Raw genomic sequence first — 56,943 nt, 5'->3', positions numbered from 1 at the left:
CGAGGTGGCGCCCGTGGTGGCCTTCATGGCCCGGTCGGCGATCTCGCCCCCGGACAGTCCGGCGAACGGGCCCTTCGGCTTGCTGTCCGCGTCGGTCTCGCCCGGCAGGCAGCCGGTGAGGCCCGCGGTGGCCGCGGCGGCGAGACAGAGAGCGGCAAGTACGGTGCGACGCATGGGAGTTCCTTGGCGTGGTGTCGGATGACGCATGAGTGGGGGGAAATGGAGCGGTTCGCTGGTGCTGACGGGCGCCGGCCGGGTCGGCGGGACGAGGTCAGGCCGTCTTCTTCCAGTCGCCGCAGCCCGTGGTCTTGAAGTAGCCGTCGCCGGCGCTGATGGTGACGACCGCGGTGCCGGTCACGTTGTTGTTGGCCACGATGGAGTTCAGGGAGTGCGTGGCGTCCTTGTCGCGCTCCCAGTAGCAGCCGTCGTCGGCGTTGCCGGTGGACCGGTAGGTGCCGGGGGCGATGTCCGCGCCGACTCTGTACATGCCGCCGTCGCCCTTCATCCGCGTGGCGGGTGAACCGGAGGCCTTCGCGCCGACGGCTTCCCAGTCCTCGCAGTCGGTGCTCTTGAAGAGCTTGTCGCTCGCCTTGACGGTCACGTAACTGGTGCCGCTGACGTTGTCGTTGGCCAGCAGGGAGTCCATCTCGCCCGAGGCGTCCTTGGCGCGCTCCCAGTAGCACATGCCGTCGGTGTTGCCCGAGGTGCGGTAGGTGCCGGGCTTGATGTCACTGCCGACCCGGAAGTCGCCGTCCCCCTCGAAGGCGACCTTCTTCTCGGCCTTGGCGGCCGTGTCGCTCTTCTTGGTCCCGGCCTTCTTGCCGCTCTCGTGCTGCTTGGCGGACGAGGAGGTGTCCTTGCCGCTGCCACCGGAGCCGCCGGCTCCGTCGTTGCCCGCGTTCGCCGAGACGACCCCGATGACGACGATGCCGACCACGGCTCCCAGCCCCACTTTGGCCTTGATGCCCATGATGTGCCCTCCCCTGGCTGTGAACGGATTGCTCGAATACGCACGGCATCCGGTTCGTTTCGGTGACCTGCCCGTTCGATGGGTCAATAACAGCAGAGCGTGTGAACCGAGTCAACATGGTTCACAGGGAAAGTTATGTGCACGGGTGTGAAGGGCCAGATCTTGCATTCGTCGGTATGCTCGGCGTCACAGGCCGGGGCGGCGGGCCAGGGGCAGCACGAGCGTCAAGACCGCAGCGGCGCCGAGGGGCTCCGCGAACACCACCGACACGGCGGATACCGCCGCGTCGACCGAAGAAGTCCCGGGCGTCACGCACGCCCCGGGGCGGCACGGGGCCGCAAGGGGCCGCGGGGTCCGCCGACCAGAACGAGGGGAGCCGGGCGGGTGCAGCACAACGCGACAGAGGTGACCGCCGCCGGAATCGCCCGGCTCGCCGGAGTCGGCAGGGCGGCCGTCAGCAACTGGCGCCGCCGTCACGCCGACTTCCCCAAACCGGTCGGCGGCACCGAGACCAGCCCCTCCTTCGCGCTCGCCGAAGTCGAGGCCTGGCTGCGCGACCAGGGCAAACTCGCCGAGGTCCCGCTGCGCGAACGCGTCTGGCAGCAACTCGCCGGCCACCCCGAAGGCCCGGTCACCGCACTCGTCCACGCCGGATGCGTGCTCCTGCTCATCCACGACCGTCCCACCGACTGGCTGGAACTGAGCGCGGGCTCCGACGAACGCCTCGCGGCCATGCTGCCCACCGCCCTGGAACAGGTGATCACCCCGCGCTTCGGGGCACCCCACGAGCGGGCCGTGAACACTCCGACCGGCCCCGAACTGCTCACCTCCGCGGCCCTGCTGCGCGGGGCGGCCGAACTCGCCGCGGAACGGGGCGCCCGCCAGACCTACGAGTTCCTCCTCGGGCGGCACCTCGACGCCAACCCGCGCCAGTACACGCTCACACCGGCCGACCTCGCCACGCTGATGGCCGACCTCGCCGGGCCCGCGCGCACCGCGCTCGATCCGGCGTGCGGCACCGGGGCGCTGCTGCGCGCCGTCACGGCCAGGCCCGACCAGGAGCTGTACGGCCAGGACAGCGCACCCGAACTCGCGGCGCTCTGCGGACTGCGCCTCGCGCTCCAGGGGACGGCCGCCGTCCGCACCGCGCCCGGAGACACCCTGCGCGCGGACGCCCACAGCACCCTCAAGGCCGACGTCGTCGTCTGCCACCCGCCGTTCAACGAACGCAACTGGGGACACGACGAACTCGCCTACGACGCCCGCTGGGAGTACGGATTCCCCGCCCGCACGGAATCCGAACTGGCCTGGGTGCAGCACGCGCTGGCGCACCTCAAGGACGGCGGCAGCGCCGTCGTCCTCATGCCGCCGGCCGCCGCCTCGCGCCGCTCCGGCCGCCGCATCCGCGCCGACCTGCTGCGCCGCGGCGCCCTGCGCGCCGTGATCGCCCTGCCGATCGGCGCGGCACCCCCGTACAACATCCCGCTGCACATCTGGGTGCTGCGCCGCCCTGAGAAGGCGCCCGCGCAGCCGGAAGTGCTGCTCGTCGACACCGGTGCGTCGGCGGGCGACGGCCGCGGCCTCGACTGGACCGCCGTCCGGAACGCTGCGCTCGACGCGTGGCGGCCCTTCGAGCGGACCGGGACCACGCGCGAGGACCCGGGGTTCAGCCGCTCGGTGCCGGTCATCGAACTCCTCGACGACGACGTCGACCTGGCACCCGCGCGCCATCTCCCGCCGGCCGCCGCCGGACGCGGTACCGAACAGCTCGCGCTGGTGCGCGAACACCTCGGCGACACCCTGCGTCTCACCTCCGACCTCACGCCCCCCGAGGCACGGCACGCCTCCCCGGCACGATGGCCGCTCATCACCGTCGGCGAACTCGCCCGCGGCGGAGCCCTGCTGCTGCGCACCGGCGGAACCTCCGCGCCCGCCCGCGCGACCGTACTCACCGACCACGACGTCCTCGCCGGAACCGCGCCCTCCGGGAACCTTCCCGAAGGGGAGGAGGAGGCCGTACTGGTCGAGACCGGTGACGTCGTGGTGCCCGTCCTCGGCGGCGGCTCCGTGGCACGCGTGATCGACGAGAACACCGCGGGCGCCGTCCTGGGACGCAACCTCACGCTCCTGCGCCCCGATCCGGCCTCCCTGGACCCCTGGTTCCTGGCCGGCTTCCTGCGCGGCACCGCGAACAACCGGCAGGCCAGCAGCTACGCGTCCACCGCCACCCGGCTCGACGTGCGACGCCTGCACCTGCCCCGGCTCGCCCTCGAGGACCAGCGCCGCTACGGGGAACGCTTCCGCGCGCTCGCCGAGTTCGAGGACGCGCTGCGCAGGGCCGGGCGGCTCGGGGAACAACTCGTACGCGGCATGTACGACGGCCTGACGGACGGCACGGTCGCACCGGACTGACGGAACGCGAGCCTCCTCCGGGGCTCCTCGCGGCCTGCCGGGGCACGTGAAGCGATCAGCGCGACAACGGTTCGGTACAACCCGGACCGGTTGTCCCTGTCGGCCTATACGCTCGGACTTCCAACTCGTACGTCCGTCCGCCCCATCAGGTCTCCAGGAGCAGTCATGCACGGCCACGGCTACGCGCCGCCTCCGCCGAAGCGCCCACCGACGGCGCTGCTGGTCGTGCTGCGTGTGATCTTCGGAGCGCTGCCGCTCCTGAGCATCGGCTTCCTGGCGTGGGGCTCGACGCTGCGCGTCGCGCTGGTGACCCGCCGGGCCACCGACTGGTGGATCTTCGTCGGCTCGCTCGTGACCATGGGGATCAGCTTCGGGTTCCTCAGCACCGACCACACCGACGACTTCAGCAGCCCCAAGGGCAACGCGGGCATGATCATCCTGCTGCTCAACGCCGCCGCCTGCACGGGCTACTACCTGTTCGCGGACATCCGCCACTACAGCGGACCCCGCCCCCTCGGCCACCCCGGCCCCCTGCACCCGACCGCCCACCAGACACCGCACTACGGCTACCCGCAACCCATGTCGCCGTACACGACCCCGATCCCGCCGCAGGCGACCACCGTGCCGCAGCCGCCCGTCGGACCGCCCGTGCCCCGGCCCCCCGTCGGGCCTCCGGTGCCGCAGCGGCCCGCGCCCGCGCGGATCGACCAGGTGCGCGCCGAACTCGACGAACTCAGCGACTACCTCCGCAAGCGCGACGGTCAGCACGGCGACGGGAACGGCAGATGAGCGTGGCGGCGAACCGGGTGATCGCGGACCGCTACGAACTGTCCACCCTCATCGGGCAGGGCGGCATGGGCCAGGTCTGGACCGCCTACGACAAGCGGCTGGACCGACGGGTCGCGGTGAAACTGCTGCGCCCCGACAAGGTCGCGGGCCAGGAGGCCGACGAACTGCGCCGTCGCTTCGTGCGCGAGTGCAGGGTGACCGCGCAGGTCGACCACCCCGGACTGGTCACCGTCCACGACGCGGGCAGCGACGGCGACGAACTGTTCCTCGTCATGCAGTACGTCGACGGGGCGGACCTCTCCGACCACCTCGCCGAACACGACCCGTACCCCTGGCAGTGGGCCGTCGCCGTCGCCGCCCAACTGTGCGCCGTGCTCTGCGCGGTGCACGCCGTCCCGATCGTGCACCGCGACCTCAAACCGCGGAACGTGATGGTCAAGCAGGACGGCACCGTGACCGTCCTCGACCTGGGCGTCGCCTCCGTCATGGACACCGACACCACGCGCCTGACGCACACCGGCTCCCCCATCGGCAGCCCCGCCTACATGGCCCCCGAACAAGCCATGGGCGGCGCCGTCGGCCCGTACACCGACCTGTACGCCCTCGGCGTGCTGATGCACGAACTCCTCAGCGGCGACGTGCCGTTCTCCGGCTCGACCGCGCTCGGCGTACTCCACCGCCACCTGTACGAGCCACCGCTCCCGGTCCGCCGACTGCGCCCCGAGGTGCCGCCCGCGCTGGAGGACCTCGTGCTGCGCCTGCTCTCCAAGGACCCGCAGCACCGGCCGGCCTCCGCGCAGGAGACGTACGAGCAACTGCTCCCCCTGCTGCCCTCGCGCGGCCTGCCCACGGGTGCCCCGCTGGATCCCACCCGGCCCTTCCTGCGCCCGCACGCCCCGTGGCCGGACCAGGCGCGCACCCCCGCACCCCAGCCGCAGACGGCGCCCGTCGCCGAGCGGCCCGACGTCGCGGGCGCGGTCGACGAGGTCAAGCGACTGCTGGGCGAGGGCCGCATCACCCAGGCCGTGGACATCCTCGGCTCGATCCTTCCGGCGGCGGCCGGCGAGCACGGGGAGAACTCTCCCGTCGTGCGCACCCTGCGCAAGCAGTACGCGGCCACGCTCATGGACGACGGGCAGTACCGGCGGGCACTGCCCGAACTGCGGCGACTCGCCGACGAGCGCGCCGCCGAGGCCGGCCAGGCCGACCCCCAGTCCCTGCGCTTCCGCTACGAGGCGGCCCAGTGTCTGGAACAACTCGGGGAGCCCGCCGCCGCGTTGGCCGAGTACCGCGCGCTCCTGCCGTACTACGAGAACCAGTACGTCGCCGGTGACCCGGAGGTCTCCCTCGAAGTCCGCCGCAGGATGGGCCACTTGCTGCTCGCCCTCGGCGACCGCGCCGCCGCCCACGACACGCTGGCCAGACTCCTGCACGACGTGGAGCGGCTGCGCGGACCCGGGCACCCCATGGCGACGGAGATCCGGCGGACCCTCCAGTGGCTGGGGCAGGTACGGGGCTGAGACCCCGCCCGCCGCGGGACGGGACCCGCGGCGGCACCCGGCGCGGACGAACCGCCGGACAGCGCCCCTGACCTGCGGACATCACGAACACGCCTGGGTTTACCGGGTCTTGAGGGAATCTTGTGGCGAACGAGGTCCGGGGTTTCCCGTCCGGAGAGGCGACGTCGGTTACGTTGCGATCCGCTCCCGGCGCCGGGGGCCGGCGCCCGCCCCGAGCGGGCCGGACGAGGGCGCCGCGTCAGGAGCACCTCCGTCTTTCCGAACGATCGCCTTCCCGTCACCCGGTTCCCCGGGGGCGCGCGGGTTCCGCACGCCGAGGCGTGCGCGTCGAATGCTGAATGGGGTGGGAATGTCCAACCATCGGATGTCCAAGAAGGGCCGCTACATCGCCTGGGCCACGGCGGGCGCGGCCGTGGTCGCCGGGGCCGGGATCACCGCACAGGCGTCGATGGCGGCGACCACCTGGCCCGCCCAGAAGACCTTCACGGGCCGCGCCTTCGACACGTGCACCGCGCCCTCCCTGGCCGCGATGAAGGCCTGGCACACCGGCTTCTACGGGGCCGCCGCCGTGTACATCGGCGGCAAGAACCGCGGATGCGGCCAGCCCAACCTCACCGCCTCCTGGGTCAAGTCCGTCAGCACGGTCGGCTGGAAGCTCATCCCGCTCTACGTCGGCGCCCAGCCGTCCTGCCAGACCGGGAGCAGCCCCGAGAAGATCACCGCCTCGACCGCGGCCTCCCTCGGCGCGGCCGACGGCGCGGACGCGGTCGCCAAGGCCTCCGCCCTCGGCATGAAGGCCGGCAGCCCGGTCTACCTCGACATGGAGTCCTACGACGTCACGAACAAGGCGTGCGACGACGCCGTACTGACGTACGTGCGCGCCTTCGACAAGACCCTGCACGCCAAGACCTACCGCACCGGCTACTACGGCTTCACCAGCTCCAGCGCCAAGGCCGTCGCGACCGCCACCGACAAGACGGACCTGCCGGGCAACCTCTGGTACGCGCTGTGGGACAAGAAGAACACCACGACCACCGACTGGCCGTGGGGCGCCACCCAGTTCACCGGCCACAGCCGCGCCCACCAGTACATGGTCAACAGCAAGGAGAGCCGCGGCGGTTACACGATCACCGTGGACCGCGACGCCTGGGACGCCCCGGTCGCCATCACCGGCTGACGGAGGACGGGCCGGCGGCCTGCTGCCTGCGCCCGCGGGCCTGTGGCCGGCGGGCTGTACGGCGGTCCTGCGGCGCCGGGCCCTCGGTCCGAGAGCCCTCGTGCCGCCCTCGCCCACCGGGCCGCCCCGGTCCGTCGCACCGGCCGCGGTCACTCGTACGGGCGGACCGTGGCCGTCCCGCGGGGCGAGGGTGCTCCGGCGGGTGCCTGAAGTCGTCGTGAATCGTTGGTCGAATGGCTGGCCGAGAGGCGGGCCACTGCCTACCATCGATCACCGCAAGACTTTGTGCACCGCCGCACAATCTCCTCGGGAGGCTTCCTTGCACCGCCGCCGTCGCACCGCGCTCGTCCTCTCCGCCGCGATCGTCGCAGCGGCCCCTCTGCTCACGGGCTGTGGCAGCGATGCCCATCCGGGCGCCGCTGCCGTCGTCGGCGACAGCCGGATCACCGTCGCCCAGCTGGAGAGCCGGGTGAACGAGGTGCGCACGGCCCAGCGGGCCGCCAGCAAGAACGACGCCCAGTACGAGCAGGTCATCGCCAACACCGGCGCCCTCACCCGCGACACCCTGCACGGCATGGTCCTGGACCGGGTGCTGCACCGGGCGGCGAAGAACGCCGGCGTGACCGTGACCCGCAAGGACTCCCAGCAGATGCGGGCGGCCCTCGAACAGCAGGCGGGCGGCCCGGAAGCCCTGGAAGCGGCCTGGCTGACGAACTACGGAGTGGCGCCCCGGCATCTCGACGACAGCCTGCGCACCGAGATCGAGGCCCGGAAACTCGCCACCGCGCTCGGCGTCGACATGAACACCACGGACGGCAAGGCCGCCTTCTGGAAAGAGATGTCCGCCGCGTCCAAGGAACTGAACGTCGACCTGAACCCGCGCTACGGCACCTGGGACGTCCAGAAGAGCAGCCGCGTCGACGCGAAGACGCCGTGGCTGAAGGAGGTCACGTCGGCGGGGACCCAGCAGCCCGCCTGACCCTCACCGGGCGGTCCCGGGACCGACGGCACCACAGGCCTGTGGACAACGGGCCTGTGGGAAACGGCTCCGTGGACAGCCGGCCTGTGGACGGGCGGACCGCGCCTCTACCCGCCTGTGGACAACCCGGGAGCCGTCGCCGGCTTGGGTTACGTTCGAGGGGTGAACGCAACCAGCAGTTTCGACGACTCCCCGACCGCCGACCCGGTCGTCGAGGGCCCCGGCCGCATCGTCCTGCTCACCACCAGCCACCGTGTCGCTCCCGGCCTGTTGTCCTGGCCCGCCTGGCAGGCTCTGCACGCCGCCGACCGGGTCCTGTGCGCGGACGGCGCGCATCCGCAGGTGCCGTATCTGCGCGAGGCCGGCATCAGCGTCGACGAGGTGTCCCCGACCGCCCAGGAACTGGTCGACGCGTGCGCCGACGGCCGTTCGCTGGTCGTCGTCGCCACCGGAGAGGGCGAACCCCGCCTCACCGACGGACTGGCCCGGCTGGCGGGCTCCGGACGGATACAGATGCCGGACCTGGAGCTGCTCCCCGCCTCGTACGACCTGCCGGGCGCCCGCCTCCTCGACCTCGTCCAGGTGATGGACCGCATCCGCGCGGAGTGCCCCTGGTCGTCCCGGCAGACCCACGAGGGCCTGGCGAAGTACGGCCTCGAGGAGGCGTACGAGCTCGTCGAGGCCATCGAGGAGGGCGACCGGGACGAGCTGCGCGAAGAACTCGGCGATGTCCTGCTCCAGGTCGTGTTCCACTCCCGGATCGCCGAGGACGACGAGGAGGCCCCCTTCTCGATCGACGACGTGGCCGGCGGCATCGTCGCCAAGCTGATCCACCGGCACCCCCATGTCTTCGGCGACGAGACGGCCACGACGCCCGAGGAGGTCAAGGCGCACTGGCTGCGGACCAAGGCCGAGGAGAAGAGACGCACCTCCGTCACCGAGGGCGTCCCGCTCGGACAGCCCGGCCTGGCGCTGGCGGCCAAGCTGTCCTCCCGCGCGCGCACGACGGGACTCGAGGTCCCGCTGCCCACCGGGGACGGCGTGGGATACGAACTGCTGGCGATGGCCGCCCGCGCCGAGGCGGAGGGCGTGGACCCGGAAGCGGCCCTCCGGGCGGCGGCACGGGCCTACCGCGACGCGATCCGCTCGGCGGAGCACGGTCTCGCCGGCGCGGCCGAGAGCGGCCTCGCCGGGACGGGCGAGGCCGGGGACGCGAAGGCGGACGAAGACTAGGACGGGGGCGGGGACGGGGACGGGGATGCGGGCCCGGGCCTGAGCCTGGCGTGGGCGAGCAGGGCTGAGGGGCCGAAGGGGAGGGAGGGGGAGGGAGGGGGGGAGGGCCCCCGGGCCCCCCGAAGCAACACGCGGTCCGGCGCGTCCCCTTCAGCCCCGCGGAGCCCGGTCCGCAGGGCTGTGCCAGGCCGCCACAGGGCGGTCGAGCAGCCACTCCGCCGCGCCGACGGGGCGCGGACGGCTCGCTCCGGTGGGTGGCAGCAGGTCGTGGAAGACGCGGTCGGCCGGTGTGCCGAGGGCGGGAAGGGCTTCGGTGACCTCCTCGACGAGATCGGGCGGACCGGCGACGTAGACGTCGTGCCGGGTCCAGCCGGCCCGGGCGCCGAGCGCGGTCAGCAGTCGTTCCGTCGCCTGTGTCCTGGGGCGGCCGGGCGCGGGCGTGATGTAGGTGACGGCGAGCCCGGGGAGTTCGGTCCGCAGGCGTTCGACGGCGGGGCGGTCGTAGAGGTGGGTGATGTCGCGGGCGACGAGGAACAGGCGGGCCTCGTGGGCGGTCTCGAGTTGTTCCAGCAGGGCCTTGACCGGGGCCCAGCCCGTGCCGGCGGCGATGAGGGTGAGCGGGCGGTCGGCCGGTGTCCGCAGGGTGAGGCCGCCGCCGGGTGCGCCCAGCCGCAGGACGTCGCCCACGCGGGTCTGCCGGACGAGGGCGGTGGAGAGCACCCCGTTGTCGACGCGGCTGATGTGGAGGTCGACGGTGCGGTCGGCGCGGGGCGCGTTGGCGAGGGAGTAGGGGCGCCAGACGCACGGCAGTCGGGGCATGTTGACGCTGACGTACTGGCCGGGGGAGTAGGTGAGCCGCTGTCGTGGCCGCAGGGTGAGGGCGACGAGGTCGTCGCCGTGCCGGGTGCGGGTGACGACCTCGGCGTCCCACCAGCGGGGCTCGCCCTGGTGCCGGGCCTCCCAGGCGCCCTGGAGCATGAGCCGGGTGATCGTCGCGTACGCCTCGGACCAGGCTTTCCCGGTCTCGGTGCTCCAGGCCGAGCCGGCGACGAACGCGAACGCGGCGATCAGGCTCGCGCCCACGGCCGCGTAGTGCTCGGGCTGGGCCAGGTACTTCCGGTGGTCCCGTCCGAGGTCCCGTAGGTACCGGGGAAGTCCGGGGTCCTCCAGCCCGTCCATGACGAAGGTGAGTGCCGCGAAGAGCCGGTCCCGTTGCCGTTCCATGTCCTGCGGGAGGTCGGCCGGGAACAGCCGGCGCAGTTCCGGGTTGTGGCGGAACAGGTGCGAGTAGAAGTACTTGACCGCGAACTCGGCCCGTCGTTCCACGACCGCGAAGCTGGATCTGAGTATTTCGGGGTCCACCGCGTGAATGTAGGGACGTGCCGAGCGGCCGGGTCAAACAGCCGGCCATGCCCGGACAGCCTGGGGCGAAGCGGGCGGAGGTGCTGCCCGTGGCCGTCGTGGGCCCGGGGGGTGTCCCGATCGCCGGTCGGCCGGGGAGTGCCGGGCCGCTGCGGATACCGTCGGGGAGTGACCGAGCACGAAGATCCCGCCAGCGCCGCCCCCGAACTCTTCACCTGGGAGTTCGCCACCGATCCCTACCCGGCGTACGCCTGGCTCAGGGAGCACGCGCCGGTGCACCGGACGCGGCTGCCCAGTGGGGTGGAGGCCTGGCTCGTGACGCGGTACGCGGACGCCAGGCAGACGCTCGCCGATCCCCGGTTGTCCAAAAATCCCGCGCATCACGACGAACCCGCGCACGCGAGGGGCAGGACCGGGATTCCCGGGGAGCGCAAGGCCGACCTGATGACGCATCTGCTGAACATCGATCCGCCGGACCACACCCGGCTGCGGCGGCTCGTCAGCAAGGCCTTCACACCGCGGCGGGTCAACGAGTTCGCGGCGCGGGTGCAGGAGTTGACGGATCAGCTCATCGACGGGTTCGCGGCCAGGGGGTCGGCCGATCTCATCCACGAGTTCGCGTTCCCGCTCCCCATCTACGCCATCTGCGACCTGCTCGGTGTCCCGCGCGAGGACCAGGACGACTTCCGGGACTGGGCGGGGATGATGATCCGGCACGGTGGCGGTCCGCGCGGCGGGGTCGCCCGGTCCGTCAAGAAGATGCGCGGGTATCTCGCCGAACTCATCCACCGCAAGCGCGAGGCGCTGACCGCGGTGCCCGAGCCCGGCGAGGACCTGATCTCCGGGCTCATCCGGGCCTCGGACCACGGTGAGCACCTCACGGAGAACGAGGCCGCCGCGATGGCCTTCATCCTTCTCTTCGCCGGTTTCGAGACCACGGTCAATCTCATCGGCAACGGGATGCACGCCCTGCTGACCCATCCCGGGCAGCGGGCCCGCCTCCAGGCCTCCCTCGCGGCCGGGGAGAGCGGGCTGCTCGAGACCGGTGTGGAGGAACTCCTGCGCTACGACGGGCCCGTGGAACTGGCCACCTGGCGGTTCGCGACGGAGGACGTGCGGATCGGCGGGCAGGTCATCTCGGCCGGTGATCCCGTGCTCGTGGTTCTCGCCGCCGCGGACCGGGACCCCGAACGGTTCGAGCGGCCGGACACGCTCGATCTCGCACGGAGTGACAATCAGCACGTGGGCTACGGGCACGGCATCCACTACTGCCTGGGTGCGCCGCTCGCCCGGCTGGAGGGGCAGACCGCCATCGGTACGCTCCTCAACCGCCTGCCCGACCTTCGGCTTGGGGTGGATTCGGCTGATCTGCGCTGGCGCGGAGGGCTGATTATGCGTGGATTGCGCACGCTTCCGGTGGAGTTCACCCCGGTCAAATAGGCCCTGAACGGCGCATCGGTGACCCTTCGACACCTTCGCCGAAGGATTTCTTCCGAATACCGGAAAGGGTGCCCTCGCGGCTACCGGAACGTGATGGTCCATCAATTTTGTGATCTTCACGTGATCTGTACTGCATCGACTTGTGACAAGTGATCGAGTGCGACTACGTTCACCCATCAACGCGACACCCGCACCGAGCACTTCGTGGGAGTCGTCGTAGTCACCCGCCGTCACGCGAAAGGTTTCCAGATGCTCTCCGGGAACGGCCGTCACCGTCGCCCTCGTCAGGCACCTGCTCTCATCGTCGCCGCGGGGGTGGCCGGATCGGCCATCGCCATTCCGCTGCTCGCGGCGTCGAGTGCCAGCGCGGCCGACGGGAACACCTGGGACCGGGTGGCGCAGTGCGAGAGCGGCGGTGCGTGGAGCTCCGACAGCGAGAACGGGTACTACGGCGGGCTTCAGCTGTCCCAGGACGACTGGGAGGCGCACGGCGGCCTCGAGTACGCCCCGCAGGCCGACCAGGCCAGCCGCTCGCAGCAGATAGCCGTCGCGGAGCGACTGCTCGACGACCGGGGCCTCGCGGCCTGGCCGACCTGCGGGCCGCTCTCCGGGCTCGGTACGAGCTCGGGTGACGTCCAGGTCGACACGGGTGTCGAGGGCGATGCCGGGAGCGAGTCGGGCGGATACGGGTCGTCCGGTCTGTCGACCGAGCCCGACTCGACCCCTTCCTATGGTTCGTCCGCTTCGGGTGACTCCTCGGACGCCACTCCGGAACCCAGTGCTTCGCAGAGCTCCGACAGCTCCGACAAGACGGCCACCGAAGGTGACAAGTCGGGCAAGTCGGGCAAGAAGGGCGCCTCTTCGGGGGCTTCCGACGACGAGAGCACCGGTGCCGGGCGGCACCGCGGCGACAGTGCCGCCGAGCGGGCGGCCGACAGCCGAGGCGATGTCGCCGTCGGTCGGCACGCCTCGCGCGACGTCCTCGACGACCTGTACGTCACGGACGGCCTCTCGGGTTCCTCCGACTCCCTTCTCCTCGACAGCGGATGGGGCAACCTGTCCACCGCCGACGAGGACGCCGCGGACGCCGGTCCCGGCCTCGTCGTGCCTGGTCGGAGCATCGCCGTCACCGTCGAAACGCTCCAGCAGTAGGGGGAGTTCGCGTCACGATTCGCCGTGGAATGTCCGGTTTGGCGGAAGTGAGAGATGGGTCTCAGAAGCCCTGATCGTCTTTGAAATTCCGCCGATCGACTGCTTACGGTCGGACCGCTCGCCACAGCGGGCCCCGACGATCGCAACGCCGAATCCTGCCAGCGGCCGTACGGGAACACTCGTCGCGTCAAGCGCCGTAGGCAGGAGCGGGGGACCCAAGGTAAGCGCCGCGTCCGGGAGTTGAGAGACACCCGGGGACGGCTTGGGGTTAAGCCGCGTGCCGGACGTCCTGGAGACCAGGACCGAGGGGACGCGGCCGGGCAACTCAACCGGCCCGAACCCGACAGCTCACCTCGCAGGCGTCGGTGAGGGGATCACTCCATGCTGTTTTCCGGCAAGGGCAAGCACCGCCGTCCGAACAAGGCCACCCGCGTCGCCACGCTCGCCGGCGTCACCGGCGTCGCCATCGCCGCCCCGCTGATGGCGGCCGGCAACGCCTCCGCGGCCACCGCCTCCGAGTGGGACGCCGTCGCCCAGTGCGAGGCCGGCGGCAACTGGTCGATCAACACCGGCAACGGCTACTACGGCGGCCTGCAGTTCTCGGCCTCCACGTGGGCCGCGTACGGCGGCACCGCCTACGCCGCCACCGCCGACCAGGCCTCGAAGTCGCAGCAGATCACCATCGGCGAGAAGGTCCTCGCCGGGCAGGGCAAGGGCGCCTGGCCGACCTGCGGCGTCGGCCTGTCGAGCGCCGCGTACACCGGTGGCACCTCGACCCCGTCGACCCCCTCCGGCTCCTCCTCGTCGAGCGCCTCGCAGGACACCGCCACCCGGACGACGGAGCAGCCCGTCTCCCGTTCCGCGGAGCGCCCGGCCGCGCAGAAGACCGTCACCACCCCGACCGGCAAGAAGGTCAAGAAGGGTGACGGCGAGTACAAGGTCGTCAAGGGTGACACCCTCAGCTCGATCGCCGAGAAGAAGCACGTCAAGGGCGGCTGGCAGAAGCTGTTCAAGCTGAACAAGGACATCGTCGCCGACGCCGACTTCATCTACCCGGGCCAGCAGCTGCACCTCGGCTGAGTGCCGCGGCGCGCCGGTCGGTGACGGTCGCTTTCGGCGGACGGCGACCACCTCCCCGGCGGCGCTCGGCCCTCTCCGGGCCGAGCGACAGCTCTCCCCTCCCTGGCCGGGCCTTTTTGGGAAAGGCCCGGTGAGGGCCCCCGTTCCCCCGGGCTCCCCGCTCCGGTGCGTTCTCCCCCGTACGCACCGGAGCGGGGTTTTTCATTTCTTCTTTGTTTAGTTCAGGAACAATATGTACTCTCAGTTCTGCCCGAGGGGTGGTCGATCGGCTGGCCGATCCCCCTGGGCCGGTTAGGCTCATCCCGCGGGGCTGCCGAGCCCCGCGTAATCGCGTCACATCCCAATAAGGAGATGCTCGTGCCGTCCATCGACGTCGTCGTAGCCCGGGAAATCCTGGACTCCCGAGGCAACCCCACGGTCGAGGTCGAGGTCGGCCTCGACGACGGCAGCACGGGTCGTGCCGCCGTTCCGTCCGGCGCTTCCACCGGCGCCTTCGAGGCCATCGAGCTCCGCGACGGTGACCCCAACCGCTACCTCGGCAAGGGTGTCGAGAAGGCCGTCCTCGCCGTCATCGAGCAGATCGGCCCGGAGCTCGTCGGCTACGACGCCACCGAGCAGCGCCTGATCGACCAGGCGATGTTCGACCTGGACGCCACCGACAACAAGGGCTCGCTCGGCGCCAACGCCATCCTCGGCGTCTCGCTCGCCGTCGCGCACGCCGCTTCCGAGGCGTCCGACCTCCCGCTCTTCCGCTACCTGGGCGGCCCGAACGCGCACCTGCTGCCCGTTCCGATGATGAACATCCTGAACGGCGGGTCGCACGCCGACTCGAACGTGGACATCCAGGAGTTCATGATCGCCCCGATCGGCGCGGAGTCCTTCTCCGAGGCGCTGCGCTGGGGCGCCGAGGTCTACCACACCCTCAAGAAGGTGCTGAAGACCAAGGGCCTGTCCACCGGCCTCGGCGACGAGGGCGGCTTCGCCCCGAACCTGGAGTCGAACCGCGCCGCGCTGGACCTCATCCTCGAGGCCATCAAGCAGGCCGGTTACGTCCCCGGCGAGCAGATCGCGCTCGCGCTCGACGTCGCCGCGTCCGAGTTCTACAAGGACGGCAAGTACGAGTTCGAGGGCAAGTCCCGCTCGGCCGCCGAGATGACCGAGTACTACGAGGAGCTCGTCTCCGCGTACCCGCTCGTCTCCATCGAGGACCCGCTGTACGAGGACGACTGGGCCGGCTGGAAGGTCATCACCGACAAGCTGGGCGACAAGGTCCAGATCGTCGGCGACGACCTCTTCGTCACCAACCCGGAGCGTCTGGCCCGCGGCATCGAGGAGGGCTCCGCGAACGCCCTGCTCGTCAAGGTGAACCAGATCGGCTCGCTGACCGAGACGCTGGACGCCGTCGAGATGGCCCAGCGCAACGGCTTCAAGTGCATGATGTCCCACCGCTCCGGCGAGACCGAGGACGTCACCATCGCCGACCTCGCCGTCGCCGTGAACTGCGGTCAGATCAAGACCGGCGCCCCGGCCCGCTCGGACCGCGTCGCCAAGTACAACCAGCTGCTGCGCATCGAGGAGATCCTCGACGACGCCGCGGTGTACGCCGGCCGCAGCGCGTTCCCCCGCTTCAAGGGCTGAGCCGCAAGGCCCGGGCGCTGAGCCGAGAGGCTCGGGAAGCGTCGTCCCTACGTCCCCGTACCCGGTCCCGTACCGTGTGCGGGGACGTACGCACGTGACGGCCCGCACCGACGGGCCAGTACTGGGGAGGCGGGACTCATGGCCGTGAAGGACCGGGACCGGTTCTCCACCTCGACCAGGCTGAAGCTGCTCGGTGAGCAGACCGCGGCCCGCGTCTACCGCTCCCAGACCAAACGGCAGGCCCGCCGCTCCCGGCTGACCGGCCGGGCCGCGCTGCTGGCCCTCGTCCTGTGCTCCCTGATCGTCGCCCTCGCGTACCCGATGCGGCAGTACGTCTCCCAGCGCGCCCAGGTCGCCGATGTGGAGCGGCAGCGGGAGCAGGCCCGGCAGCGGGTCGAGCAGCTGCGCGACCTCAAGGCGCGCTGGCAGGACGACGCGTACGCGAAGCAGCAGATCCGGCAACGGCTGCACTATGTGATGCCGGGTGAGACCGGTTTCGTCGCGATCGACCCGGACGCGGCGAAGCAGTCCCGCGCCGGCCGGGGCGCGGCCGACCGACCCTGGTACACCAATGTCTGGGACGGCGTGGACAAATCCGACGCCGCCGACCAGTGACGACCCATGAACTGACCAGAAAGACACGTGACTCACGGCATGGAAACGGCACCGCCCACCACCCCGCGCACCGAGCCCACCGACGCCGACGTCGAGGCCTTCAAGCAGCAGCTCGGCCGGCCGCCGCGCGGGCTGCGCGCGATCGTGCACCGCTGCCCCTGCGGACAGCCGGACGTGGTGGAGACGGCCCCCCGCCTCCCCGACGGGACGCCGTTCCCGACCACGTACTACCTGACGTGCCCCCGGGCCGCGTCGGCGATCGGGACGCTGGAGGCCAACGGGGTCATGAAGGAGATGACCGAACGGCTGGCCACCGATCCCGAGCTGGCCGCGGCCTACCGCGCCGCCCACGAGGACTACATCGCGCGCCGTGACGCCATCGAGGTGCTGGTGGGCTTCCCGAGCGCGGGCGGCATGCCGGACCGGGTGAAGTGCCTGCACGTCCTGGTCGGCCACTCGCTGGCCGCGGGACCGGGCGTCAACCCGCTCGGCGACGAGGCCATCGCGATGCTGCCGGAGTGGTGGCGCAAGGGGGCGTGCGTGACGCTCCCCGCGGCGGACGGCCCGAAGGGCGGGGCGGAGGGCTCCGGTGACCCGGCGGACGCCGCGGATGCCGCGGACGCCGCGGACTCGGCTCGGGACGGCGCGCGGGAAGAGGACCGGTGACGCGGGTCGCCGCCGTCGACTGCGGTACGAACTCGATCCGGCTCCTCGTCGCGGACGCGTACCCGGAGACGGGGGAACTCGTCGAGCTGGACCGCCGGATGACCATCGTGCGGCTCGGTCAGGGCGTCGACCGGACGGGGCGGCTCGCCCCCGAGGCCCTGGAGCGGACGTTCGCCGCGTGCCGCGAGTACGCGGCGGTCGTCAAGGAGCACGGCGCCGAGCGGCTGCGTTTCGTGGCCACCTCGGCCTCCCGGGACGCGGAGAACCGGGACGACTTCGTGCGCGGGGTGCTGGACGTCCTCGGCGTCGAGCCGGAGGTCATCACCGGCGACCAGGAGGCCGAGTTCTCCTTCACCGGCGCGACCAAGGAACTGACCGGGCGTGACGACCTCGCCAGGCCCTACCTGGTGGTGGACATCGGCGGCGGTTCGACCGAGTTCGTCGTCGGCGCCGACCGGGTGCGCGCGGCACGCTCCGTGGACATCGGCTGCGTACGGATGACGGAACGCCACCTCGTGCGCGACGGCGCCGTGTCCGACCCGCCCACGGTCGAGCAGATCGCGGCCATGCGCGCCGACATCGGGGCGGCCCTCGACCTCGCCGGGGAGACGGTTCCGCTGCGCGAGGCGCGCACGCTGGTGGGGCTGGCCGGCTCGGTCACCACGATCGCGGCGATCGCGCTGGAGCTCGACGCGTACGACTCCGCGAGGATCCACCACTCCCGGGTCTCCCTGGAGCGGGTCCGCGAGATCACCGAGTCGCTGCTGCGCTCCACCCACGCCGAGCGCGCGGCGATTCCCTCGATGCATCCGGGCCGGGTGGACGTGATCGGGGCGGGTGCTCTCGTGCTGCTCTCGATCATGGAACGGACCGGGGCCCGGGAGGTCGTGGTCAGCGAGCACGACATCCTCGACGGGATCGCCTGGTCGGTGGCCTAGGTCTCCTTTGCTACTGGTCAGTAGCATCGGCTGAGCAGGTCGGATAACGTATGAGCGCGTCCGAGGGGGGCTCGGGGGACCCCTCGGACGGACCGCGCCGAGAAAGTTCGTGAAGTTCTTCACAAGGAAAAAGGCCCCTGAGGGCGAAGAGGTGGCCACTTGGGCCCCCGTACGGGGTTCCGGCGGCCCCCGGACGTGATCGACAGGGCGTTGCGATCACGTTTCCGGGCGGTGAAACCGAGGTGCGGTCCGCTCGGCCGAATGGGTTGGACCGCAGCTCACGCGGTGTTGACAACGGTACGAAGTGCCCGGCGGTTCCGGCCGGTCACCATGACCTCGGTCACGTGGGCGGCGGAGTGTAGCAGAGCCCCCGCCCATGCTTGTGAAGGGGCGCACGAGCGACCCCCCGGGAGCGGGTGGATACTCGATGGCATGAGCACCACGGAGCGTCCCAGGATCCTCGTAGTAGGCGGTGGGTACGTAGGCCTGTACGCAGCTCGGCGCATCCTCAAGCAGATGCGCTACGGAGAGGCGACCGTCACGGTCGTCGACCCCCGGTCGTACATGACCTACCAGCCCTTCCTCCCCGAAGCCGCCGCAGGCAGCATCTCCCCGCGGCATGTCGTCGTCCCGCTGCGACGCGTACTTCCCAAGGCGGAGGTCCTCACGGGCCGGGTCACCACCATCGACCAGGACCGCAAGGTCGCCACGATCGCCCCCCTCGTGGGTGAGGCGTACGAGCTGCCCTTCGACTACCTCGTCATCGCGATGGGCGCGGTCTCCCGCACCTTCCCGATCCCCGGTCTCGCCGAGCAGGGCATCGGCATGAAGGGCATCGAGGAGGCCATCGGCCTGCGCAACCACGTCCTCGAGCAGCTGGACAAGGCCGACTCCACCACGGACGAGGACGTCCGCCGCAAGGCGCTGACCTTCGTCTTCGTGGGTGGCGGCTTCGCCGGCGCCGAGACCATCGGCGAGGTCGAGGACATGGCCCGCGACGCGGCCAAGTACTACAGCAGCGTGTCCCGCGAGGACATGCGCTTCATCCTCGTGGACGCCGCGGACAAGATCCTCCCCGAGGTCGGCCCCAAGCTCGGCCAGTACGGCAAGGAGCACCTGGAGAGCCGCGGTGTGGAGATCTACCTCTCCACCTCGATGGACTCCTGCGTCGACGGTCACGTGGTGCTGAAGAACGGCCTCGAGGTCGACTCCAACACGATCGTCTGGACGGCCGGCGTCAAGCCGAACCCCGTTCTCGCCCGCTTCGGTCTGCCGCTCGGCCCGCGCGGCCACGTGGACACCCAGACCACCCTCCAGGTGCAGGGCACGGACTACATCTGGGCCGCCGGCGACAACGCCCAGGTGCCGGACGCCGCCGCCCGCAAGGCCGGTGTCGAGAACGCCTGGTGCCCGCCGAACGCTCAGCACGCGCTGCGGCAGTCCAAGGTCCTCGCCGACAACGTGATCTCCGGCATGCGGGGCTTCCCGCAGAAGGAGTACTCGCACGCCAACAAGGGTGCGGTGGCCGGTCTCGGCCTCCACAAGGGCGTCGCGATGATCGTCATGGGCAAGATGAAGATCAAGCTCAAGGGCCGTCTCGCCTGGTACATGCACCGCGGCTACCACGGTCTGGCCATGCCGACCTGGAACCGTAAGATCCGCGTCTTCGCGGACTGGACGCTCGCGATGTTCCTCAAGCGCGAGGTCGTCTCCCTCGGCGCCATGGAGACTCCCCGCGAGGAGTTCTACGAGGCCGCCAAGCCGGCGCCGGCCCCCGTGGCCGCCGCCAAGACCGAGGAGAAGGCCAAGGCCTCCTGACCTCCGGTCACCGAACGCCCCGAAGGGGCCGCCCGCCATCCGTGGTGCGGGCGGCCCCTTCGGCGTTTTCCGGCCGTAAAGCATGGTGTGTACACGCATTTTGCGAATCCGTGACGCGCGGGCGGGACTGCGCGCGGACCGGGTAGATGTTTACGTGATGTCGGAGCGTTCGGGAGTGTCGTCTCGGAGGTGTACGCCATGCAGGACGCCGCGCAGCGGCTGAACAGCCTTGCCGGACAGTTGCTGGGAGCCCCGCTCCCGTTGCGCATCAGGGCCTGGGACGGTTCGGAGGCGGGTCCGCCCGGGGCCCCGGCGCTCGTCGTCCGCAACCGGCGGGCACTGCGCCGACTGCTCTGGAAACCCGGCGAGTTGGGGCTCGCGCGGGCCTGGGTCTCCGGTGACCTGGGCGTCGAGGGCGACCTCTACACCGCCCTGGACCTGATCTCCGGGCTCGTCTGGGAGCGCGGCGAGGACGCGCGGGGACTCGGAGCGGCCCTGCGCGACCCCGAGGTGCGCGCCGCGGTGCGCGGGCTGGTGAGGATGGCCGGGCCGCCGCTGCCGCCGACGCCGCCCGTCGAGGAGGTGCGCGGACGCCGGCACCGGCACACCAAGCACAGCGACAGACGGGCCATCAGTCATCACTACGACGTCGGCAACGACTTCTACGAGCTCGTCCTCGGCCCCTCCATGGTCTACTCGTGCGCCTACTGGGACGAGGACGGCACCCTGGAGGACGCCCAGCGCGACAAACTCGCCCTGGTCGCCCGGAAGCTGGCCCTGAAGCCCGGTCAGCGGCTCCTCGACGTCGGCTGCGGCTGGGGTTCGATGGCCGTCCACGCCGCCCGGGAGCACGGCGTGACCGTGGTCGGGGTGACGCTGTCGCAGGAACAGGCCGCGTACGCCCGTAAACGGGTCGCGGGCGAGGGACTGACCGACAAGGTGGAGATCCGGGTGCAGGACTACCGGGACATCACCGACGGGCCCTACGACGCGATCTCCTCCATCGGGATGGCCGAACACGTCGGCGCCGAGCGCTACCTGGAGTACGCCGAGGTGCTGAACCGCCTGCTGAAGCCCGGCGGCCGGCTGCTCAACCACCAGATCGCCCGGCCGCCCCGGCGCGACGAATCGGGTTACGCCGTCGACGAGTTCATCGACGCCTACGTCTTCCCCGACGGTGAACTCGCGCCCGTCGGGACGACCGTGACGCAGCTGGAGCGCGCCGGGTTCGAGGTGCGCGACGTCGAGTCCCTCCGGGAGCACTACGCGCTCACCCTGCGCCACTGGGTGGCCAATCTGGAGGCCGGATGGTCCCGTGCCGTCCGGCTCACCAGCCCCGGCCGGGCCCGTGTCTGGCGTCTGTACATGGCGGCCAGCGCGGTCGCCTTCGAACGCGACCAGATCGGCGTCAACCAGGTGCTGGCGGTGAAGACCCCGGCCGGAACCGGCGCGTCCGGGATGCCGCTGCGAGCCAGGACCTGGAACTGAGCCGGAGCGGACGACGCTGAAGGGGCCCCGTTCCGGGTGGAACGGGGCCCCTTCACGGGTGCCTCCAGGGCCGCTTCACCGAGTGCCTCCGGGACGGCTCACCGGGTGGCTCCCGGGACGCGGTCCGGGCCTCGTGGCCGCCGCGGTCCGGCTACTCCGACTTGATCGCGGCGAGCATGTTCAGGCGGGCCGCCCGGCGGGCCGGCCACAGGGCCGCCAGGACCCCGACCGTCGCCGCGAGGAGCAGGAAGACCGCCATCCGCCCCCAGGGCAGCACCAGTTCGTACGTCGCCATCCTGCTGCCCAGCAGCTCGCCGGCCGCCCAGCCGAAGAACACGCCGAGACCGATGCCGAGGACGCCGCCGAAGAGCGAGATGACCAGGGACTCCAGCCGGACCATCCGCTTGACGCCCTTGCGGTCCAGGCCGATCGCGCGGAGCATCCCGATCTCCTGCGAGCGCTCGAAGACCGACATCGCGAGGGTGTTGACGACCCCGAGGACAGCGACGATGACGGCCATCGCCAGCAGCCCGTAGAGCATGTTCAGCATCAGCGTGAACATCTGCGCGATGCTCTCGGAGAGGTCCTGCTTGCTCTGCACCTTGATCGCCGGGTTGTCGCCGAGGGCCTTCTCCAGCCTGTTCTCGGCCGCGTCCGAGGCGCCGCCCGCCGTCTTCACCATGACCTGCATGGCACGGGCGTCGCTCCGGTGCGGGGCCAGCGCCGAGTCGTCCAGGATGATGCCCTGGATCATCACGTTGCCCTCGTACACCCCGGCGACGGTCAGGGTCCCCTTCTCACCGTCCTCGTAGGAGACCCGGAAGCGCGAGCCGGCCTTCCAGCCGTGGGACTCGGCGGTGTCCGCGTCCACCACGACCCGGGCGCCGCCGACCGCGAACGAGCCGTCGGTGACGGTGAGGTCGGTGAGCTCGCCGATGGCCGCGCCGTTGACGCCGGTCAGGAACTCGGTCCGCCCGTCGACGCGGGAGGGCGCGTTGCGCAGCGAGCTGATGTCGGTGACCCCGTCGACCGCGGCGAGCTTCTTCTCGACGTCCGGGGAGAGCCCGTTGCCGTTCGCCATCGTCACGACGTAGTCCGCCTTGATCGCCGAACCGGCCATCTTGTCGATCGCGTTCTGCAGGCTGCCCGCCATCACCGTCATGCCCGTGATCAGGGTGAGGCCGATCATCAGCGCCGAGGCCGTGGCGGCCGTGCGGCGGGGATTGCGCACCGAGTTCTGCCGGGCCAGCTTGCCGGAGATCCCGAAGACCCGCAGGGCGGGAGCCGCCGCGGCGATCAGCGGGCGGGACAGCAGCGGGGTCAGGACGAAGACGCCGATGATGAGCAGCACCGCGCCGAGACCCATCGGGGCCTGGCCGTCCGAACCGTCCATCGTCGTCGCGTACAGGACCACGGCGACACCGGCGGCGGAGAACAGGGCGCCGATCGTGTTCCGCAGGACCAGGGACTTCGTCGTCGCCTTCGCGTGGACGCTGCTCATCGCGGCGACCGGCGGGATCTTCGCGGCCCGGCGGCCGGGCAGCCAGGCCGCCAGCATCGTGACGAGGACGCCGACGAGCAGCGCCGTGCCGATCGTGCCGGGCGAGACGACCAGCGGGCCGTCCGGGACCGTGGCACCGAGCGTGCCCATCAGGGAACGCATCGCGGCACCGATGCCGATGCCCGCCGCGAGCCCGCCGACGGCGGCGACCGCGCCGACGACGAACGCCTCGATCAGCACCGACCGGGTGACCTGGCGGCGGGAGGCGCCGACGGCACGCAGCAGCGCCAGTTCCCTGGTGCGCTGGGCCACCAGCATGGTGAAGGTGTTGGCGATGATGAACGTGCCGACGAACAGCGCGATCCCGGCAAAGACCAGCAGGCCCGTCTTCATGCCGCTCATCGCCGCGGAGATCTGCTCGGCCTGGTCGTCGGCGAGCCGCCGGCCGGTGGTCGTCGAGGCGACGTCCTTCGGGACGACCTCGTCGAGCGCCTTCCGCAGCGCGGCCTGGCTGGTGCCCGGCGCGGCCTTCACGTCGATCTCGTCGTACGAGCCGGCCGAGTGGAACAGCCGCTGCGCGGTCGCCGTGTCGAACAGGGCGAGGCTGCCGCCCGCGGCCACGTTGCCGTCGTCGGTGGTGAAGACGCCGGTGACCACGGGTTCGAGGACGGGCCCGTCGACCGACAGGCGCAGGGTGTCACCGACCTTGTAGCCGGCCCGCCTCGCGGTCTCGGCGTCGATCGCGACCTCGTCCGCGCCGTGCGGGGCGCGACCGCCGGTCAGCGGGTAGCGGGGGTCCTCGCCCCCGTCCTCGCCGCTCCAGTAGTTGCCGCCCTGGGACTGGAAGCCCCCGCCGATGAGCTTGCCGTTCTTGTCGGCGATGGCGGTGAACCCGTTGACGACACCGATCGCGGAGGCGGCTCCCGGTACCCCGGCCGCCTTGTCGAGCAGCGGTCGCGTCAGCTTCGGCCGCCGGCCGACGGAGTCGTCCGAGGGTGCCGGGTGCTCCGGTCGGATGGCGACGTCGACCTGGTCGAAGCCCTTGGCGGAGCTCTTCTGGTAGGCGTCCGAGATGGTGTTGGTGAAGACCAGGGTCCCGGACACGAACGCCACGCCGAGGAGCACGGCGAGCACGGTCATCAGGAGCCTGGCCTTGTGCGCGAGCACGTTGCGCAAGGCGGTACGGAACATGGGTCTTCTCAGTCCAGGAGTCGCGGGAGGGCGAGAGGGAGGGCGCGGGAAGGCGTGGGAGGCCGCGGGCGGACGCGCGCGGGCGTGGGGGCCGCGGCGGGCCCGGCCGGGCGTCCGGCGGGGCGGGGATCCGCCGGGATCCGATCCCTGATCCCCGTAACCCCCTTGCGAGGGCGCGGGGTGTGGAGGCGGGGCGTGGTGCGGGGAGGCGGGCGGAGGGGCCGCTGCGAGTGGGCGGGCCGGGGCGGCCGGGGGTCAGCCCTTGTGGCTCTTGCCGTCGAAGTCGGGCGTCCGGGAGCTTCCTCCGGGAAGGTTCCGCATGCGGTCCAGGACGGAGTCGGCGGTCGGCTCGTGGACCTCGTCGACGATCCGTCCGTCGACGAGGAAGACGACCCGGTCCGCGTAGGCGGCGGCCACCGGGTCGTGGGTCACCATCACCACGGTCTGGCCCAGTTCCCGTACGGAGTTGCGCAGGAAACCGAGGACCTCCGCGCCCGAACGCGAGTCGAGGTTCCCGGTCGGCTCGTCGCCGAAGATGATGTCGGGGCGGGAGGCGAGGGCGCGGGCGACGGCGACGCGCTGCTGCTGGCCGCCGGAGAGCTGGGAGGGCCGGTGGCTCAGACGGTCGGCGAGGCCGATCATCTTGATGACCGTGTCCAGCCACTCCTTGTCGGGCTTGCGGCCCGCGATGTCCATGGGGAGCGTGATGTTCTCCAGGGCCGTCAGGGTCGGCAGCAGGTTGAACGCCTGGAAGATGAAGCCGATCTTGTCCCTGCGCAGCTTGGTGAGCTGCTTGTCCTTGAGGGAGCCGAGTTCGGTGTCGCCGATGCGCACCGAGCCGGAGGAGAAGGTGTCCAGTCCCGCCACACAGTGCATCAGCGTGGACTTGCCGGACCCGGAGGGGCCCATGATCGCGGTGAACTCGGCCTGCCGGAAGTCGACGCTGACCCGGTCGAGCGCGACCACCTGGGTCTCGCCCTGCCCGTAGACCTTGGACAGTTCCGTGGCGCGGGCCGCGACCGAGGTGCTGGTGGCGACGAGGGGAGTGGTGGTCACGGAAGGGTGCTCCTGACGGTACGACGACGGTGAGGGGGTCGTGTTCCATCGTCCACCCCGATCCGCGGCCTGTAGTCAGCCGCTGTTCCGGTTCCGGGGGCAGACTCCGGTCGGACCGGGAGCGGTTCCGTCATACCTGGGGATGACGGAACTCCCCGAGGGCTCTCCGGGTAGGGGGCGGCGCGGGGAGGCCGGCAGGGCGTCCCCGTGGGAGGCGCGAGGACCTGGTCCGGCGTCGGCCGCTCCCGAGGGTGCCGCCTCCCGGAGTCGTCGTCCGCGTCGCGTTCCGACCGTGCTCGGACGGTGAAATTCCGTCAATCCGTGTACGCGGGTGCGAAGCGTCCGAAAGGCTGTTGGCAAGTGCTGACGGCCCTTACCGGGTGCTGATGCATCCTCAGACATCAATAAAATAAGACAACATCGGTTCACCCGGCCGCTGTTGGGGGCTTGCGCCCCGATAGTCTCGGGAGCTGGATGCGGAGCCCATGGCCTGCCCGGATGGTGGAATGCAGACACGGCGAGCTTAAACCTCGCTGCCCCTCGCGGGCGTACCGGTTCGAGTCCGGTTCCGGGCACCACACCGCATATGCGGATCGAACCGCCAGAACGCCCGATTCTCCCGCCCGCCCGGCGACGGCCCGCCGCGCCGGGCGGGCGCGCGTGCGCGACCGGGTCCGTGTACGGGACGCGCGGCGACCGGCGCCGAGCGCCTCGCCCTCCCCGCCCGCACCGCCCTCGCACCCTCCCTCGCACCCGCACCCTCCCTCGCACCGGTCCTCGCCCTCGCCGGCCGTCCTCCCGGAGAACCGGAGCGGGGCGGCGGGTGAAGCGGGGAGGGTGAGGGGGCGGGGCGGTCCGCCGGGCCCCGGAGCCCTCCGGAAGCCGGTGGTCACGGCTTCGTACCAGTGGGGGCGTGGCGGAGGACACACGCGTACGGTGGCTCCACGAGGGAAAGATCCTCCCCAAGCAGGAGGGCCATTCCTTTGCCTACCTATTACTCTTGAGCCCAAGGCCACTCAGGGTGGCCATGGAGGAGTGAAATGAGGAGCAGTAACCCGGTCTTCTCGCGACGGGGGTTCAGCCGCGACAACGGCTACGCGGGCTTCAACGCGGCGCCGCAGGCCGGGGGACCCGCTGTCGGCACGCAGGGGAACCCGTACGCCCAGCAGGGCGGCAACCCCTACGCGCAGAACCCGTACGCACAGCAGGACCTTCAGCACGGCGTCCCGCCGCAGGCCCCGGTCACCACCGGCCGCATGACGATGGACGACGTCGTCATGCGCTCCGGCATGACGCTCGGCACCGTCGTCCTCGGCGCCGTCCTGGCGTGGGCCGTGCTGCCGGTGTCGTCGACCAGCTACGGCCTGGCCATCGGTGCCGCGCTGATCGCCTTCGTCCTCGCGATGGTGCAGTCCTTCAAGCGCACCGCCGTGCCCGCGCTGATTCTCGCCTACGCCGCCTTCGAGGGTGTCTTCCTCGGTGTCATCAGCGAGATGTACAACTCGGTGTGGCACGGCGCGCCCTTCCAGGCCGTGCTCGGCACCATGGCCGTCACCGGCGCCACCCTCCTCGTCTACAAGGCGGGCTGGATCCGGGTGACCGCGCGGTACGCGCGCATCGGACTGACCATCGCCATCGCGTTCGTCGCCGTCATGGCGGTGAACCTGCTGCTGGTCGTCTTCGGTGTCGCCCCGGACGGCGGTCTGCGCAGCAACGGACCGCTCGGCGCGATCGTCGGCATCCTCGCGATCCTGCTCGGCGCGTTCTTCCTGACCCTCGACTTCAAGCAGATCGAGGACGGCATCGCCTACGGCGCGCCGAAGGAAGAGGCCTGGCTGGCCGCGTTCGGCCTGACCATGACCCTTGTGTGGATCTACGTCGAGATGCTCCGCCTGGTCGCCATCTTCAGCGGCGACGACTAGCCGGGCCGACGGCCGGACCGGCCGTCACCTGACACGAGAGGGCCCGCGAACCACTGGTTCGCGGGCCCTTTGTCCTGTCGTCCGTCCTGTCGACGGACGTGCGACGTCTCGGTGGTGCGCGCTCAGCGGAGTTTGCGCGCGGCCCTCCTCAGGTCGTACTCGTGGATGATCGCCTTGGCATGGCCGTACGCGAGGTCGTGCTCGGCGCGGAGCCAGCTGACCTTCTCCTCGAAGCGGAAGAGAGCGGGGCCTTCGTCGACGGTGCGAAGCCAGTCGGAGATCTCACGACCGGTGCAATGGGGGATGCGGGCGAGCAGGTTGCGATGGGTCTCCTCGGAGAAGACTTGGGACATCGGCGCCTCCGAACGCAAAGGGGATGTAAGCCGGTCCTTCACGCCACCGTGCCTGAGGGGCGGGGCGTTGGCAACAGTCCCGTAGCTGCGCGTAGTCTCGCGGCGTGCTGGATACGACGCCGTTGACCCGTGCCGTGGACCACTTCGCCGACCTGCTGCGGGCCGCGCCGCAGAGCCGCCTGCAACGCTGCGCCGCGGCCGAGGCACTGGGGCTGGCCAGGGAGTTCGCCCTGCGCGCCCAGCGGGTCGAGGACCCGTCGGGGGAGCCGCGGGAGATGCCCGACGCCGGGATGTTCGCCGCCGCCGACCAAATCACGGTCGCCGCGCACGACTTGGCGCTCGTACTGAAGAACGAGAAGGAACTGGCCGAAGCGGTCGCACTCGTCGCGGAGGCGCAGAAACGCGCCGGTGTCTGATCCGGGGGATCGACTCCGGCGCGGTCGCCCGTCCCCCGGCGTAGGCCGGGGGTCGCGGGAGGCGGTCACGGCGACGCCGTGACGTGGCGGGTCACAGGGACGCGATGACGCGGTCCGCCAGGATGAAGATGCTCTCCTCGCCGAAGGCGAAGGTCAGGGCGTACGCGCCCGAGATGCCGGAGCCGCCGAGCAGGACCGGGGTCTCACCGGCCGCGAGGGCCGCGGCGAGCCGCTGAGCGGTCTCGCGGTGGCCCGGGGTCATGCACAGGGTCGTGCCGTCGGCGAAGACGTAGACGTCGAGCGTGCCGAGCGGGCCGGGGCGGACGTCCGCCAGCTCCGTACCGGACTCGGCGAGCTCCTCCAGGCAGGCCACCGTGCGCTCGTGGTCGTTGACCACGGGTGACTGGACCGGGACGAAGTCCGGGTGCGAGGGATGCCGGCGGCGGGCCGCGGCGAGCTCCGGGGAGTCTCCCGCGGTGCCGGTCTGGAGGAACTCCTCCAGGTCCGGCCCTGCCTCGGTGACCGGCTCCAGGTGCTCCAGGCCCACGAAGTCCGAGTGGCGCGGCAGGAACAGCTCGCTGTCCGGCAGACCGAGCAGCGACGGCGCGTCGGAGGCGTCACGTGCCTCCTGGGCGGCCCAGAAGGCCCGCGCCTCGGCGAGCTCCCGCTCCCGTTCCTCGGCGAGCGCCTCGGCCACGGCCGTGCGTATCTCGTCGGCGTCTGCGGCTGCACGCGCCGCTGGTACGAGACCCCGCGCGGCACCGGCGCGGCTCTCGGCGAGTTCGCTGCTCAACGCTGCGACCTGCCGACGCACACCGTGCAGGGTGCGCAGAACGGCGACGCCCACGGCCGCGGTCGCGGCGGTGGTGAGCAGCAGAGCAATCGGCATGGCGCTCACTGACGTACTCCCGGTTCAAGTCGGCCCCCGACTTCCTACATCAGCTTGAAGGGCGAACCATCGAACTGTCAGTGCGTAACGTCACGAATAGGACAGGACTTTGGGCCGCAGGTTTAGCTGTGTAGCCACTCTGACCTGCGCGGATGCCCTTCCGGGGGGACATAGGTCACATCTTGGATGGGATTGGGTCACAAAACGGCCCAGAGGCCCGGTGTTCGCGGGCTTCTGGGCCGATTCGGTCACGCTGGGTCCAACTCCCGTCACGGGAGCGGGTCATGTCGTCGTCAGCTGAGGCGCTCGATGACCATCGCCATGCCCTGGCCGCCGCCGACGCACATGGTCTCCAGGCCGAACTGCTTGTCGTGGAACTGGAGGCTGTTGATGAGCGTGCCGGTGATGCGGGCGCCGGTCATGCCGAACGGGTGGCCGACGGCGATGCCGCCGCCGTTCACGTTCAGCTTGTCCAGCGGGATGTTCAGGTCGCGGTAGCTCGGGATCACCTGGGCGGCGAAGGCCTCGTTGATCTCGAACAGGTCGATGTCGTCGACGGTGAGGCCGGCGCGGCTGAGCGCCTGCTTACTGGCCTCCACCGGGCCGAGGCCCATGATCTCGGGGGACAGGCCGGTGACGCCGGTCGAGACGATGCGGGCGAGCGGGGTCAGGCCGAGCTCGCGGGCCTTCGTGTCGGACATGATCACGAGGGCGGCGGCGCCGTCGTTCAGCGGGCAGCAGTTGGCCGCGGTGATCATGCCGTCGGGGCGGAAGACCGGCTTGAGGCCCTGGACGGCCTCCAGCGTCACGCCCGCGCGCGGCCCGTCGTCCTTGCTGACGACCGTGCCGTCGGGGGTCGTGATCGGGGTGATCTCGCGCTCCCAGAAGCCGTTCTTGACGGCTTCCTCGGCGAGGTTCTGCGAGCGCACGCCGAACTCGTCCATGTCCTGGCGGGTGACGCCCTTGAGGCGGGCCAGGTTCTCGGCGGTCTGGCCCATCGCGATGTACGCGTCCGGGATCAGGCCGTCCTCGCGCGGGTCGTGCCAGGTCGAACCCTCCGACTGCGCGACCTCGAGGGTGCGGGCCTCGGCGTCGGCGAAGAGGGGGTTGTGGGTGTCGGGCATGCCGTCGGAGGTGCCCTTGACGGACCGCGACACCATCTCGACGCCCGCCGAGATGAAGACGTCGCCCTCGCCGGCCTTGATGGCGTGCAGGGCCATGCGGGAGGTCTGGAGGGAGGAGGAACAGTAACGGGTGATGGTGCAGCCGGGGAGGTGGTCCATCCCCATCTGCACGGCCACGATGCGGCCGAGGTTGTGGCCCTGCTCGCCGCCGGGGAGGCCGCAGCCGAGCATCAGGTCGTCGATGAGCTTCGGGTCCAGCTCGGGGACCTTGGCGAGGGCGGCCTGGATGATCGTGGCGGTCAGGTCGTCGGGGCGCACGTCCTTCAGGGAGCCCTTGAAGGCGCGGCCGATCGGGGAGCGGGTGGCTGAGACGATCACGGCTTCGGGCATCACGGCTCCAGTGGCGTACGAGAAGTGTGCGGGGCTCTTGGGAAGTTACCCGTACGTACCGGCGGGGTCACCGTTCTCGGTGTGTGACACGGGCCGCACTTTCCAAGCGCTTGCTTTTTTCTGGCGGGGGCGCCTTTCGGGGTGGGGTCGGTGCGGGGCGGCCCCGGAGGGGGTGCTCCCCTCCGGGGCCGCCGTCCCCGGGGCTCCGCCCCGGACCCCGCTCCTCAAGCGCCGGAGGGGCTGAATCCTCCACCCCGCCTCTCAAGGGTCGCCCCGCGAAGCCCGGCCCGCGCCCCGACGCCGCGTGGACCCAGGAGCGCGGGGAGCTGCGCGGGAGGTTGTGTCGGGGTCAGGTGGGTCCGGGTGTGCTCGGGAAGGCGTGGCCGGAGGGGTTCGGGGTCGGGGCCGGCGGTGAGTCCGGCGTGGGGGGCGGGGACGGGGTCGCCGACGGAGACGGGGCTGGGTCGGTGGCGGGGAGGCGGCGGCGTCGGCGGCGCTTGAGGAGGGCCCAGGGACCGCGGGGCCCGGTGGGCATGGCGGCGACGACCTCCGTGCCGGGCTCGGACGCGGCCTCGGCGGCGGCCCGGGCGACCGGCAGGAACCCCTCGTGACGCGAGACGTCCGGCCGCTCCTCCTCGGCCGGCCAGAGGGCGAGCGACGCGCAGACCGTGGGCAGCAGCGCCATGGCCGCCGTCGCGTAGCCCTCGGCGGAGGGGTGGTAGTGGTCGGGCCCGAAGAGCTCGCGGGGGTTCGCCTCGAACTCCGGCCCCAGCAGGTCGCCCAGCGACACCGTACGGCCGCCCTGCTCGACCGTGCCGATCGTCTGGGCGGCCGCCAGTTGGCGGGACGCGCGCCGGGCCAGCCAGCGCAGCGGCTGCTGGACCTGCTCGACGGTCCCCAGGTCGGGACAGGTGCCGACGACGACCTCCGCACCGGCGGTGCGCAGCCGGCGTACCGCCGCGGACAGATGGCGCACGGAGCGCGTCGGCGGCATCCGGTGCGTCACGTCGTTCGCCCCGACCATGATCACGCAGATGTCGGGCAGCCGGGCCGTGTCCGACAGGGTCAGGGCGACCTGGCGGTCCAGGTCGTCCGACTGGGCGCCGGGCAGTGCCACGTTGCACAGCTCCACCGGCCGCTCGGCCACCGCCGCGAGCCCGGAGGCCAGCAGTGCGCCCGGCGTCTGGCGGGCCCGGCGCACCCCTTGGCCCGCGGCCGTGGAGTCGCCGAGCATCGTCAGGCGCAGCGGGGGTTCGTCAGGGGAGGCGCCGGTGTAGTCGTACCCGTAGAGACCGTCCGCGCGCGGGGCGTACGGGGCGTGTCCGTTGCCCACGTGCCGCTTCACCATCTGCACCTCGGCCAGCACCAGACCCACCGCCGCCGCGCCCACCAGCCCGACCCCGCCACCGCCGTACGCCGCGCCCGCAGCGATCCGCCGGGCCACTCTCGCCCTCGACAAGCTCGACATCCGTCGCCGCCACCTCCTTGTAGCCGTACAACCACTGCTTGCCCCGAAGGGCGGGTCGGCCAATCTCAACGGCGCGTGAACGGCTGCGCAGGGCCGTAGGCTGACAAGACCATTCCTGTTGAAAACGCAGCTCCGGAGACAACGGTGCAATTTCACGACTCGATGATCAGTCTCGTCGGCAACACCCCGCTGGTGAGGCTCAACAACGTCACCGCGGGCATCAAGGCGACCGTCCTGGCGAAGGTCGAGTACTTCAATCCCGGCGGATCCGTGAAGGACCGCATTGCCATGCGCATGATCGAGGCCGCGGAGGAGAGCGGCGCGCTCAAGCCCGGCGGCACGATCGTCGAGCCGACCAGTGGGAACACCGGTGTGGGGCTCGCCATCGTGGCGCAGCAGAAGGGGTACCACTGCATCTTCGTGTGCCCCGACAAGGTCTCCACCGACAAGATCAACGTGATGCGCGCGTACGGGGCCGAGGTCGTGGTCTGCCCGACCGCCGTCGACCCGGAGCACCCGGACTCGTACTACAACGTCTCCGACCGGCTGGTGCGGGACACCCCGGGAGCCTGGAAGCCCGACCAGTACTCCAACCCGAACAACCCCCTCTCGCACTATCACTCGACCGGCCCCGAGCTGTGGGAGCAGACGGAGGGGAAGATCACCCACTTCGTCGCGGGGGTGGGCACCGGCGGCACGATCTCCGGCACCGGCCGGTATCTGAAGGACGCCAGCGACGGCAAGGTGCAGGTCGTCGGCGCCGACCCGGAGGGGTCCGTGTACTCCGGCGGCTCGGGCCGTCCGTACCTCGTCGAGGGCGTCGGTGAGGACTTCTGGCCGACCGCGTACGACCGTACGGTCGCGGACGAGATCGTCGCCGTGTCCGACAAGGACTCCTTCCAGATGACCCGCCGACTGGCCAAGGAGGAGGGGCTGCTCGTCGGCGGCTCCTGCGGCATGGCCGTGGTCGCCGCGCTGCGGGTCGCCGAGCGCCTCGGCCCCGACGACGTCGTCGTCGTGCTGCTCCCCGACAGCGGGCGCGGCTACCTCAGCAAGATCTTCAACGACGAGTGGATGGCCGACTACGGCTTCCTGGAGGACACCGGCCCGAGCGCCCGGGTCGCCGACGTGCTGAACGACAAGGCGGGCGGCTCCATCCCGGAGCTCGTCCACATGCACCCGGAGGAGACCGTCGGCGAGGCCATCGAGGTGCTGCGCGAGTACGGCGTCTCGCAGATGCCCATCGTCAAGCCGGGCGCCGGCCACCCGGACGTGATGGCCGCCGAGGTCATCGGCTCGGTCGTGGAGCGCGAGCTCCTGGACGCGCTGTTCACCAAGCGGGCCTCCCTGGACGACCCGCTGGAGAAGCACATGTCGTCGCCGCTGCCGCAGGTCGGTTCCGGCGAGCCGGTCGGCGACCTGATGTCGGTGCTCGGTGGCGCCGACGCCGCGATCGTGCTCGTCGAGGGCAAGCCCACCGGTGTCGTCAGCCGGCAGGACCTGCTGTCCTTCCTGGCCAAGGGCGGCACCAGGGCGTGAGGACGGCGTGACCGGGGCGCGGGCGCGTCACGGGGCGGACGGCCCGCGGCACCCGGGGGCGCACGGGTGACGGTCGGGGGCGGCGGCGGGCGCACAACGTGCGGTCGTCCGCGCCCTCGGCGGGAATATGTTCGAAGTGTCGGATGCGTGGGGGATCTTCCCGCTCCGGCCGAGGTGAACTTCGCGGAAGTGGTACGAGCGCGTCACGTCCGCGCAGCACCCGCTTAACACGGGTCCGGCACATTGGTGGGTGTCGGCAGGGCGGGAGCGGCTCCCCGCCCCGGCCGACGCCAAAACGGCGCCAAGGATCTTCGGAGCGGCTCCCGGATCTCCATGGACGCCTAGGACGCGCAAGCCCGGTCCTGACCCGGCCCGTGTCCCTCGCGGGGACCGCCGTCGTCCCGCCCCCCGGTTTCGGGGGTGCGGCGGTCCCCGCGCAATACGTCGAAGGGCCCGGTGCCCGAGTCTCGGACTCGGGCACCGGGCCCTCTCGTGTACGGCCCCCGGAGCCCGCTCGCCCGGCTGCCCGCCTACTGGTCCCAGTCCGACTCGGAGCGCTTCCCGCGGCGGCCGAAGAAGTTCGGGGAGAGGCGCGCGGCCTGGACCACGTTCACCCCGACGATGCCGCCCCAGGCGACGAGCAGACCGGGCAGGTGCCCGACCCCGCCGCCGATCGCGGACAGCGGGATCGCGAGGACGAGCGAGACGATCCCGAACCCGAAGCGTTCGCCCCAGGAGTCGGACGACTGGGGCGAACGCGCGCCGCGCGCCACCACCATCTGCTGCTCGGCGAGCTGTCGCCGCACCCGGCGGTCGACCGCGCCGTCGAGGCGCTGCTCCACCTTCTCCAGGAACGAGTCGACCAGCGCGGACTCGTACTCGTCGCCGAGCTCCCTGCGCGCCTGCAGGGTGGCGTCGAGTTCCTTCTTCAGTTCGGTGTCGCCTTGGCGGGCTTCCATACCGGTCATGCCTTTCACGTTAGGCAGCGAAAGCCCCCGCGACACTGGGGATAGCCCCCCATTTCGCGGTCGGACCCGATCCCGGGGAAGCGGCCCTTGCCCGGTCTGCATACCGTCATGCAGAGTTCTCGGTACCTGAATAGATTGGTGATGACCGGTGGGGGCCGCTCGGGGCCCGCGGCCACCGGGCGGAACGCCGGGTCCGGACGGAGAAGGGTGCGCGCGTGGAGTCGTCACGGGTCGTCGGGGTGGCGCGCCTGTCCACCTCCCGCCTCTCCCCCCTCGGCGAACCCGCCTGCACCCGGCTGCGGCCCTTCCTCGCCGACCACGAGCCGGCGGCCTCCGGCGTGATGATCCTGGAGTACGCCGCCGGTGCCGCGCTCGGTGACCTGCGGGCCTTCTCCGCACCCGCCTCGCTCGGCCACGCTGTACTCTCCCGGGGCGTCGAGGAACAGGCGGGCTTCGCCTCGCTCGCCGCACGCCAGACGCTGCGCGCGTGCGGCGCGTTCCGTCTCGTCGTCGGCTGTGAGCCGGCCGCCGCGGTACGCGCACTGCGCCGGCGCGACCTGCGGCCCGACCCGGGGCCGCCGACCGGGCGGGCGATGGAACCGGCCGGGGCGGTGCTCGACGCGGAGCAGGCCGACCGGCCGCTCACGGACGACGTGACGGCGGCCGCCGCGCTGCTCGACCGGTTCGCGGACATCTGGAGGGGGAGCACGGCATGAGCGTGGTCAGGGACGGCGACGGGGGCGGGAGCGCGGACGTGGGCAGGAACGAGAACGGAACCGGGCCCGCCGACGGGGACGGGGACTTCGCGGACGACGGGAACGGGAACGGGAACGGGAACGGGGGCGGCGGCGTGGACGGCGACGCGGGCGAGGCGACGGTCGGCGACAGCCCCGCCGGGCGCCTCCAGGCGCTCTTCGAGGGCCGCCGGCTCACACCGACCCAGCGGCGCATCGCGCACAGCATGGTGCGCCGCGCCGCCGACGTGCCGTTCCTCTCCAGTGTCGAACTCGCCGAACTCGCCGGAGTCAGCCAGCCCTCCGTCACCCGCTTCGCGGTCGCCCTCGGCTTCGACGGCTACCCGGCGCTGCGCAAGCACCTGCGCGAGGTCGCGCCCACCGAACCGGCCGCCGACACCGCCTCCTACAACGAGTACCAGCAGGCCGTCGAGGCCGAGATCGAGAACCTGCGCCACCTCGCCGCGGTGCTCGCCGACCCGCGCCCGGTCGCCAGGGCCGGGCGGCTGCTGGCCGCGTCCCGGCCGCTGCCCGTCCTCGGGCTGCGCGCCGCCGCCTCCCAGGCCTACGGCTTCGCCTACTTCGCCGCCAAGGTCCACCCCGACGTACGGCTGCTGCACGAGGGCGGCACGATGCTCCAGGACCGCATCGACGCGGCCGTCCGGGCCGGGGCCACGGCCCTGCTCTGCTTCGCGCTGCCCCGGCACCCGCGCGAGGTCGTCGACGCCCTCGGCCACGCGAAGGCGGCCGGGCTGACCGTCGTCACGGTCGCGGACTCCGCGTTCGCGCCGGTGGCGAAGGTCTCCGACCTCCTGCTGCCCGCCGCCGTCGGCACCGGTCTCGCCTTCGACACGGCCTGCGCGCCGATGCTGCTGGGCCGCGTGCTGCTGGAGGCCATGTGCGACGACCTGCCGGACGCGCAGGCACGGCTGGAGCAGTTCGACGCGCGCGCCGCGGTGCGGGGACTGTTCGTGGAATAGCCGCGGGCGGCAATCCCGCCGTTTCTCAGATTTGTCTCACCTTCCGTGGCTACCCTGCCCGCCCAAGGAGACACGGGCGCGGCGGCGGTCGGCGACGGGCCCGTGGACGCGAAGGCGTGGAGACGGGAGGCGGATCGTGGCGCGCGGAGGACAGGGCCTGGCCCGGATGGCGGTCGTGGTGCGGGCCGGAGCCGCACCACTGTGGTGGTGCGGGGTACTGGCGGCCGGAGTCGGGGTGCTGATACCCGGACTGACCGGACGCAGGATCGGCGTCCTGGCGGGGGCCGCGCTGTTTCTCGTCACGGCGGCCGCGGTGGCGTACTGGCGCAGGAAGCGGTACGACGCCCTGGTCCGTTCGGCCGCCCGGGCCGGCAAGCACGACGTGCTCCAGGACCGTGCCGTGACGCTTCGCAACTGGCGCCGGGGCCATCGCTGGTGGATCCTGCTCGCCTTCGCGGCGGCGCTGGGCAGTTCGTTCGCGGTACCCGCCGCGGGCGGCATGCTGCTCGCCGGCGCGGGTGTCGGACTGTGGCTGAAGGCCGGCCGGCTCGGGCGTCTGGAGCGTGCCGAGCGGGCGCTGATCTGGGTGCGGGTCGACTGGCTCGGCCCGCGTGCCGGTGCCCCGGTGGGCAAGCCGGTCCGGGCCGTCCGGTCCACCGGAGTGGCCGCGGGCGACGCCGCGCCCGGCGGGGCACGGCGTCGCTGAGCGGAACGGGTCCGGACCCGGTGCGGGGAACTAGATCTCCAGGTCAGCCTCGATCCGCTTCAACTGGTGCCTTGCCATTGCCAGGTTGGCGCGCTTCTGGTCGAGCACCAGGTACAGGAAGAGGCCGTTTCCGCCGCGCCCCTTCATCAGCCGGATCAGGTGGTACTGGTCGGAGAGCGTGATCAGGATGTCCTCGATGTCGCCCTTCAGGCCCAGGTGTTCCATTGTGCGCAGTTTCGCCCGGACGACGTCGGTGTTGCCGGCGGCCGCGACCGTGAGGTCGAAGCTCTTGCTGCCGCCGATGGTGCCCAGCGCCATTCCGCTCGTGTAGTCGACGAGCGCGGCTCCGGTCGCGCCCTCGATGGACGCCAGAGCCTCTTTGAGGGCGGTCTCGGTGTTCGCCATGATGGGGTTCTCCTTCAACTCTCTGATGTTCTCGGGTTGTTGGTGGCAGGGGTGGATGTGGATCGCGGGGTGGTGCCCCGAGGGGTGCGCGTGCGCAGCGGGGCCTTGGCGGAGGTCTTGGCCGAGGCTTTGGCCGGTTCGGCGGCCGGTTCGCCGCGAGCCGTGGCGGCGTCGACGAGTTCGCCGATCCGGGTGCCGGAGCGCCGGCCCTCCAGGTGCAGCCGGCCGACGTTGACCCGGTCCTGGGCGAGCAGTGTCAGTACGGCGGAGCCGCCCGCGGCGTACGTCGCGACATAGCCGTGCACGCCGCGCACCAACAGTTCGCGCAGGTCGCCGTGCCCGGTGGCCTCGGTCATCCGGATGGCGACCCCCAGCGCGGCCGCGGTGAGCGCGGCCAGGCCGTCCGGCTCCACTCCGGGCGTGTCGTGCGCGAGGACGAGACCGTCGGCGCTGGCTGCGAGGGCTCCGGTCAGCTGGGGTACCCGGGCCCGGAGCCGATGGAGTTCGTCCAGGACTTCGGCCTCCGCCGCCATGAGCAGTCTCCTCTCGGCACGCTGTCGTAGCGCGCGGATCACAAGGCCTCCCGCGGGGTTGGGACTCACAAGGCCTCCAGCGCGTCTCTGAGTCGTCGCAGCAACGCGACGTCGGGATCGGCGGAGGTCTGGGTGAGCACGCTGGGCGTGGGAGGCGGCTGCGCCGGGGGCGCGGCCGTGACGAGCCCGGCGGCGGCGAGTCGGCGCAGGTCGACGAGCGTGTGGAAGGCGGGCCGGCCCAGCGCGAGGGACACGTCCGCCGCCGTGCGGACGCCGTCCACCCGCCCGAGGACGGCCTCCTGGCGCTGGGGCACCGCCGGCCCCGCGGTGAGCGCGGCACGCCGGATCGGTGCGGTGTCGGTCGCGGGGTCGGGCCATATGCGGTGCAGCAGTTCGCGGCGGCGGACCGTCTCGCGTTCCAGCGCGGCCACGGTGACGGGACGCAGCGGGCCGAACCAGTGCGCGGCGCCGTACCGGAAGCGGCTCGGGGTGCTGCTCGGTCCCAGCACGAAGTACGCCGCGTCGTACAGCGAGCCGAGGTGGCACAGTTCCAGCGCGCCCTCCGCGATCCGCCCGCTGTCGATCAGGAACCGGCCGACCTGGCGGCGGGCTCCGGCCTTCGCGACGGCCTCCTTCCACACCTCGGCGTCCAGCACCCCGGGGACGGAGAACAGGACGTCGAGGCCGGGTGTGGCCGGGCTCTCGGCGTGCACCACCTCGCCGTCGGCGAGGTAGAGGGTGCCGCGTTCGCGGATGAGGACGCCGGTGGCCCGCTCGGCGGCCAGCCGGTTGAGCATCGGCGAGACGCCGGCGGCGGTACTCGGCTCCCGGTCGCGCACGGGCAGCGGGGGCGGGGGCGGGGGTGTTCTGACCGTCGTCATACGAGCACCAGCCGTCCGGCCATCTCGCCGAGCCGGATGCGTGCCAGGGCGAGGTTGCCGTCCGAGCGGCCCAGCCACAGGTGCAGGAACACGCTGCTGTCGAACGTGGTCCGGACGAACCGCAGGACGTGATAGCTGTCGCGGTTGCTGATGATCACGTCCTCGATCGGGGTCTCCTGGTCCGACCACTCGGACCAGTCGGAGCCGTCCTTCGGGGCGAACGAGCGGTTCTCCGCGGCGAGCCGGGCCAGTTCGGCGGCCTCCGCCGCGGTCGTCTCGTGGTCGCCGCCCGGCGCGTCGCCCACCGTGCCCAGGGCCAGGCCGCTGGTCCAGTCGACCACCGAGGCACCCCGAGCACCGGGCAGTGTCATGGCTTCCAGCAGGCACTCGTCGATTCCGGGCACCGTGTCTCCCCTCCCGCCAAGGGTTCGGCCTAGTGACGCAGAAGTTACGCACTGTGCGCACGGGAAGGGAGTCATCGGGCATTTTCCTGTGGAACATGCCCGTGATGACTAAGGTGGGTCAACTGACCACATTCTCTGGCGTACGGAATCCGCCGGTGGCCGGTTCGTGCTGCCCCGGGGCGTGCCACAGGGGCGCTCGTGAGTGCACCGGGGGCGCTCGTGGCGCCGGGTGCGCCCCCCCCCTTCCGGTAGGTGCCCGCTCCGTCGCCGTCCTCGTTCCGCCCCCGGAGCGGGGCCGTGCCGGTCGCGGACGATCGTCGGAGCGGGCGGTGGTCAGAGCGCCGTGAGTGACGGCCCGTGCGCGCCGCCCGACTCCGCGACGATCTCGTCCAGGGTCTGCGGCTCCCGCACGACGGCGAAGCGCACGCCGTTCGCGCCGTCACCGGCCGGGGCGAAGCCGTAGACGCCGGGGCGGGCGAGGGAGTTGTACCCGTAGTGGTGGGCGAACCCGTACGCGCCGGTGTCCAGCGCGGCCACGTGGTCGCCCTGTCCGAGCAGCGGCAGCGCGCGGCCCTTCGCGAGCAGGTCGCCCGCGAAGCAGGCGGGACCCGCGATGTCCTGGACGACGTCCGGGCCGTCCTTGGGGCGCCCCTTCGTGTCGTACGCGGCGATCCGCAGCGGCCAGGCTCCGGGCGCGTACACCGTGCGGGCCGCCACCTGCACCCCGGCGTGCGTGACCGCGACCGCCCGGCCCCCGGCGGACTTCGCGTACTCGACCCGCGCCAGCACCGTCCCGTGCTTGGCGAGCAGGGACCGCCCGAACTCGGTGACCAGCCCGTACCGCCCGTCGAACAGCCCGGGCACCACCTCGGCGAGCAGGCGCGCGTACTGCGCGTACGTCGGGGTGATCGCGTCGGAGCCGAAGTCGACCGGCAGCCCGCCGCCGATGTCGATCGTGTCGACCTGCCGCCGGCCGACGTGCCGGTTGATCTCCTCGGCCAGCGCGTACGTCTCCGCCACGCCCTGGGCCATGAGGGAGAGCGGCATGCCCTGCGAACCCGAGTGCGCGTGCAGCCGGGTCAGCCACGGGCGGTCGGCGTACGCCCGCACGATCCACTCGCGCGCCCCCTCGTCCCGCAGCGCGAACCCGAACTTGGAGGTCGCCGTGGCCGTGGACAGTGCCTCGATCGAACCCCCGCCGACCTGGGGGTTCACCCGGATGCCGAGGGGTGAGCGGGTGACCGCCGAGCGCACCGTCGCGTCGATGCGGTCCAGCTCCTGCGGATTGTCCGCGTTGACGGCGACACCCAGTGCGAGTGCCTCGCGCAGTTCGGCGGGCGTCTTGGCGGGCGAGTCGAGCACGGTCCGGGAGGCCGGCATCCCGGCCGCCCGGGCGAGCGCGAACTCGCCGGGACTCGCCACCTCCGCGCCGATGCCGTGCTCGCGCAGCAGCCGCAGCACGGGCACCAGCGGCGTGGCCTTCACCGCGAAGGCGTGCAGCACGGGGGTGCCGGGCGCGGTCACCGCGTCGAAGGCGGCGTGCAGCGCGGCGGCCGAGGCCCGGATGCCGGGGACGTCGAGGAGCGCGACGATGGGGTGGGCCGACGTGAGGAGGCCCTGCTCCACGGCGGCCCGCACGGCGTCGTCACGCCGGGAGACCCGGTCGAGGTCCGGCCCGTCCCGCTCCGGCGCCCCGCCCCCCTCCGGCGTCCGGCCCTCGCCGCCCGTCACCCGGTCCCCGCTCGTCGTCCCGCCGCCGTCCACCGTCGTCCCGCCGCCGCTCACCGTCGTCCCGCCTTCGTCCACAGTTCCGGTCCCTGCCCTGGTCCCTCGTCCGGTCCCGCCCGTCGTCCTGTCGCCCTACGCCCTGGCCCGTACGCCGTCGCCCCGTACGTCAACGCCCCGTGGGGCGTGGCCCCGCCCCCGCGAGTCGTCGAGCCCTCCCCGGGCGGGCCGGAAGCCCCTGTCGGAGGCGTCGCGGGCCCCTCGCCCCGCCGTCCGGCTGATCTGCCGCCCTGTCCATGTCTGCACCCATACATCCCAGCCAAACACCGGTGTGGAGCGCGGGCGGACCCGTGCGCCTATTGACTAGCTCTATTCAAAGAGTCAGGATGTGAATATCTGTAGCAACAAGTTCACTGGGAGGCAGACCATGTCAGGACCCCGCCCCGTCCGAGCAGCGCGCGGTACGGAACTGAGCGCCCTGGGATGGCAGCAGGAAGCCGCCCTGCGGATGCTGCAGAACAACCTCGACCCCGAGGTGGCCGAGCACCCCGACAAGCTCGTCGTCTACGGCGGCACCGGCAAGGCCGCCCGTGACTGGCGCTCCTACGACGCGATGGTCCGCACGCTGCGGACCCTCAAGCAGGACGAGACGATGCTCGTCCAGTCCGGCCGCCCCGTCGGCGTCATGCAGACCCACGAATGGGCCCCGCGCGTCCTCCTCGCCAACTCCAACCTGGTCGGCGACTGGGCCAACTGGGAGGAGTTCCGGCGCCTGGAGCAGCTCGGCCTCACCATGTACGGCCAGATGACCGCCGGTTCCTGGATCTACATCGGCACCCAGGGCATCCTCCAGGGCACCTACGAGACCTTCTCCGCCGTCGCCGCGAAGAAGTTCAACGGCACCCTCGCCGGCACCATCACCCTGACCGCCGGTCTCGGCGGCATGGGCGGCGCCCAGCCGCTCGCCGTGACGATGAACGACGGCGTCGCGATCTGCATCGACGTGGACCCGCGCGCCATCGAGCGCCGCATCGAGCACCGCTACCTGGACGTGCGCGCCGACTCCCTGGAGCACGCCCTCCGGCTCGCCGTCGAGGCCCGCGACCAGCGCAAGCCGCTCTCCATCGGCCTGCTCGGCAACGCGGCGGAGCTGCTGCCCCGCATGCTCGCCGAGGGCGCCCCCATCGACATCGTGACCGACCAGACCTCGGCCCACGACCCGCTCGCCTACCTCCCCGTCGGCGTCGACTTCGACGACATGGCCGACGCGGCCGCCAAGGACCCGGCGGGCTTCACCACCCGCGCCCGCGAGTCCATGGCCAAGCACGTCGAGGCCATGGTCGGCTTCATGGACGCCGGCGCCGAGGTCTTCGACTACGGCAACTCCATCCGCGGCGAGGCCCAGCTCGCCGGGTACGACCGCGCCTTCGCCTTCCCCGGCTTCGTCCCCGCCTACATCCGCCCCCTCTTCTCCGAGGGCAAGGGCCCCTTCCGCTGGGCCGCCCTGTCCGGCGAGGCCTCCGACATCCACAAGACGGACAAGGCGATCCTCGACCTCTTCCCGGAGAACGAGTCGCTGCACCGGTGGATCAAGCTGGCCGGCGAGCGCGTCCACTTCCAGGGCCTGCCCGCCCGCATCTGCTGGCTCGGCTACGGCGAGCGCGACAAAGCCGGTGAGCGCTTCAACGACATGGTGGCCTCCGGCGAACTCGCCGCCCCGCTGGCCATCGGCCGTGACCACCTCGACTGCGGTTCCGTCGCCTCCCCGTACCGCGAGACCGAGGCCATGCTCGACGGCTCCGACGCGATCGCCGACTGGCCGCTGCTGAACGCCATGGTGAACGTCGCCTCCGGCGCCTCCTGGGTCTCCATCCACCACGGCGGCGGCGTCGGCATGGGCCGCTCCATCCACGCGGGCCAGGTCTGCGTCGCCGACGGCACCGGGCTCGCCGGCGAGAAGATCCGCCGCGTCCTGACGAACGACCCGGGCATGGGCGTCATCCGCCACGTCGACGCCGGCTACGACATCGCCGAGTCCGTCGCGGACGAGCGCGGTGTGCGCATCCCGATGCGCGAGGGCGACGAGGGCGGCGCCGCGTGACGTTCCACAGCATGTGGGCGGAGCTGCTGCCGATCGGCCGCAGCTCCGCCTCCGGCGGCTACCGCCGGTTCGCCTGGACCGGGGCCGACACCGACTGCCGCGCCTGGTTCCGGCAGCAGGCCGAGTCCCGCGGGCTCACCTACGAGCTCGACCGCAACGGCAACCAGTGGGCCTGGCTCGGCGACCCCGCCGCCGGGGACGCCGTGGTCACCGGGTCGCACCTGGACTCCGTGCCCGACGGCGGAGCCTTCGACGGCCCCCTCGGCGTCGTCGCCTCCTTCGCCGCGCTCGACGAACTCCGCGCCCGCGGAGCCGAGTTCACCAAGCCCCTCGCCATCGTCAACTTCGGCGACGAGGAGGGCGCCCGGTTCGGACTCGCCTGCGTCGGCTCCCGGCTGGCCGCCGGGCAGCTCACCGTCGAGCACGCGCACCGGCTCACCGACGCCGACGGCGTCACCCTGCCGCAGGCCATGGAGCGTGCCGGGTACGACCCCGCGACCATCGGCCCCGACCCCGAACGCCTCGGCCGGATCGGCGCCTTCGTCGAGCTGCACGTCGAACAGGGCCGCGCCCTCGACCTCAGCGGCGACCAGGTCGGCATCGCCAGCGCCATCTGGCCGCACGGCCGCTGGCGCTTCGACTTCCGCGGCGAGGCCAACCACGCGGGCACGACCCGGCTCGTGGACCGCCACGACCCGATGCTGCCGTACGCCGAGACCGTCCTCGCCGCCCGCCGCGAGGCCAGGCTCGCGGGCGCCGTCGCCACCTTCGGCAAGATCGCCGTCGAGCCGAACGGCGTGAACGCCATCCCCTCCCTGGTGCGCGGCTGGCTCGACTCCCGCGCCGCCGACCAGGCCACCCTCGACACGGTCGTCGGCGGCGTCGAGAAGGCGGCCCGCGAGTACGCCGAGGCACAGGGCGTCGAACTCGACGTCGTCCGCGAGTCGTTCACCCCCGTCGTCGAGTTCGAGCACGCCCTGCGCGACGAACTCGCCCGCATCCTGGGCAAGGACCGGGACGCCGCGTTGAACGTCCCCGTCCTCGGGACCGGCGCCGGACACGACGCCGGAATCCTCTCCGGCACCGTCCCGACCGCCATGCTGTTCGTACGCAACCCCACGGGTGTCTCGCACTCCCCGGCCGAGTACGCCGCCGAGGACGACTGCGTGGCCGGGGTGACCGCACTCGCCGACGTACTCGAAGGGCTGGCCTGCAGGTGACGCAGACGTACTGGCTGGAACACGCCTGGCTCGACACCCACGTCGAGCCGGGCGTCGCCGTGACCGTGTCGACCGACGGCTCCGCGACGGACGGCCGTCTCACCGAGGTCCGCACGGGCGTCGACACCCCGCCGCCGGGCGCCGAGATCCTCCGCGGGCTCACCCTCCCGGGCCTCGCCAACGCCCACTCGCACGCCTTCCACCGCGCCCTGCGCGGCACCGTCCAGGTCGGCTCCGGCACCTTCTGGACCTGGCGCGAGATCATGTACTCCTTCGCGGACCGGCTGACCCCGGAGACCTACCACGCCCTCGCCCGCGCGGTGTACGCCGAGATGGCACTCGCCGGAGTCACCGCCGTCGGCGAGTTCCACTACGTGCACCACGCCCACGACGGCACCCGCTACGCCGACCCCAACGCCATGGGCGAGGCGCTGATCGCCGCCGCCGCCGAGGCCGGCATCCGCATCACCCTGCTCGACACGGCCTACCTCTCCGCCGGCTTCGGACAGCCGCCCAACCCGCACCAGCGGCGCTTCTCCGACGGCACCGCCGAGGCCTGGGCGGAACGCTCCTCACTTCTCAAGGACCGGGATCACGCACGGATCGGCGCGGCGATCCACTCCGTACGGGCCGTGCCCGCGGGGCAGCTCGCCACCGTCGCGCGCTGGGCCGAGGAGCGGCGCGCCCCGCTCCATGTGCACCTGTCCGAGCAGACGGCGGAGAACGAGGCCTGCCAGGCCGCCCACGGCCGCACGCCCACCCGGCTGCTCGCCGACCACGGCGTCCTCGGCCCGCGCACCATCGGCGTCCACAACACGCACCTCACGGACGAGGACATCGCCCTGATCGGCGGCTCGGGCACCGGCACCTGCATGTGCCCGACCACCGAACGCGACCTCGCCGACGGCATCGGCCCCGCCGCCGCCCTCCAGCGCGCGGGCTCGGCCCTGTCGCTCGGCTCCGACAGCCACGCCGTCATCGACCTCCTCGAGGAGGCCCGCGCGATGGAGCTGAACGAGCGGCTGCGCACCCGCACCCGCGGTCACTGGACGGCCGCCGCCCTGCTGCGAGCCGCCTCCGCCGACGGCCACGCGGCCCTCGGCTGGGACGACGCGGGCAGCATCGAGACCGGCGCGCTCGCCGACTTCACGACGATCGCCCTCGACTCGGTCAGAACAGCGGGACCGGTGCCGCGCCTCGGCGCCGAGACGGCCGTATTCGCGGCCACGGGCGCCGACGTCCGGCACACGGTCGTGGCGGGCCGGCACGTCGTGCGCGACGGCGCGCACACCCTCGTACCCGATGTGCCGACAGCTCTCGCGGACGCCGTCGAAGCCCTGCGCGCCTGACACCCGGACACGGGCGGGAGCCCGCGCGCCCGACGCCCCCCACCAGCAGTCCCGTCACCCTTGAGGACGCCATGAGCAGCACGACCGTCATCACCAACATCGCCAGTCTGGTCACCAACGATCCCTCCCTCGGCGACGGCTCCCCGCTCGGTCTGATCCAGGACGCGGCGCTCGTCATCGACGGCGACCGTGTCGTGTGGACCGGTGAGTCAAGCAGAGCACCCGCCACTGACAACCGGGTCGACGCCGGTGGCCGCGCGGTGATCCCCGGCTTCGTCGACTCCCACTCGCACCTGGTCTTCGCCGGTGACCGCACCCAGGAGTTCAACGCCCGGATGTCCGGCCGCGCCTACAGCGCGGGCGGCATCCGCACCACCGTCGCCGCCACCCGGGCCGCCTCCGACGAGGAACTGGAGCGCAACCTCACGCGCTACCTGCGGGAGGCCCTCCGCCAGGGCACCACGACCTTCGAGACCAAGTCGGGTTACGGCCTGACCGTCGAGGACGAGGCCCGCGCGCTGCGCATCGCCGCCTCGCACACCGACGAGGTCACCTACCTCGGCGCGCACATCGTCTCCCCGGACTACGCCGACGACCCGGCCGGCTATGTCGCCCTGGTCACCGGCGAGATGCTCGAGGCCTGTGCCCCGTACGCCCGTTGGGTCGACGTCTTCTGCGAGAAGGGCGCCTTCGACGGCGACCAGGCACGGGCGATCCTCACGGCCGGCAAGGCGAAGGGCCTGCACCCGCGCGTGCACGCCAACCAGCTCTCGTACGGCCCCGGCGTCCAGCTCGCCGTCGAACTCGACGCGGCCAGCGCCGACCACTGCACCCACCTGACCGACGCGGACGTCGACGCCCTCGCGAGCGGCGACACCGTGGCGACGCTGCTCCCCGGCGCCGAGTTCTCCACCCGCGCCGAGTGGCCGAACGCCCGCCGACTGATCGACGCCGGTGTCACGGTGGCCCTGTCCACCGACTGCAACCCCGGCTCGTCCTTCACCTCGTCCGTGCCGTTCTGCATCGCGCTCGCGGTACGGGACATGCGGATGACCCCGGACGAGGCCGTGTGGTCGGCGACCGCGGGCGGCGCGAAGGCCCTGCGCCGCACCGACGTCGGCACGCTCGCGCCGGGCGCGTACGCGGACCTGGCCCTGCTGGACGCCCCCAGCCACGTCCACCTCGCCTACCGCCCGGGAGTCCCGCTGGTCACCGGCGTCTGGCGGCGCGGAGTCCGCGAGGTCTGAACCTCCGGAAGCCCAGGCCCAGGCCCAGGCCCAGGCCCAGGCCAGAGGGCGAGGGTCCGAGGGGCGGCGGTCCGGTGGGCCGCCGGCCCGTGAGGCGTGGGTTCGTGAGGGGTGGACCCGTGAGGCGCCGGCCGGGTGCCGGCGCCGAGGCGGTGTCCGTCAGGACGCGCCCGCGCGCCACCGCTGTCCCGTGCCCCCGTTCAGCGGCACCAGCGAGAGCCCGCCGTCGCCGTCCGGCGTGAGGGCGGTCTCGATGGCCACCGCCGGGCGGACGACGCCGTCGCCGTCGACGGTGAACCGCAGGTTGTCGGCGTGGTCGCCGTCGAGCGAGGAGCACTCCCAGATGCCCACGCCCCTGTCGACGGAGCCACGGCTGTCCAGGCAGAAGTCGTCGTCCGCGGCCGACCGCAGGGCACCGAGGTCGGTGTCGACACGCCAGCGCTGGGTGGCGGAGGAGGTGCAGGGCGCTGTGACGACGTCCGTCCGCTTCTCCAGGTCGCCGTCCCGGATGTCCAGGCACAGGCCCGAGGCGAGGTTCACCACCTGGGCGTAGGCGCCGCCCGGCGGACGGAACGCGACGGTCGGGGTCGGCTTCGGGTGCGGCGACCTCGGCGGCGTCGAACGGCGGCTCGCGGAGGGAGACGCCGAAGCCGAGGACGAGGGCGCGCGCGAGGTGGCGCCGGCCGACGGTGTGACCGGCACCGTGGCCGTCACCGTCACCGGAGGCGCTCCCGACGGCGTGGTGACCGAGCCCGCCGTGTCTGTGGCGGGCGTGCCGGTCGAGGAGAGCAGGATGAACAGGACCGGTGCCAGGGCCACGCCGAGTGCCGCCGCCGAGGTCAGGACGAACCGGCGGGACGGCGGCCACGCCAGCGCCCGGGCCCTGCCCCCGGCGGGGGACCGGGGGACGGGCGGAGCCTCGGGCACCGCGCTCGCGACGTACGCCGTACCGGCCCACGGCAGCAGGCCCTCGGCCAGGGCGGAGCGCGGATGGTCGCGCAGGGCGGTCAGTTCCTCGTACGCGGTCGAGCAGTGCCCGCACTGCGCCATGTGGGCGTGCAGGTCCTTGCTGAACCGGGGGTTCCCGGGCCGCACCGACTCCTCGATGAGCCGGCGGAAGTCTCCGCAGCGCGGATCGTCGGAGGCGGCCAGCCGGGACTTCAGGACGGCCTGGCCCAGCGCCTGGAGCGCCTGGTCCGTGCCGTACGTGACGTCGTCGGGGGTGAGGCCGAGCAGGGTCGCCGTCCGGTGCGCGGGCTCGCGCTCCACGACCGCGTACCAGATGAGCCCCTGCGCCCGGGAGGGCAGGGACTGGAACGCGGGGAGCAGGGACGGCACGGGAGCGTCGGGACCGCCCGCCGTGCTGAGGACGAGGAGCAGGCCCGGGTCCAGGCCCGCGGCCCGTTGGTCCCGGGCCCACGAGGCGGCCGACCGGCAGGTCATCAGCAGGAGTTGGTGCCGCCACGGGACGCCCGGTTCGATGCCGCGGGCCGTCTCGCGGGCCGCGAGGGTGAAGGTCTGCGCCGCGAGCTGTGCGGCGCCGGACTCGCCGGTGGTGCACAGCCGGGCGTAGGCGAGCACCGAGACGCGGTGACGGCCGCGGAGCTCCTGGAGGGCCGCGTACGAGGTCGAGGTGCCCGTGCGCAGCAGCCCGGTCAGCCGTTCGTCCGACGCGTCCGCGGGCGAGCCGGCGCCCTCGACCGCGTCGATTCTGTCGGCCGGGTCGCCCTGCGCCATGTTCGTCCGCCTCCCTGCACCTGGTGCTTCGCTCACCCCGTGCTGACGTACCAGCCAGTTTGGGGTGCCGCCCATAGTGACGGGATCGGCGTTCTGGGGAAAGAGTTGTCGGACAACGATTCATTGGGAGCGCTCTCAATCTTGCGCCCCGATCTCGCGCTCCCCCGCTTCGCGTCTCGCGCCCTCAACCTCCCAGCACGCCAGGGGCGTTGTCTGTGCTGCGCGGGGCCGGGCCGAGGTGGTGGAAGGACGGAGCGGCCCGGCGCTCTTCGCGCCGGGCCGCTCCGATGCGCGGCCCCGTGGGCCGCGAAGCCCTGTCACTCCTCGACGGTCAGGCCTTTCCGGAGTCGCACGAGGGTGCGCGACAGCAGCCGGGAGACGTGCATCTGGGAGATGCCGAGTTCGTCGCCGATCTCGGACTGGGTCATGTTCGCCACGAACCGCAGGGAGAGGATCTGCCGGTCGCGCTGCGGGAGTTCGGCGATCAGCGGCTTGAGGGACTCCACGTACTCGATGCCCTCGAGCCCGTTGTCCTCGTAGCCGATGCGGTCCGCGAGCGCGCCCTCGGAGTCGTCCTCCTCGGGCTGGGCGTCCAGCGAACTGGCCGTGTAGGCGTTCGACGCGGCCATGCCCTCGACGACCTCGTCGTTGCTGATGCCGAGGCGTTCCGCCAGCTCGCCGACGGTCGGGGCGCGGTCCAGCCGCTGGGCGAGTTCGTCGCCCGCCTTGGCCAGGTCGAGCCGGAGTTCCTGGAGCCTGCGCGGTACCCGGACGGACCAGGAGGTGTCGCGGAAGAAGCGCTTGATCTCGCCGATGATCGTCGGCATCGCGAAGGTGGGGAACTCGACGCCGCGGCTCAGCTCGAACCGGTCGATCGCCTTGATCAGGCCGATGGTGCCGACCTGGATGATGTCCTCCATCGGCTCGCTGCGGGAGCGGAAGCGGGAGGCGGCGAACTTCACCAGCGCGAGGTTGAGTTCGACGAGCGTGTTGCGGACGTACGCGTAGTCGTGCGTGCCCTCTTCGAGAGACTCCAGCCGGGCGAAGAGCGTCTTGGACAGGGCGCGGGCGTCCACCGGCCCCACCTCGTCGTACGGGGGGATCTCCGGAAGTCCGGCGAGCGGGTCGAGTCCGTCGATCTCGTCGGTTCCGGTGGCGTCGACGTGCTCCGGGCGTTCCGGAGAGGGTGTCGACGTCGCCGTCCGGTTCTGCGATGCGTCGAGCCGGGATGACATGGGTCCTCCATCGTTCTCGGCATATGGCCGCCGATGCCTGTACGTGTACTGCGGTGTGCGGCGCCTCCGAAGCCGGCCGTGGTCGGACAGGTGTCTCTACTAGCCCTACCCGCTTTTGCGAGGGCATCGCAAGTGTCATATGCGATGAAATGTCCATTTCCGGGGGGTTGTTCGGGTGTCGGGTCACGTAGAGAAGGCGTAGTGTTCGAGTGCGTACACCAGTTAGTCGCGACGCTCGGGAGAGAGACGGCATGGACCGCGGGACGGTCGGCAGCGCACAGTCTGGCCGGCTTCTTGTCGAGGTGCGGGAAGAGGGCGCGAGCGCCGTCGTGATCCCCGCGGGTGAGCTCGATCACCACACGGCCGATTTGTTGCGTGAGCCACTCGAAGGGTGCCTCGAAAAGGGGTATGCGCGGCTCGTCGTCGACTGTTCGCGCCTGGAGTTCTGTGACTCCACCGGACTCAACGTGCTGCTCGGCGCCCGGCTGAAGGCCGAGGCCGCGGGGGGCGGGATCCATCTGGCCGCGATGCAGCCGGTGGTGGCCCGGGTCTTCGAGATCACCGGGGCGGAGGCCGTCTTCACCGTCCACGACACGCTCGAAGCGGCCCTGTCCGGCTGAGTCGACGGGTCTCCTGTCGTGACGACGCCGTGTCCCCGTTCGCCCCTGAGTGACCTGGGCGTTACTCGCGTCACAGGTTCCGTGCCGAAAAAGTGGGTGTTCGGACGGTTCCGTCGGGCAGGAGACATCCTGGATACGTCGGCGGCTCGTCGGCCGGCGGCGGGCGCGGCGAAAGTCGTTGATCCACAATCGGTGAAAGCCGTTGATCCATCCGTACTGAGTGTTGATCCGTCCGTACTGAGTACTGCGTACTGAGTCTTGAATCGTGAACCGGTGAATCGGTGAGGTGAAGCGCTGATGAGCACCACCCGGCCCTGCTCGCCGGGCGACCGCGGCCCGGACTCGGGCGACGGCGGCGCTTCCGTGCCGCCCGCGCCAGGCGTGACGTCCGTGGATGACGTGACACCCGTGGGCGCCGTGGCGCCCGTGCCCGGCGCGACGCCCGTGGATACTGCGGTGTCCGCCAATGGCGCCTCCCCCGAGGCCGCGGCCCCCGCCGCCGGCGGTCAGGCCCGCAGACTGGACTTCGCGGGCGAGAGCGGCGTCGTGCCGCTCGCCCGCGACTTCGCCCGGCAGGCGCTGTACGCGTGGGGCTGGCTGCCCGCCGCGAGCGCCGACCGCCGGGCGGCGGCCGAGGACGTCCTGCTGGTCGTCTCGGAACTGGTCACCAACGCCTGCCTGCACGCCGAGGGCCCGGACGAACTCCGGATCTCCTGCGACAACAAGGTGCTGCGCATCGAGGTCTCCGACCGCGGTGCCGGCGAGCCCGCCCCGCGCACCCCGCACCGCGCCGGACGCCCCGGCGGCCACGGCATGTTCATCGTGCAGCGGCTCTGCCTGGACTGGGGGGTCGTGCGGACGTCCGGAGTCGCGGGCAAGACCGTGTGGGCCGAACTCGGGGCGCCCGCCTAGCGTCCAGGCTTCCCGGCGGCCCCCGAACCGCCCCTTCCGGTGCCCGCCTTCGGGTCACCCGCGGTTCGAACCTTTTCTCACGCGTCACCCGGTGCGCGCCGGATCCCCTTGGATCCGGCGCGCACTTTGTCTTCCCTCCACAACTTCCCGGGCGTACCTTGACGGCCGATCTGATGTTCCGTCAGAAATGCCGAGGACGCCGTCAGGAATGAGGGGCAGGCCCGTGTCGTACCGGACGTACCAGAAACGAACCGCCGCGCTCGCGTTCGCCGCGGCCCTGGCCGGCTCGGCGGTGCTGATGGCCGCCCCCGCCGCCCAGGCCGACGTGGTGGACGTCAACTACCAGTGCAAGACGCCGATCGGCGACAAGAGCGCCGTCTCGCCCATCGACATCAAGGGCGTCAAGAGCGGCAGCGCCTACAAGCTCACCATGTCCTGGCAGAAGGGTGTCTCCTCCAGCCCGGTCGAGCTCGGCAAGGGCGCGATGACACCGAGCGCCGTGATCACGGTGGGCGGCGCGGACAGCGGCACGGTCGCGGTCAGCGGACCGGCCAACGCGGCCGCGATCCCCGCCAACACCCCCATCAAGATCAATGACTTGAGCGGCACGTACACGCCGAAGAAGTCCGGCAAGGTCACCTTCACCGCGGGCGTCCTCACCATCAAGGCCCTCGGCACCACGACCACGTGCACGCCCTCGAACAGCCCCAAGCCCTCGCTGACCCTCGACGTCACGGCCGCCGGCGGTTCGGGTTCGTCGACCTCGGGTTCGTCGAGTTCGGGCTCCGGCGGCACCGGGGGCGACTCCGGCGGTCAGCTCCCGCAGACCGGTCCCGAGGACTCCGCGATCGCCCTCGGCACGCTCGGCGGCACGGTCCTGCTCACGGGCGCGGCGGGTGTGCTGTGGCTGACGCGCCGGCACCGGGCGGTACGCCGCTGACCTTCCCGCACCACGACCTGGAGCCGCCGCATGCCGTACGCACTCCCCGCTGCCCGCGTGCTGGGCCTGACCCTGGTGCTGCTGAGCGCGGCACCGACGGCCCTGGCCGCCGAGGGCTGGTCCGTCGTGCCGGCCGCGGGCGGGGCGGCCGACGGGCGGCCCGCCGTCTACGCCGAGGGCGCGCCCGGGACGGTCCTCCAGGACTCCGTGTCGGTGCTCAACCCCGGCGCGCGGCCGGTCACCGTCCGCCTGCGCGGAGCCGACGCGGACGACACCGCCGACGGGGCCTTCACCGTGCGCGAGCGGCCGACGGACACGGGCGCCTGGATCGCCTTCGCCGGACGGGCGGACGGACGCCGTACCGCGGTCAGGGCGCTCTCCGTACGGGTGCCCGCGCACACCCGGGCCGACGTGCCGTTCACTGTCGGCGTCCCGGCCGGAGCCGCCCCCGGCGACCATCCCGGCGCGATCGTCGTGAGCGGCGGTGGCCGCACCTCGGCGGTCCGGGTCCACCTGCGGGTGGCCGGACCGGCGTTGCCGGCGCTGACCGTCGAGCACGTCCGGGTGCGCGGCGACGGGATCTCGTACGAACTGGTGAACCGCGGCACCACGGTCCTCACCCCGCGACTGACCGTGCGCGCCGACGGCGTCCTCGGCTCCCGGCTCGACCGCGCCCCGCGCACGCTGCCCGTCGAACTCCTGCCGGGCCGCCGCGTCACGCTCCGAGAGCCGTGGACCGGCCGTCCCGCGCTCGACGCGGTCGACGTGCGGCTGACGGTCACGGCGGCGGGCGGCGCGCGCTCCACGGCCACCACGTCCGTCCGCTTCGTCCCGTGGGGCGCGGTCGCCGGAGCCGGGAGCGCGGTGGCGGCGGTGGTCGCCTTCCTCGTCGTACGGCGTCGCGGACGGCCGGGGGCCGGCCCGTCAGGGCGTCGCGGGCGCCGGTCCGAGGGCGGCGGAGCGAGTGGACAGCCCCGTACGGAAGTCGAGTTGACGGGAGCGGTGTCGTGAGCCTCGTGGGCGGCAGGATGCGGACGGCGGTGCTGGGGGCGGTGCTGGCCCTCGTCCTGGTCCCCTTGGCGGGGGCGGTCTCGGTGTCCCCGGCGGCGGCCGCCGCGCGACCGGGGGTGAAGCTGTCCGACTCCGAGGCGGGGACCGGCGGTTCGATCACCGTGTCCGGCACCGGATGGCGGTCCGGTGCGCTGCTGATGATGCTCGTCTGCGGCCGGGCCGTGCCCTCGCGCGGGGTGATCGGCGGCACCAACTCCTGCGCCAACGCCGACGGCCGGGCCGTCACCACCGACGCCTCGGGCGGTTTCAGCAAGCGGCTGCCGGTCACCGCGCCGCCCCGACCGTGCCCCTGCGTGGTGCACGTCGCCACCGTCACGGGGGAGAAGGCCGAGGCGGACGCCGTCTTCACGGTGGCCGGGCACCCGGTCGAGCCCCTGCCGAAGGAGGAGGGCGGCGGCCGCCTCTCGGTGCTGACCGAGGCCCGGCTGGACGGCTCCGACGGCCTGCTGACCTGGTTCGGCTCCCCGCCCTCGCGCACCCTGGTCCTCACGGTCGGCAACGTCGGCACCGACCCGGTGAAGAACCCCGTCCTCCACGTGGGCGTCGCCCACGGAGTGTTCGCCCCGCAGTGGGAGGAACAGGAGTGGCGCGGCACCATCGCGCCCGGCCGGAAGGCGCGGCTGGAACTCCCGGTCGAACTGCCGGCCGGGGCGCACGGCGACTACACGGTCTCGCTGAAGTACGGCGGGAAGGTGCTCGCCGAGCAGCCGTGGGGCGTGGGCCGCCCCTGGGGGGTCACGGTCTTCTGGATCCTGCTCTGCGTGGTTGTCCCGGCGGCGGTGTTCCGCGTCGGCATGGCCGTGGTGGACCGGGTGCGCCCGCGCGGCTCGACCGGGTGGGCCGGCCGCCACCGGGGTCTGCGTCTGCCCCGGCTCACCCGGCGCGCGCCGAGGACGGCATCCGCCGGGGGGACATCGCGGGACACCGCGGTCTCCCCGGCCCCGGCCCTGCCGTGGTTCACCCCGGGCAGAGATCCGGGCCCGGCGACGAACGGTCAGCTCTCCGCACCGCACGAGAACGGTCCGACGACCCAGACGAGAGAGGGACACACGTGAGCACGCAACGGAGAGTGGTACCGGTCGGTGGACGCGGAGCGAGCGCGGCCGGGGCTGCGCTGATGCTCGTCGGCGCGGGCATCCTGCTGGGGGTGGCCGCCGCCCCGGCGCAGGCCGCCGAGGTGGCGTACGCCACGGAGTGCGTTCCGCCCGCGATCTCCGGGCTGCCCCCGGTGCAGGGCACCACGAAGGTGGAGATCACCGCCCCCGCCGAGGCGAAGGTGGGCGACGAGGTCACCATCACCTGGAAGTTCACCCAGGCCGCCTCGAAGAACCCCGATGTCCTCGATCTCGACAAGGACACCGTCAAGCCCACCGGCACGCTCAAGGCGGCCGGCGCGCAGACGGCGGACGTCGCGATGGAGGGGACGCGCACGAACCCCGCGATCCCCAAGAACAGCGACATGAAGCTGTCCGACATGACGGGCAAGCTGAAGCTGACGACGGCGGGTGACGTCACGCTCACCCCGGACGCGTACGGCATCAATGTCAGCAAGCCGATCTCCACCGACACCAAGTGCACGCCCAAGGAGACGGTGAAGTCCTCCGCGACCATCAAGGTGACCGGCGGCGGCGCGAGTTCGGGCGGTACGACGGGCGGTACCCCGACGACGACCCCGACCGGGTCGTCCACCCCGTCGCCGAGCGGCAGCGGGAGCGACGGCGGCACCGACGGCGGTGGCGGCGACAGCGGAGGGTCCGGCGGGCAGACCGACTTCACGGGCAAGGAGGTCTCCGTCCCCTACGCGTGCAAGACGCCCATCGGAGACAAGAACGCCACCTCCCCCGTGCAGATCGACGCCAAGAAGAACGGCGGGAGCTACGACCTCACCGTGCAGTTCAAGAAGTCCGTGATGGACAGCCCCGCGGACATCCCCGCCGACTCGGTCAAGCCGTCGATGGAGGTGCTCCTCGGAGGCGCGGACAAGGGAACCGTGCACGTGGAGGGGCCGACCAACTCCGCGGCGATCAAGTCGGGCGACCCGATCGAGGTCCCCGACCTGACGGGCACCTACAAGCCGGGCGCGACCGGTGAGTCGACCCTGTCCCCGGGCGTGCTGACCGTGATGGCCCTGGGCACGACGACGACCTGCACCCCGACCACCTCCGAGGTGTCCCTGACCCTCGACACCTCGGAGCAGGCGAGCGGCGCGTCGGGCGGCGGGTCCACCTCGGCCGGCTCCGGCTCGGCCGGCACGTCCACCAGCGGCGGCCTGGCGGAGACGGGGTCCGACAGCCACGGCGCGCTCGAGGCGCTCGGGCTGGTGGCGGGCACGGTCGTCCTGCTGGGCGGAGCGGTGTTCACGTTCCTGCCGGGACGCAGGACGCGCTGATCCCTGTCGGGAACGGCTCCGGCACGGGCCGTCCGGCCGCGGGCCGCGACGGCGAAGGGCCCGCCGCACCATCCGGTGCGACGGGCCCTTCGCCGTGTACGGGCCGGACGTCAGTGGACGTCGCCCATGAGCTGCTTGACCTTCTTGCGGTACATCCACACCGCGACACCGGCGATCACGGCGAGCGTGGCCTCCAGGGCGACGATGCCCGTCTTGTTCAGGTCGACCTCGGCGATGGAGAGCAGACCGGTCGTGGCGTCACCGGCGGTGACGGCCAGGAACCAGACGCCCATCATCTGGGAGGCGTACTTCGCCGGAGCCATCTTCGTGGTGACGGAGAGGCCGACCGGGGAGAGCGTCAGCTCACCGACGGTCTGCACGAAGTAGATCGCCACCAGCCACATCGCGGCCGCCTTGTGACCGCCCTCGGCGATCGTCAGCGGGGCCAGGAAGAGGAAGAACGACGCGCCGACGAGGATCAGGCCCGAGGCGAACTTCGTGGCCGTGCTCGGCTCCTTGCCGCGCTTGTTCAGCCACAGCCAGGCGAAGGCGAAGACCGGGGCGAGCGCCATGATCATGACCGGGTTGACGGACTGGTACCAGGAGACCGGGAACTCCCAGCCGAAGATGGTGTTCTCCGCGGACGAGTCGGCGAAGATCGACATCGTCGAGCCGCCCTGGTCGTAGATCATCCAGAAGACGGCCGCGGCGACGAAGAACCAGATGTACGCGGACATCCTCGACTGGTCGGCACGGTTCAGGCTCTTGTCGCGCTTGATGCGCCCGATGACCATGACCGGGATGATCAGACCGGCGAGCGTGATCGGGACCAGCAGCCAGTTCAGCGTGTAGTGACCCGAGAAGCCGACGATCGAGTAGAAGACGACGGCGACAGCGGCCCAGATCGCGGACTTGCGCAGCGTGGTGGCCTTCTCCTCGGCCGACAGAGGCGTGGGGACCTCGTGCGAGCGGGCGCTGAGGTGACGGCCGCCGAGCAGGTACTGGATCAGGCCCAGCGCCATGCCGAGCGCGGCGAGGGCGAAGCCCAGGTGCCAGTTCACGTTCTCACCGACGGTGCCGATGATCAGCGGAGCGGCGAAGGCGCCGAGGTTGATGCCGATGTAGAAGAGCGTGAAGCCACCGTCGCGGCGCGGGTCGTCCGGGCCGTCGTAGAGGTGGCCCACCATCGTGGAGATGTTGGCCTTCAGCAGACCGGAACCTATGGCGACGAGTCCGAGACCGCCGTAGAAGGTGCCGGAGGAGGGCAGGGCCAGCGTCAGGTGGCCCAGCATGATGATCACGCCCGCGACGGCGACCGTCTTGCGGGGGCCGAGGACACGGTCGGCGAACCAGCCGCCCGGCAGGGCGAGCAGGTACACGAGGGAGAGGTACACCGAGTAGATCGCGGTCGCGGTGGCCGCGCTGAGGTGGAGGCCGCCAGGTGCCACCAGGTACAGCGGGAGCAGTGCCTTCATGCCGTAGTAGGAGAAACGCTCCCACATCTCGGTCATGAAGAGAGTGGCCAGTCCGCGGGGGTGGCCGAAGAAGGTCTTCCCGGAACCGGGGGTGCCCGGGATGACCGAGTCCTTCGTCAGGCTGGACGCCATGATCGTTCCTTGCTGGTCGGGACGCGCTGTTGGGGGTCCCCCCGGCCGGGCTG

The 56,943-nt window shown here is 72.0% G+C and carries 48 protein-coding genes, 1 tRNA gene, 1 pseudogene and 1 riboswitch (1 of these 51 cut by a window edge); of the genes and pseudogenes, 32 read left to right on the top strand and 18 right to left on the bottom strand.

The features are described 5' to 3' along the window. On the bottom strand, window positions 1-174 hold the 5' portion of the coding sequence (locus ACFYW7_RS17275) for a hypothetical protein (RefSeq protein ID WP_389502937.1). It extends 579 nt beyond the left edge of the window; only the first 174 of its 753 coding nucleotides appear in the window; its start codon is at window positions 172-174; its stop codon lies beyond the left edge, outside the window. Between the two features lie 97 nt (window positions 175-271). Next, a complete protein-coding gene (locus tag ACFYW7_RS17270) occupies window positions 272-970 on the bottom strand; it encodes a hypothetical protein (protein ID WP_389502935.1) in 699 nt (232 codons plus the stop codon). A gap of 384 nt (window positions 971-1,354) precedes the next feature. On the opposite strand from ACFYW7_RS17270, the gene ACFYW7_RS17265 reads away from it, so the two are divergent. The 6 genes from ACFYW7_RS17265 (at window position 1,355) to ACFYW7_RS17240 (ending at window position 9,080) form a co-directional block, all read left to right on the top strand. Next, on the top strand, window positions 1,355-3,382 hold the full coding sequence (locus tag ACFYW7_RS17265; RefSeq protein WP_389502932.1) for an N-6 DNA methylase: 2,028 nt from the start codon (window positions 1,355-1,357) through the stop codon (window positions 3,380-3,382). 165 nt (window positions 3,383-3,547) lie between these two features. After that, window positions 3,548-4,171, top strand: coding sequence for a hypothetical protein (locus ACFYW7_RS17260; RefSeq protein WP_389502929.1), 624 nt, complete (start codon window positions 3,548-3,550; stop codon window positions 4,169-4,171). Continuing rightward, window positions 4,168-5,691, top strand: coding sequence for a protein kinase (locus ACFYW7_RS17255; RefSeq protein WP_389502927.1), 1,524 nt, complete (start codon window positions 4,168-4,170; stop codon window positions 5,689-5,691). The genes ACFYW7_RS17260 and ACFYW7_RS17255 overlap by 4 nt, the downstream gene beginning before the upstream one ends. Window positions 5,692-6,040: 349 nt before the next feature. Beyond that, window positions 6,041-6,868 (top strand): glycoside hydrolase domain-containing protein, encoded by an 828-nt coding sequence (locus ACFYW7_RS17250; RefSeq protein WP_389502925.1) that lies wholly within the window; start codon window positions 6,041-6,043, stop codon window positions 6,866-6,868. 319 nt (window positions 6,869-7,187) lie between these two features. Next, window positions 7,188-7,847 (top strand): SurA N-terminal domain-containing protein, encoded by a 660-nt coding sequence (locus ACFYW7_RS17245; protein ID WP_389502923.1) that lies wholly within the window; start codon window positions 7,188-7,190, stop codon window positions 7,845-7,847. Window positions 7,848-8,009: 162 nt separating this feature from the next. Next, entirely contained in the window at window positions 8,010-9,080 is a 1,071-nt protein-coding gene (locus ACFYW7_RS17240) for a nucleoside triphosphate pyrophosphohydrolase (RefSeq protein ID WP_389502921.1), read from the top strand. A 150-nt stretch (window positions 9,081-9,230) separates the two neighbouring features. Here the strand turns inward: ACFYW7_RS17240 and ACFYW7_RS17235 are convergent, their stop codons facing one another. Beyond that, window positions 9,231-10,442 (bottom strand): globin domain-containing protein, encoded by a 1,212-nt coding sequence (locus ACFYW7_RS17235; RefSeq protein WP_389502919.1) that lies wholly within the window; start codon window positions 10,440-10,442, stop codon window positions 9,231-9,233. Between the two features lie 168 nt (window positions 10,443-10,610). On the opposite strand from ACFYW7_RS17235, the gene ACFYW7_RS17230 reads away from it, so the two are divergent. The 9 genes from ACFYW7_RS17230 to ACFYW7_RS17190 all read left to right on the top strand — a co-directional run bounded on the left by ACFYW7_RS17230 (window position 10,611) and on the right by ACFYW7_RS17190 (window position 21,277). Next, window positions 10,611-11,882: a cytochrome P450 gene (locus tag ACFYW7_RS17230; protein WP_389502917.1), complete on the top strand. Its 1,272-nt coding sequence runs from the start codon at window positions 10,611-10,613 to the stop codon at window positions 11,880-11,882. Between the two features lie 249 nt (window positions 11,883-12,131). After that, window positions 12,132-13,034 carry a transglycosylase family protein gene (locus tag ACFYW7_RS17225; RefSeq protein ID WP_389502915.1) on the top strand — a complete coding sequence of 301 codons (903 nt, stop codon included), beginning with the start codon at window positions 12,132-12,134 and terminating at the stop codon, window positions 13,032-13,034. Window positions 13,035-13,216: 182 nt separating this feature from the next. After that, window positions 13,217-13,411, top strand: a riboswitch (cyclic di-AMP (ydaO/yuaA leader). A 4-nt stretch (window positions 13,412-13,415) separates the two neighbouring features. Next, window positions 13,416-14,114: a transglycosylase family protein gene (locus ACFYW7_RS17220; RefSeq protein WP_389502913.1), complete on the top strand. Its 699-nt coding sequence runs from the start codon at window positions 13,416-13,418 to the stop codon at window positions 14,112-14,114. Between the two features lie 351 nt (window positions 14,115-14,465). Then, window positions 14,466-15,752 carry a phosphopyruvate hydratase gene (gene eno / locus ACFYW7_RS17215; RefSeq protein ID WP_389502911.1) on the top strand — a complete coding sequence of 429 codons (1,287 nt, stop codon included), beginning with the start codon at window positions 14,466-14,468 and terminating at the stop codon, window positions 15,750-15,752. Between the two features lie 138 nt (window positions 15,753-15,890). Next, a complete protein-coding gene (locus ACFYW7_RS17210; RefSeq protein ID WP_389502909.1) occupies window positions 15,891-16,367 on the top strand; it encodes a septum formation initiator family protein in 477 nt (158 codons plus the stop codon). Between the two features lie 39 nt (window positions 16,368-16,406). Continuing rightward, a complete protein-coding gene (locus tag ACFYW7_RS17205; protein WP_389502907.1) occupies window positions 16,407-17,033 on the top strand; it encodes a DUF501 domain-containing protein in 627 nt (208 codons plus the stop codon). Further along, window positions 17,030-17,971 carry an exopolyphosphatase gene (locus ACFYW7_RS17200; protein ID WP_389502905.1) on the top strand — a complete coding sequence of 314 codons (942 nt, stop codon included), beginning with the start codon at window positions 17,030-17,032 and terminating at the stop codon, window positions 17,969-17,971. The genes ACFYW7_RS17205 and ACFYW7_RS17200 overlap by 4 nt, the downstream gene beginning before the upstream one ends. 432 nt (window positions 17,972-18,403) lie before the next feature. Beyond that, window positions 18,404-19,789: an NAD(P)/FAD-dependent oxidoreductase gene (locus ACFYW7_RS17195; protein ID WP_389502903.1), complete on the top strand. Its 1,386-nt coding sequence runs from the start codon at window positions 18,404-18,406 to the stop codon at window positions 19,787-19,789. Window positions 19,790-19,987: 198 nt separating this feature from the next. Next, entirely contained in the window at window positions 19,988-21,277 is a 1,290-nt protein-coding gene (locus tag ACFYW7_RS17190) for a class I SAM-dependent methyltransferase (protein WP_389502901.1), read from the top strand. Window positions 21,278-21,428: 151 nt separating this feature from the next. On the opposite strand, the gene ACFYW7_RS17185 is transcribed toward ACFYW7_RS17190, so the two are convergent. Continuing rightward, a complete protein-coding gene (locus ACFYW7_RS17185; protein ID WP_389502899.1) occupies window positions 21,429-23,969 on the bottom strand; it encodes an ABC transporter permease in 2,541 nt (846 codons plus the stop codon). Between the two features lie 255 nt (window positions 23,970-24,224). Beyond that, the gene (locus tag ACFYW7_RS17180) at window positions 24,225-25,025 is read right to left on the bottom strand and encodes an ABC transporter ATP-binding protein (protein WP_389502897.1); all 801 of its coding nucleotides are present in this window, start codon (window positions 25,023-25,025) and stop codon (window positions 24,225-24,227) included. A gap of 492 nt (window positions 25,026-25,517) precedes the next feature. On the opposite strand from ACFYW7_RS17180, the gene ACFYW7_RS17175 reads away from it, so the two are divergent. Then, window positions 25,518-25,603, top strand: a tRNA-Leu gene (locus tag ACFYW7_RS17175). A gap of 462 nt (window positions 25,604-26,065) precedes the next feature. Continuing rightward, the gene (locus ACFYW7_RS17170) at window positions 26,066-26,947 is read left to right on the top strand and encodes a Bax inhibitor-1/YccA family protein (RefSeq protein WP_389502895.1); all 882 of its coding nucleotides are present in this window, start codon (window positions 26,066-26,068) and stop codon (window positions 26,945-26,947) included. Window positions 26,948-27,069: 122 nt separating this feature from the next. Here the strand turns inward: ACFYW7_RS17170 and ACFYW7_RS17165 are convergent, their stop codons facing one another. Beyond that, window positions 27,070-27,300, bottom strand: a complete 231-nt coding sequence (locus tag ACFYW7_RS17165) for a DUF4287 domain-containing protein (protein WP_200396381.1) — start codon at window positions 27,298-27,300, stop codon at window positions 27,070-27,072. 104 nt (window positions 27,301-27,404) lie between these two features. Between ACFYW7_RS17165 and ACFYW7_RS17160 the strand changes: the two genes are divergently transcribed. After that, entirely contained in the window at window positions 27,405-27,716 is a 312-nt protein-coding gene (locus tag ACFYW7_RS17160) for a hypothetical protein (RefSeq protein WP_389502892.1), read from the top strand. 91 nt (window positions 27,717-27,807) lie between these two features. On the opposite strand, the gene ACFYW7_RS17155 is transcribed toward ACFYW7_RS17160, so the two are convergent. From ACFYW7_RS17155 to ACFYW7_RS17145, 3 genes are all read right to left on the bottom strand, one after another. Beyond that, window positions 27,808-28,605, bottom strand: coding sequence for a hypothetical protein (locus ACFYW7_RS17155; RefSeq protein WP_389502890.1), 798 nt, complete (start codon window positions 28,603-28,605; stop codon window positions 27,808-27,810). A 293-nt stretch (window positions 28,606-28,898) separates the two neighbouring features. Further along, window positions 28,899-30,119 (bottom strand): acetyl-CoA C-acetyltransferase, encoded by a 1,221-nt coding sequence (locus ACFYW7_RS17150; RefSeq protein ID WP_389502888.1) that lies wholly within the window; start codon window positions 30,117-30,119, stop codon window positions 28,899-28,901. Window positions 30,120-30,468: 349 nt separating this feature from the next. Then, complete coding sequence (locus tag ACFYW7_RS17145) at window positions 30,469-31,587, bottom strand: SGNH/GDSL hydrolase family protein (RefSeq protein WP_389502886.1); 1,119 nt, start codon at window positions 31,585-31,587, stop codon at window positions 30,469-30,471. A 144-nt stretch (window positions 31,588-31,731) separates the two neighbouring features. On the opposite strand from ACFYW7_RS17145, the gene ACFYW7_RS17140 reads away from it, so the two are divergent. Beyond that, window positions 31,732-33,126, top strand: coding sequence for a cystathionine beta-synthase (locus ACFYW7_RS17140; protein WP_389502884.1), 1,395 nt, complete (start codon window positions 31,732-31,734; stop codon window positions 33,124-33,126). 530 nt (window positions 33,127-33,656) lie between these two features. Here the strand turns inward: ACFYW7_RS17140 and ACFYW7_RS17135 are convergent. After that, complete coding sequence (locus ACFYW7_RS17135; protein ID WP_389502882.1) at window positions 33,657-34,094, bottom strand: hypothetical protein; 438 nt, start codon at window positions 34,092-34,094, stop codon at window positions 33,657-33,659. 239 nt (window positions 34,095-34,333) lie between these two features. On the opposite strand from ACFYW7_RS17135, the pseudogene ACFYW7_RS17130 reads away from it, so the two are divergent. The 3 genes and pseudogenes from ACFYW7_RS17130 to ACFYW7_RS17120 form a co-directional block, all read left to right on the top strand. Next, window positions 34,334-34,810: pseudogene (locus tag ACFYW7_RS17130) on the top strand (aromatic amino acid lyase); the annotation flags it as partial. Beyond that, window positions 34,807-35,808: a MurR/RpiR family transcriptional regulator gene (locus ACFYW7_RS17125; RefSeq protein WP_389502880.1), complete on the top strand. Its 1,002-nt coding sequence runs from the start codon at window positions 34,807-34,809 to the stop codon at window positions 35,806-35,808. The pseudogene ACFYW7_RS17130 and the gene ACFYW7_RS17125, both read left to right, overlap by 4 nt. Window positions 35,809-35,944: 136 nt before the next feature. Continuing rightward, window positions 35,945-36,514: a hypothetical protein gene (locus ACFYW7_RS17120; RefSeq protein ID WP_389502878.1), complete on the top strand. Its 570-nt coding sequence runs from the start codon at window positions 35,945-35,947 to the stop codon at window positions 36,512-36,514. A 30-nt stretch (window positions 36,515-36,544) separates the two neighbouring features. Here ACFYW7_RS17120 and ACFYW7_RS17115 read toward each other — a convergent pair whose 3' ends face one another. The 5 genes from ACFYW7_RS17115 to ACFYW7_RS17095 all read right to left on the bottom strand — a co-directional run bounded on the left by ACFYW7_RS17115 (window position 36,545) and on the right by ACFYW7_RS17095 (window position 40,468). Further along, a complete protein-coding gene (locus tag ACFYW7_RS17115) occupies window positions 36,545-36,919 on the bottom strand; it encodes a hypothetical protein (protein ID WP_389502876.1) in 375 nt (124 codons plus the stop codon). A 14-nt stretch (window positions 36,920-36,933) separates the two neighbouring features. After that, window positions 36,934-37,452, bottom strand: coding sequence for a roadblock/LC7 domain-containing protein (locus ACFYW7_RS17110; protein WP_389502873.1), 519 nt, complete (start codon window positions 37,450-37,452; stop codon window positions 36,934-36,936). Window positions 37,453-37,517: 65 nt separating this feature from the next. Then, on the bottom strand, window positions 37,518-38,333 hold the full coding sequence (locus ACFYW7_RS17105) for a transcriptional regulator (protein WP_389502870.1): 816 nt from the start codon (window positions 38,331-38,333) through the stop codon (window positions 37,518-37,520). Beyond that, a complete protein-coding gene (locus ACFYW7_RS17100; RefSeq protein ID WP_389502868.1) occupies window positions 38,330-38,737 on the bottom strand; it encodes a hypothetical protein in 408 nt (135 codons plus the stop codon). The genes ACFYW7_RS17105 and ACFYW7_RS17100 overlap by 4 nt, the downstream gene beginning before the upstream one ends. Before the next feature lie 333 nt (window positions 38,738-39,070). Then, complete coding sequence (locus tag ACFYW7_RS17095) at window positions 39,071-40,468, bottom strand: diaminopimelate decarboxylase (RefSeq protein ID WP_389503708.1); 1,398 nt, start codon at window positions 40,466-40,468, stop codon at window positions 39,071-39,073. A gap of 421 nt (window positions 40,469-40,889) precedes the next feature. Between ACFYW7_RS17095 and hutU the strand changes: the two genes are divergently transcribed. From hutU to hutI, 4 genes are all read left to right on the top strand, one after another. Next, on the top strand, window positions 40,890-42,563 hold the full coding sequence (gene hutU / locus ACFYW7_RS17090; protein WP_389502866.1) for a urocanate hydratase: 1,674 nt from the start codon (window positions 40,890-40,892) through the stop codon (window positions 42,561-42,563). Next, window positions 42,560-43,783, top strand: a complete 1,224-nt coding sequence (locus tag ACFYW7_RS17085) for an allantoate amidohydrolase (protein WP_389502864.1) — start codon at window positions 42,560-42,562, stop codon at window positions 43,781-43,783. Before hutU ends, ACFYW7_RS17085 begins: the two co-directional genes overlap by 4 nt. Beyond that, the gene (locus tag ACFYW7_RS17080) at window positions 43,780-45,132 is read left to right on the top strand and encodes a formimidoylglutamate deiminase (RefSeq protein WP_389502862.1); all 1,353 of its coding nucleotides are present in this window, start codon (window positions 43,780-43,782) and stop codon (window positions 45,130-45,132) included. Before ACFYW7_RS17085 ends, ACFYW7_RS17080 begins: the two co-directional genes overlap by 4 nt. Before the next feature lie 71 nt (window positions 45,133-45,203). Further along, window positions 45,204-46,379, top strand: a complete 1,176-nt coding sequence (gene hutI, locus ACFYW7_RS17075; protein ID WP_389502860.1) for an imidazolonepropionase — start codon at window positions 45,204-45,206, stop codon at window positions 46,377-46,379. A gap of 159 nt (window positions 46,380-46,538) precedes the next feature. On the opposite strand, the gene ACFYW7_RS17070 is transcribed toward hutI, so the two are convergent. Together ACFYW7_RS17070 and ACFYW7_RS17065 are read right to left on the bottom strand one after the other, a co-directional pair. After that, window positions 46,539-48,116 carry a ricin-type beta-trefoil lectin domain protein gene (locus tag ACFYW7_RS17070; protein WP_389502858.1) on the bottom strand — a complete coding sequence of 526 codons (1,578 nt, stop codon included), beginning with the start codon at window positions 48,114-48,116 and terminating at the stop codon, window positions 46,539-46,541. Between the two features lie 317 nt (window positions 48,117-48,433). Continuing rightward, complete coding sequence (locus tag ACFYW7_RS17065; RefSeq protein WP_389502856.1) at window positions 48,434-49,351, bottom strand: RNA polymerase sigma factor SigF; 918 nt, start codon at window positions 49,349-49,351, stop codon at window positions 48,434-48,436. 251 nt (window positions 49,352-49,602) lie between these two features. Between ACFYW7_RS17065 and ACFYW7_RS17060 the strand changes: the two genes are divergently transcribed. From ACFYW7_RS17060 to ACFYW7_RS17035, 6 genes are all read left to right on the top strand, one after another. After that, window positions 49,603-49,971, top strand: coding sequence for an STAS domain-containing protein (locus ACFYW7_RS17060; RefSeq protein WP_389502854.1), 369 nt, complete (start codon window positions 49,603-49,605; stop codon window positions 49,969-49,971). Between the two features lie 297 nt (window positions 49,972-50,268). Continuing rightward, window positions 50,269-50,883 (top strand): ATP-binding protein, encoded by a 615-nt coding sequence (locus ACFYW7_RS17055; RefSeq protein ID WP_389502852.1) that lies wholly within the window; start codon window positions 50,269-50,271, stop codon window positions 50,881-50,883. Between the two features lie 208 nt (window positions 50,884-51,091). After that, window positions 51,092-51,823 (top strand): LPXTG cell wall anchor domain-containing protein, encoded by a 732-nt coding sequence (locus ACFYW7_RS17050; RefSeq protein ID WP_389502850.1) that lies wholly within the window; start codon window positions 51,092-51,094, stop codon window positions 51,821-51,823. A 30-nt stretch (window positions 51,824-51,853) separates the two neighbouring features. Then, window positions 51,854-52,834 (top strand): hypothetical protein, encoded by a 981-nt coding sequence (locus ACFYW7_RS17045; RefSeq protein WP_389502848.1) that lies wholly within the window; start codon window positions 51,854-51,856, stop codon window positions 52,832-52,834. 17 nt (window positions 52,835-52,851) lie between these two features. Next, the gene (locus tag ACFYW7_RS17040; protein WP_389503705.1) at window positions 52,852-53,949 is read left to right on the top strand and encodes a hypothetical protein; all 1,098 of its coding nucleotides are present in this window, start codon (window positions 52,852-52,854) and stop codon (window positions 53,947-53,949) included. Between the two features lie 62 nt (window positions 53,950-54,011). Next, a complete protein-coding gene (locus ACFYW7_RS17035) occupies window positions 54,012-55,283 on the top strand; it encodes a hypothetical protein (protein WP_389503703.1) in 1,272 nt (423 codons plus the stop codon). Window positions 55,284-55,393: 110 nt separating this feature from the next. Here ACFYW7_RS17035 and ACFYW7_RS17030 read toward each other — a convergent pair whose 3' ends face one another. After that, complete coding sequence (locus tag ACFYW7_RS17030) at window positions 55,394-56,890, bottom strand: oligopeptide:H+ symporter (RefSeq protein WP_389502846.1); 1,497 nt, start codon at window positions 56,888-56,890, stop codon at window positions 55,394-55,396. Window positions 56,891-56,943: the final 53 nt, after the last annotated feature.

Source organism: Streptomyces sp. NPDC002580 (assembly GCF_042889485.1).
Lineage (GTDB): Bacteria > Actinomycetota > Actinomycetes > Streptomycetales > Streptomycetaceae > Streptomyces.
The sequence above is the reverse complement of the archived record's forward strand: the minus strand, read 5'-3'. Positions and strand labels throughout refer to the sequence as shown.

Bases quoted from the DNA above. Each gene is read 5' to 3' on its own strand.
- ACFYW7_RS17125 (WP_389502880.1), top strand. From the start codon at position 34,807: ATGAGCGTGGTCAGGGACGGCGACGGGGGCGGGAGCGCGGACGTGGGC.
- ACFYW7_RS17135 (WP_389502882.1), bottom strand. From the start codon at position 34,094: ATGACCGGTATGGAAGCCCGCCAAGGCGACACCGAACTGAAGAAGGAA.
- ACFYW7_RS17150 (WP_389502888.1), bottom strand. From the start codon at position 30,119: ATGCCCGAAGCCGTGATCGTCTCAGCCACCCGCTCCCCGATCGGCCGC.
- ACFYW7_RS17260 (WP_389502929.1), top strand. From the start codon at position 3,548: ATGCACGGCCACGGCTACGCGCCGCCTCCGCCGAAGCGCCCACCGACG.
- ACFYW7_RS17185 (WP_389502899.1), bottom strand. From the start codon at position 23,969: ATGTTCCGTACCGCCTTGCGCAACGTGCTCGCGCACAAGGCCAGGCTC.
- ACFYW7_RS17105 (WP_389502870.1), bottom strand. From the start codon at position 38,333: ATGACGACGGTCAGAACACCCCCGCCCCCGCCCCCGCTGCCCGTGCGC.
- ACFYW7_RS17195 (WP_389502903.1), top strand. From the start codon at position 18,404: ATGAGCACCACGGAGCGTCCCAGGATCCTCGTAGTAGGCGGTGGGTAC.
- ACFYW7_RS17205 (WP_389502907.1), top strand. From the start codon at position 16,407: ATGGAAACGGCACCGCCCACCACCCCGCGCACCGAGCCCACCGACGCC.
- ACFYW7_RS17165 (WP_200396381.1), bottom strand. From the start codon at position 27,300: ATGTCCCAAGTCTTCTCCGAGGAGACCCATCGCAACCTGCTCGCCCGC.
- ACFYW7_RS17210 (WP_389502909.1), top strand. From the start codon at position 15,891: ATGGCCGTGAAGGACCGGGACCGGTTCTCCACCTCGACCAGGCTGAAG.
- ACFYW7_RS17030 (WP_389502846.1), bottom strand. From the start codon at position 56,890: ATGGCGTCCAGCCTGACGAAGGACTCGGTCATCCCGGGCACCCCCGGT.
- hutU (WP_389502866.1), top strand. From the start codon at position 40,890: ATGTCAGGACCCCGCCCCGTCCGAGCAGCGCGCGGTACGGAACTGAGC.
- ACFYW7_RS17270 (WP_389502935.1), bottom strand. From the start codon at position 970: ATGGGCATCAAGGCCAAAGTGGGGCTGGGAGCCGTGGTCGGCATCGTC.
- ACFYW7_RS17035 (WP_389503703.1), top strand. From the start codon at position 54,012: ATGCTCGTCGGCGCGGGCATCCTGCTGGGGGTGGCCGCCGCCCCGGCG.
- ACFYW7_RS17110 (WP_389502873.1), bottom strand. From the start codon at position 37,452: ATGGCGGCGGAGGCCGAAGTCCTGGACGAACTCCATCGGCTCCGGGCC.
- ACFYW7_RS17220 (WP_389502913.1), top strand. From the start codon at position 13,416: ATGCTGTTTTCCGGCAAGGGCAAGCACCGCCGTCCGAACAAGGCCACC.
- ACFYW7_RS17225 (WP_389502915.1), top strand. From the start codon at position 12,132: ATGCTCTCCGGGAACGGCCGTCACCGTCGCCCTCGTCAGGCACCTGCT.
- ACFYW7_RS17145 (WP_389502886.1), bottom strand. From the start codon at position 31,587: ATGTCGAGCTTGTCGAGGGCGAGAGTGGCCCGGCGGATCGCTGCGGGC.
- ACFYW7_RS17250 (WP_389502925.1), top strand. From the start codon at position 6,041: ATGTCCAACCATCGGATGTCCAAGAAGGGCCGCTACATCGCCTGGGCC.
- hutI (WP_389502860.1), top strand. From the start codon at position 45,204: ATGAGCAGCACGACCGTCATCACCAACATCGCCAGTCTGGTCACCAAC.
- ACFYW7_RS17040 (WP_389503705.1), top strand. From the start codon at position 52,852: ATGCGGACGGCGGTGCTGGGGGCGGTGCTGGCCCTCGTCCTGGTCCCC.
- ACFYW7_RS17115 (WP_389502876.1), bottom strand. From the start codon at position 36,919: ATGGCGAACACCGAGACCGCCCTCAAAGAGGCTCTGGCGTCCATCGAG.
- ACFYW7_RS17055 (WP_389502852.1), top strand. From the start codon at position 50,269: ATGAGCACCACCCGGCCCTGCTCGCCGGGCGACCGCGGCCCGGACTCG.
- ACFYW7_RS17155 (WP_389502890.1), bottom strand. From the start codon at position 28,605: ATGCCGATTGCTCTGCTGCTCACCACCGCCGCGACCGCGGCCGTGGGC.
- ACFYW7_RS17255 (WP_389502927.1), top strand. From the start codon at position 4,168: ATGAGCGTGGCGGCGAACCGGGTGATCGCGGACCGCTACGAACTGTCC.
- ACFYW7_RS17060 (WP_389502854.1), top strand. From the start codon at position 49,603: ATGGACCGCGGGACGGTCGGCAGCGCACAGTCTGGCCGGCTTCTTGTC.
- ACFYW7_RS17050 (WP_389502850.1), top strand. From the start codon at position 51,092: ATGAGGGGCAGGCCCGTGTCGTACCGGACGTACCAGAAACGAACCGCC.
- ACFYW7_RS17170 (WP_389502895.1), top strand. From the start codon at position 26,066: ATGAGGAGCAGTAACCCGGTCTTCTCGCGACGGGGGTTCAGCCGCGAC.
- ACFYW7_RS17045 (WP_389502848.1), top strand. From the start codon at position 51,854: ATGCCGTACGCACTCCCCGCTGCCCGCGTGCTGGGCCTGACCCTGGTG.
- ACFYW7_RS17190 (WP_389502901.1), top strand. From the start codon at position 19,988: ATGCAGGACGCCGCGCAGCGGCTGAACAGCCTTGCCGGACAGTTGCTG.
- ACFYW7_RS17070 (WP_389502858.1), bottom strand. From the start codon at position 48,116: ATGGCGCAGGGCGACCCGGCCGACAGAATCGACGCGGTCGAGGGCGCC.
- eno (WP_389502911.1), top strand. From the start codon at position 14,466: ATGCTCGTGCCGTCCATCGACGTCGTCGTAGCCCGGGAAATCCTGGAC.
- ACFYW7_RS17065 (WP_389502856.1), bottom strand. From the start codon at position 49,351: ATGTCATCCCGGCTCGACGCATCGCAGAACCGGACGGCGACGTCGACA.